We start from the raw sequence: 55,618 nt of genomic DNA on the forward strand, positions 1-55,618 counted from the left end.
CCGCGGACGGAGAAGTGCGGGCCCTCGAAGTCGATGTGGTGGAGCTTGGCGCGGTCGACGAACCGGCCGGTGGCGGTGTCCCGGATCTCGGCGTCGTCCTCCCAGCTGTCCCAGAGCCGGGTGGCGACCTCGGCGGCGTCGGCGGCCTCGGCCCAGAGCTCGTCGGCCGGGGCGGTGCCCTTGCGGCCGAAGGCCCTGGCCTCGGCCTCGGTGTCGGAGACGCCGACCAGCCAGCCGGCCCGGCCCTCGCTGACCCAGTCCAGGGTGTTGACCGAGATGGAGGTGTGGAACGGCTCGGTGTGGGTGGTGGTGACGGTCGGGACCAGGCCGAGGCCTTGGGTGACCGGGGCGAGCCGGGCGAAGGTGGCGAGCGCGTCGAGCCGCCGCGGTTCGGGGGCGTAGGAGTCGTCGAGGGTGACGAAGTCGAGGGCGGCCCGTTCGGCGAGCCGGGCGAGGGCGGTGAAGTGCGCGGCGTCGACGTGGCCGGGGCTGTCGAGGGCGGCGGAAAGGTGCAGCTGGCGGGGCATGGGCGGCCTTGACTTTCCTGGGACGGAAGCGGGGCGTGCGGTGGTCGCGGAGCGGCCCGCGGTCCTGGGGACGGTCCCGGGGACGGGGCGGGCGGGTGTGCGCGGGCACGGGCCGGCCCGCCCGGGGTGCGGGCGGGCGCGGGTGACGGGGTGGTGCGGGGGCCGGGGCGCGGCGGGGACGTCAGCCGGGCGGCGGCGGGGGGAACGCTCGGGTCAGCCGCGACACGCCGCGGACCACACGCGACCGAAGTCGATGTGGCTGCGGGTCACCAGCGGACGGGGGGCGTTCACCGCTTCAGTTGACCAGCGGGTCCGTGGATCCGTCAACCACCGTCTCAGCGGGCGGCTGCCGCGGTGGACACCCGGGGAGCCGGTCGCGGGCCCGCGGACCGCCTCGGCCGGGCACGCGAACGGCCCCGCCCCGCCACCCGGGGAGCGGGTGGCGGGGCGGGGCCGTGAGCGGCTTGCGGGTGGTGCGGGCGTCAGGCCTTGGTGACGTCCTCGATCTCGTCGTCGTCCTCGCGACCGGGGGTCTTGAGGTCGAACTTCACGATCGCGAAGCGGAACAGGAAGTAGTACAGCGCGGCGAACGCCAGGCCCAGCGGGATGATCATCCACGGGTCGGTGGCCTTGCTCCAGGCGAGCAGGTAGTCGATCAGGCCGCCGGAGAAGGTGAAGCCGTCGTGCACGCCGAGCGCCCAGGTCACGGCCATCGAGACGGCGGTGAGGAGGGCGTGGATCACGTACAGCAGCGGGGCGATGAAGACGAAGGAGAACTCGATCGGCTCGGTGACACCGGTCACGAAGGAGGTCAGCGCCAGCGACAGCATCATGCCGGTGACGGCCTTGCGGCGGTGCGGCTTGGCGGTGTGGGCGATGGCGAAGGCGGCGGCCGGCAGGGCGAACATCATGATCGGGAAGAAGCCCGACATGAACTGTCCGGCGGTCGGGTCACCGGCGAAGAAGCGGGTCAGGTCGCCGTGCACGACGGTGCCGTCGGCCTTGGTGAAGTCACCGGTCTGGAACCAGGCGTAGGAGTTCACGAACTGGTGCATGCCGACCGGCAGCAGACCGCGGTTGACCAGGCCGAACGCGCCGGCGCCGAACGCGCCGGCCCCGATCAGGGTGTCGTTCAGGCTCTTGATCGCGTCACCGATGGGGCCCCAGGTCAGGGCGAACACGACACCGACGGCGGTGCCGACGAAGGCCATGATGATCGGGACGAGGCGGCGGCCGTTGAAGAAGCCGAGCCAGTCGACCAGCTTGGTGCGGTGGTACTTCTGCCACAGCACGGCGCTGAGCAGGCCGATCACGATACCGCCGAGGACGCCGGGGTTCTGGTAGGTCGCGGGGACCCACTTGCCGTCGGCGATGTGGCCCTCGGTGATCGGGAACGCGGTCAGCACGTTCTTGTAGACCAGGAAGCCGACCAGCGCGGCGAGGGCGGTCGAGCCGTCGGCCTTCTTGGCGAAGCCGATGGCGATGCCGACCGCGAAGAGCAGCGGCAGGTTGTCGAAGACGCCGTTGCCCGCGGTGGCGAAGACCGCGGCCACCTTGTTCCAGCCGAGGCCGTCCTTGCCGAAGACGTCGTCCTGGCCCAGACGCATCAGCAGACCGGCGGCGGGGAGAACGGCGATGGGCAGCTGGAGGCTGCGGCCGATCTTCTGCAGACCCTGGAGCAGGTTCTGGCCGAACTTCTTGGTGGGGCTGGGTGTGGCCGGAGCCGTGGCGGGCGCCGGTGCCTGCGCAGACTGACTCATGGGGGTGGGTTCCTAACGGCAAGGGCGGGTCGGTCGGGAGAGGGTGCACAGGGGGCCGAACCGCGAACTGGTCTACACCACACGTGGTGTAGACCAGTTTTGTAGCACGGGTGGAGGAGGGGCGGAACCCTTGAAAGCGCCGCAGCTGAGAAGCGCTATGAAATCGAAACCTACTTGCGGATCAACGATCTTGATTACCCGCCGTGATTGGCATTTTGGCTATTTGCGCAACAAAAAGCCGGGGCGGCCGGACGCTCCACGGCAGGTCACCGGCTCGTCACCGACTGCCCGTCCGGGCAGCGTCGGTGGGCGTTCGCACCGGGACCATCGGCCCGGCCCGGATATGGCGAAGGCCCCCGGACGGGCGGTCCGGGGGCCTTTTCGGATTCGACGCGGTGACGCTCGGTTTATGCCTTGGTCACGTCCTCGACCTCGCTCTCGTCCTCGCGTCCCGGCGTTTTCAGGTTGAATTTCACGATGATGAAGCGGAAGAGGGCGTAGTACACGGCGGCGAAGCCGAGGCCGATGGGAATGATCAGCCACGGCTTGGTGGCCAGGCCCCAGTTGATCACGTAGTCGATCAGGCCGGCCGAGAAGCTGAAGCCGTCGTGCACCCCCAGCCCCCAGGTGACGGCCATCGACGCGCCGGTCAGCAGCGCGTGCACGGCGTACAGCGCCGGGGCGATGTAGGCGAAGGAGTACTCGATCGGCTCGGTGACGCCGGTCACGAAGGAGGTCAGGCCGACCGAGAGCATCAGGCCGTAGATCTCCTTGCGCCGGTGCGGCTTCGCCGAGTGGGCGATCGCCAGCGCGGCGGCCGGCAGCGCGAACATCATGATCGGGAAGAAGCCCGACTGGAACTGTCCGGCGGTCGGGTCGCCCGCCAGGAAGCGCGGGATGTCGCCGTGCACGATCATGCCGTCGGGCTTGGTGTACTCGCCGAACTGGAACCAGACGAAGGTGTTCAGCAGCTGGTGCATGCCGATCAGCAGCAGGGCCCGGTTGGCCACGCCGAAGATTCCCGCACCGCCCGCGCCCAGGTCGGCGAGGGTCTGGCTGAAGGAGTTCAGCCCGCGGCCGATCGGCGGCCAGACCCAGACCGCCACGACGGCCAGCAGCATGCCGACCAGCGCGGTGATCATCGGCACCAGGCGGCGGCCGTTGAAGAAGCCCAGCCAGTCGACCAGTTTGGTGCGGTGGAACCGTACCCAGAGCCAGGCCGACATCAGGCCGAGCAGGATGCCGCCCAGCACGCCGGGGTTCTGGTACGTCGCGGCCGCCGCCTTCGCCGAGGTGTAGTCCACGCACTGGTCGCTCACCAGGACGGTCGGCGGCTTGCAGTGCTCCGGGAAGGCGTGCAGCACCCGGTAGTAGACGAGGAACCCGACCACCGCGGCCAGCGCCGTCGACCCGTCGGCCTTCTTCGCCATGCCGATCGCGACGCCGATGCAGAACAGGATGGGCAGGCCGAACGAGGAGTCCAGCAGCGCGCCGCCGGCCGCCGCGAACACCTTGGCCACGTTGTCCCAGCCCAGCCCGTCCTTGCCGAAGACGTCGGGCTGTCCGAGCCGGTTGAGGATGCCGGCGGCGGGGAGCACCGCCACCGGCAGCTGGAGCGAGCGGCCCATCTTCTGGAGGCCGCCGTAGAAGGTGTGCCACCACGTCGCCTGCGGTGCCGTGGCGCCTGCCGAACTCATCATTCGCCCTCCGGGTGCGGTGGCCGGCCGACGGGCCCCGCCGGGGCCCGGGGGCGGGGCCGGGAACACCCGGGGCCCTTCCTGCGTTCATCGGAGTACACATATATTGGTGTAGACCACTTTTGGGACGCAGGCCGCGCGCCGGGAGACGGCCCCACTGCTCGTCATCCTCGGACGTCGGTCCGGGGGATGCGCGCCGAAATGGGCCAAAAGTGGACTAACGTGGCATATCGGTTCGGCTCGGGTCATGCTGGTCGCGCTGCTCCGGCAGCACGCCACGGCACGACCGACCACTGACCCCGCGTCACCGCGACCGAGGTCACCGCGCAGGACGGCACCCGGCAGAGCAGCCGACGGGCCGAGACAGAGGGAGAAAGCAATGGCCAGCAAGGCTGAGAAGATCGTCGCCGGTCTGGGCGGCATCGACAACATCGAAGAGGTCGAGGGCTGCATCACCCGCCTGCGCACCGAGGTCAAGGACGCCTCCCTGGTCAACGAGGCCGCGCTGAAGGCCGCCGGCGCCCACGGCGTCGTGAAGATGGGCACCGCGATCCAGGTCGTCATCGGCACCGACGCCGACCCGATCGCCGCCGACATCGAGGACATGATGTGAGCTGAGCCCACCAGGCTCGCTCCCGCGGCCCGCCGACCCCACCGGGGCGGCGGGCCGCGGTACGTCCGGGCACCGGGAGCGGTCCGTCCGGGCAGACCCGGACGCCTCGGGACGCCTCGGGGCGTACCCGGAGCACCGGCCGAAACCGACTACGCTCGGTGCCTATGTCACGCATCGACGGCCGCACCCCCGACCAGCTCCGCCCCGTCACCATCGAACGGGGCTGGAGCAAGCACGCCGAAGGCTCCGTCCTCATCTCCTACGGCGACACCAAGGTGCTGTGCACCGCCAGCGTCACCGAGGGCGTCCCGCGCTGGCGCAAGGGCAGCGGCGAGGGCTGGGTCACCGCCGAGTACTCCATGCTCCCGCGGGCCACCAACACCCGCGGCGACCGCGAATCCGTCAAGGGCCGGCTCGGCGGCCGCACCCACGAGATCAGCCGGCTCATCGGCCGCTCGCTGCGCGCCGTGGTCGACCACCGCGCGCTCGCCGAGAACACCATCGTCCTCGACTGCGACGTCCTCCAGGCCGACGGCGGCACCCGCACCGCCGCCATCACCGGCGCCTATGTCGCGCTCGTCGACGCCGTCGGCTGGGCCCGCGAGCGCAAGCTGCTGCGCGCCAAGGGCAAGCCGATCACCGGCGGCGTCAGCGCCGTCAGCGTCGGCATCATCGACGGCGTCCCGATGCTCGACCTCCAGTACGAGGAGGACGTCCGCGCCGAGACCGACATGAACATCGTCTGCACCTCCGACGGCCGCTTCGTCGAGGTCCAGGGCACCGCCGAGGGCGCGCCCTTCGACCGCGCGCTGCTCGACCAGCTGCTCGACCTCGGCACCCTCGGCTGCGCCGAGCTCGACGAGGTCCAGCGCAAGGTCCTCGGTGAGCTGGAGGGCTGACGCCGGGGGCACGCCTTTTACCCCCTGAGGTACCGGTTCCGCTTCGGTTTCCGGAAATCCCCGGGCTCCGGGCCAGGCCGCTGTACAGGCCGGGTCCGGAGCCCGTACGGTTCCGGCAGCACCCGTTGCGGGAACCGCGCACCCCTCAGCGCGCGTCCTTCCCTTCCGGATACCCGCGCACCGAGGAGGACCGGATGCCCCAGAGCATCGCCCGCCCCACCATGCTCGCCGTGGCCGGCCTGATCGCCATCCTCCCGCTCAGCGCGGTCAGTTGCTCCGCCGCCCAGAAGGCGATCGACTGCGGGAACACCGCCGTGAAGATCACCGGCGACATCAACGAGGTCAGCAGCGCCTACAACAACGCGAGCAACGACGCGGCCGCCGCCGGCGAGGCGCTGCAGAAGCTGAAGAACGACCTCGACCAGCTGGGCAAGAACTCCAAGGACACCGACGTCGCCCAGGCCATCACCGACCTCGGCACCCAGGTCGACAAGGTCCAGCAGGCGGTCAACAACAAGCAGGTGCCGGACTTCAAGCCGCTGGGTGACGCCGCCTCGAACCTCACCAAGGTCTGCACCGGCTGACACGGCTTCACCCGGGACGGCGCCGGATCGCGCGGTTTGCTCGGTTTAGGGTGGATCCATGACCACTCGACTCATCCTCGCCACCCGTAACCAGCACAAGGTCGCCGAACTGCGTGACATCCTCGGCGACGCCGGCCTGGACGTCGAACTGGTCGGGGCCGACGCCTACCCGGAGATCCCCGACGTCCCCGAGACCGGCGTCACCTTCGCCGAGAACGCCCTGCTCAAGGCACACGCCCTGGCCCGCGCCACCGGCCTGCCGGCCGTCGCCGACGACTCCGGCCTGTGCGTGGACGTGCTGAACGGCGCCCCGGGCATCTTCTCCGCGCGCTGGTCCGGCAAGCACGGCGACGACCGCGCCAACCTCGACCTCCTGCTCGCCCAGCTCTCCGACATCGCCGCCGAGCACCGCGGCGCCCACTTCTTCTGCGCCGCCGCCCTCGCGCTCCCCGACGGCACCGAGCGCGTCGTCGAGGGCCGCCTCCTCGGCACCCTGCGCACCGCCCCGGCGGGCGACGGCGGCTTCGGCTACGACCCGATCCTCCAGCCCCTCGGCGGGACCCGCACCTGCGCCGAACTCACCCCCGCGGAGAAGAACGCCATCAGCCACCGCGGCCAGGCCTTCCGCGCCCTCGCCCCGGTGGTGAAGGACCTGATCGGCTGACCCCCGGCCGACACGAAGGCCCGCCCCGGAGATCACTCCGGGGCGGGCCTTCGATTTTAAGGCTGGTGCGGCCTGAGGGATTCGAACCCTCACGGGATTTCTCCCACGGGCACCTAAAACCCGCGCGGCTGCCCTTTCGCCAAGGCCGCAAGGCCTTCAGTCTAGGCGCTCGCGGGGTGCGGGGACACCGTCATTCCGGCTCGTCGGGCGGCCTCGGCGGGCATGGCCGGCGGACTCCGTCCGGCGGTTCTTGTTCCGTCCGCAGTAGGTGTCCGTGACGGCATGACAGTTCGGGCAGAGCAGTCGGAGGTTGTCCGGGCGGTTGTCGGACCAGTCTCCGTTGACGTGATCCACCTCCAGGGTGAGCGGGCGGCCCCGCCACTCGGGCCCGGTGCCGCAGCCCGCGCACAGTTCCGGCCGGCCCAGTTCGGCCAGCGCCAGGCGGATGCGGGAGCCGGGCAGCCGCTTCGCGTCCGGCGGGCGCTGGACCAGGACGTCCTCGGGGGAGAGTCGTCGCGCCGAACGCTTGCCGCGGCTGTGGGCCTGCCCGGTGAAGTGCGAGGTGTCGATGCCGAGAGCCTTGATCCGGCGCCCGATGTGTGCCTGCGTGCCGCCGGCCTGCCGCAGACGCAGGTGGCGCACCACGCCGGCGACGCTGTGCGAGGCGTCGACGGCCTCCTGGAGGAGCTCGCGGGTGTAGACGCTCCCGGTCGGGCGGAAGTGCGAGGTGTCGACGCCGAACGCGGTCAGCTTGCGGCGCAGGTACTTGCGGCGGTCGGTGTCCGGCTCCTTGCCGAGCGCGATCAGCATCTCGTCGAGCGACGCGGCGGTCGACGCGACGTGCGCGAGCAGTTCGCGGGTGTATTCGACGGCCATGGCGTTCCCCCTCCGGGCGCGTGCGGGCCCCGTCCCCGTGGGGGTGAACGAGTGGCGGGGCGTTCGGTCACGGGGTGGCCGGAGGGAGGTGGGGCGGGTGGGGTTGGTGGGGCGTCAGGGCGGTGCCGGCAGGAGGCCGTTCGACCGGGGATGTTGGGGAAATGATTACCAATTGGTCCAGACCTATTGACCTATGTGGTTCAGACCACATAGCTTCGGCGCCAATCTGCTTTCCCCCACGTGCGTGCTCCCCCACAGGCACGCGCCGGCACTCTGCCCGGAGGACCGAGTGTTGATCCGATCCACGGCGGAGCGGCGTCCCACCGCTGCCCGTCGTTCCACGAGCCCGGCGGCCCGCGCCGGCCTGGCCGCGCTGGCGGGTGCCGCGATGGCCGGCCTGCTGGTGGCCACGCTGGGTGCGGCGCCCTCCCAGGCGTCCGCCACCGTCGACAACGCCGCGTGTCGGCCCGACGGCCTCTACACCACGCCCGGTGTCGACGTCCCGTACTGCAGCGTCTACGACACCAACGGCCGCGAGAAGATGGGCGCGGACCACCAGCGCCGCATCATCGGCTACTTCACGAGCTGGCGCACCGGCCAGGACGGCACCAAGCCGTACCTGGTCAGCGACATCCCGTGGGACAAGGTCACCCACCTCAACTACGCGTTCGCCCACGTTGGTTCCGACAACAAGCTGTCGGTCGGCACGGACAACGAGAAGAACGCGGCCACCGGGATGTCCTTCCCCGGGGTGCCGGGCGCCGAGCTCGACCCGTCGCTGCCCTACAAGGGGCACTTCAACCTGCTGACGAAGTACAAGAAGCAGTACCCGAACGTCAAGACGATGATCTCGGTGGGCGGTTGGACCGAGACCGGTGGGTACTTCGGGGACGACGGCAAGCGCGTCAACTCCGGCGGCTTCTACTCGATGACCGTCAACCCGGACGGCAGCGTCAACCAGGCGGGCATCGACACCTTCGCCAACTCGGCCGTCGACTTCATCAAGAAGTACGGCTTCAACGGCGTCGACGTCGACTACGAGTACCCGACCTCGATGAAGGACGCCGGCAACCCGCTGGACTGGCAGCTCGCCAACGGCAAGCGCGCCTCGCTGGCCAAGGGCTACGCGGCGCTGATGAAGACGCTGCGCGAGAAGCTGGACCGGGCCGGCGCCGCCGACGGCAAGCACTACCTGCTCTCGGTCGCAGCTCCGTCCTCCGGCTACCTGCTGCGCGGCATGGAGACGTTCCAGATCGCGCAGTACCTGGACTACGTCGACATCATGTCGTACGACCTGCACGGGTCCTGGAACAAGTACGTCGGTCCGAACGCCGCGCTGTTCGACGACGGCAAGGACGGCGAGCTGGCGGCGGCCAACGTCTACGGCACCGGCCAGTACGGCGGCATCGGCTACCTGAACGCCGACTGGTCGTACCACTACTTCCGCGGTGCGATGCCGGCCGGCCGGATCAACGTCGGCCTGCCGTACTACACCCGCGGCTTCAAGAACGTCCAGGGCGGCACCAACGGCCTCTGGGGCACCGCCGCCGCGACCACCTGCCCGGTCGGCTCCGGCCTGACCGCGTGCGGTGACGGCGCGGTCGGCATCGACAACATCTGGAACGACAAGGACGACGCGGGCAAGGAGTCCCCGGCCGGGTCGAACCCGATGTGGCACGCCAAGAACCTGGAGAAGGGCATCGTGCCCGACTACCTCTCCAAGTACGGCGTGACCGACACCGCCCTGCAGGGCAGCTACGTCCGCAACTACAGCTCCACCCTGGTGGCGCCGTGGCTGTGGAACGACAGCAAGAAGGTCTATCTGTCCACCGAGGACGAGCAGTCGATCGCCGCCAAGGCCGACTACATCGTCAACCAGGGTGCCGGCGGCACGATGATCTGGGAGCTCGCGGGCGACTACAAGTGGGACGCCACCGCCAACGGCGGCAAGGGCCAGTACGTGCCCGGCGACACGCTGACCTCGCTGATGTACGACAAGTTCAAGGCCTCCTCGCCGTACGGCGCGACCCGCTCGACGATCGCGCTGCCGCAGCAGACCCTGCCGATCGACGTGTCGTTCACCAACTTCGCGCTGGGCGACTCGAACTACCCGATCAACCCGAAGATCCACATCGTCAACAACTCGACGACGACCCTGCCGGGCGGCACCGAGTTCCAGTTCGACTACAGCAACTCGGCCCCGGGCAACGCCAAGGACCAGTCCGGCTTCGGCCTGACCGTCATCCGGCAGGACCACACCGGCACCGGCAACGTGGGCGGCCTCAAGGGCACCTACAACCGGGTCTCGGTGAAGCTGCCGGGCTGGCAGTCGCTCGCGCCGGGCGCGTCGATCGACATGGACTTCGTCTACTACCTGCCGGTGTCGACCCCGTCCAACTGGACGGTCAACGTGGGCGGCACGCTGTACGGCCTCAAGGGCGACCTGACCCGCGGTGCGGTGGACGGCGGTACGACCCCGCCCACCACGCCGCCGACCACCCCGCCGACGACGCCTCCCACGACGCCGCCGACCACCCCGCCCACCACGCCGCCGACCACTCCGCCCACGACGCCGCCGACCACGCCGGCCGGTTGCGCGGGTGCGCCGAGCTGGGACGCGGGCACCACCTACGCCACCCCGACCAAGGTCTCCTGGAAGGGCCACTACTACCAGAACAAGTGGTGGACCAAGGGCGACGACCCGAGCGCCAGCGGCTCTTGGGGTGTCTGGAGCGACCTCGGCGCCTGCTGATGACAGCGGTCGCCTGAGGTGAGAGACGGCGGTGGCGGTGCACCCGGTCGGGGGGTGCGCCGCCACCGCTGCTCTTCCGGTTCCGTCGCGGGCCTACTTCTCGATGTCGCCGCGCATCTTGGCGAACAGGGCGGCCGCCTCGGCCGGAGTGGTCCTCGGGAACAGCGCGACGCCGGCGGTGGAGGCGTCGGACCAGCCGCAGACGACGTCGGTGGTGGGCGCCTCCGGCAGCTTCAGGCACTCCAGCGAGCCGCCCAGCGGTCCGGCGGCGAACGGGGTGGCGGTGGTCGGGGTGCCGGTCGAACCGTTCTGCAGGGCGTAGTCGATCATGCCGCGCCAGAGGTGCTCGCGGCGCTTGGCCGGGTCCTCGGGGATGTTGTCGACGGCGATCAGCAGGATCCGGCGGCCGGAGGTCTGCCCGGGGCGGTCGTAGTTCGCGAGCACCATGTGCATGTTGTCGCGCATCTCGCCCGGGTCGACGGCGACGTCGGAGACCGCGTCCTGGCCGATGGTCTTGGCCAGCCCGCCGGCCGTCATGGGCCCGACCACCTGCCGCTTGCCGGCCGGGGCCGGGGAGGAGGGCTTGGCGGTCGTGGTCGCGGTCGTGGTCGGCTGAGCGGTCGCGGTCGCGGTCGCGGTCGCGGTGGCGGTGGCAGTCGGCTGAGCGGTCGGTTGCGCCGTCGCGGTGGCCGGCGGCGGTGCGGCGGTGTCGTCGTTCTCCGGCCCGCAGGCCGTCAGCGCGAGCGCCGCGACGATCGCGCCGGCGACGGCGACACGGGCGGTGGACACGGATCTGGCACTCTGCACGGCTCTGCTCCCCTGACAAGGACGGGCCCGGGCCGCTGGCGCCCGGTGGAACAGAACGCTAGGGGGCGCCGGGGTCCCTCCGACAGGTTCCGGGCAGAGCGCGGACAGCACCGGGACACGGCGGTGACGAAGTGTCACGCGCCGCCGCCGTGTCCGGACGGCGCGTCAGGCCGCCTCGACCTTGAGGTCGCGCAGCAGCTTGGCCACGTGGCCGGTCGCCTTGACGTTGTACAGCGCGTGCTCGACCTTGCCCTGCTCGTCCACGATCACGGTGGAGCGGATCACGCCGGTGACGGTCTTGCCGTACAGCTTCTTCTCGCCGAACGCGCCGTAGGCCTCCAGCACCTTCTTCTCCGGGTCGGAGAGCAGGGTGACCTTGAGGTCCTCGGCCTCGCGGAACTTGCCGAGCTTCTCCGGCTTGTCCGGCGAGATGCCGATGACGTCGTACCCGGCGCCGGAGAAGACCTCCAGGTTGTCGGTGAAGTCGCAGGCCTGCTTGGTGCAGCCGGGGGTGAGCGCGGCCGGGTAGAAGTAGACGATCACCTTGCGGCCGAGGTGGCCGGCGAGGGACACCTCGTTGCCGTCGGCGTCGGGCAGGGTGAAGGCGGGCGCGGTGTCACCGGGCTGGAGACGCTCACTCACGGGGTTTCTCCTGGTGCTGGACGGGCGGTCGTACCACGGCAAACTTACCTCCGATGGTGGGTGGGGCCGCGCGGCCCCGCGTGGCAGCTGACACACTGGGTCAGTCGCACAGGACGAACATCGTGAATGGGGTGGCCCGAGTGGGCGAGGCGAGCAGTACGGACAAGTCGGCGCGGACGACCGCCCAGATCGAGGCGGACATCTCCCGGACCCGCACCCAGCTGGCGGCGACGCTGGACGAGCTCGCCGTGCGCGTGCACCCGACCACCATCTCCGCCCAGGTCAAGGCGAAGGCCGTGGCCGCCGTCGAGGAGAAGGCCGGCCGGGCGTACGTGGCCGCGAGCGGTCTGGTGGAGCAGGCCCGCGCGCAGTTCGTGGACGAGAAGGGGCAGCCGCGCAAGGAGCGGATCGTCCCGGCCGCGCTGGTCGGCGTCGGCCTGGTGCTGCTGGTCGCCTCGGCGCGCAGGCGCCGCAAGCGCTGAGTCACGACCGCACCTCCCGGGCCGGGCAGCCGCTGCCCGGCCCGCGCCGGTCCGCCGGTCCGCCCGCGGCACCGGGCTGGCGTCACACGCCGCGCCCGGGAGCGGTACCTTCGGGGTCGTGAGTACGAACGACGAACCGACCCAGCAGTCCCTGCCCGGCGCGGGCGACGCGCCGCGTCACGACCGGCTCGGCGAGAAGCTGCCGATCAAGATGCTGCACGACCGCGTGCTGGTGAAGACCGAGGCCGGCGAGGGCGAGCGCCGCTCCACCGGCGGCATCCTGATCCCGGCGACCGCGGAGATCTCCAAGCGCTGCGCCTGGGCCGAGGCGGTCGCCGTCGGCCAGAGCGTGCGCTCCGTGGAGCCCGGTGACCGGGTGCTCTACGACCCCGAGGACAAGCTGGAGGTCGAGGTCCGCGGCGCCACCTACGTCCTGCTGCGCGAGCGCGACCTGCACGCCGTCGCCGCGATGCGCTTCGGCGACACCGAGGGCTCGACCGGGCTGTACCTGTAGTCGCCGAGCGGTTCTCCCCGGTGGGCCGCCGTGCCGTGGGCGCGGCGGCCCACCGGCCTTTCCGCAGGTCCGTCCCGGCGTGGTGGTAGCGTCGCCGGAGGGGATGGTCCGGGCAGCGGGACGGGGGACGGCATGGGGACTTCGCCGATCGATTTCGGTGGCACGGCTCCGCGGGTGCGGGGACTGGACGTGCGGTGGATCCACGGGTCGGAGTCGGCGAAGCACAACACCGATCCGGACATCCAGGTGCACGAGTACGACGAGCACACCTTCGTGCTGCGGCAGAACATGGCGGTGAACTACGAGGCGCCGTTCCTGTTCCTGCTGTTCGGCAACGAGCGGGCGGTGCTGATCGACACCGGGGCCACCGCCTCCGCGGAGTACTTCCCGCTGCGGGAGACCGTCGACGGGCTCGTCGCGGACTGGCTGGAGCGCAACCCGAGGGACGGGTACGAGCTGCTGGTGCTGCACACCCACGGGCACGGGGACCACGTCGCGGGGGACGGGCAGTTCGCGGACCGGCCGGACACCCGGCTGGTGCCCGCGGACCGGACCACGGCCTGGGCGTTCTTCGGGTTCGACCGGGACGCCGACGCCGTGGCCCGGGTGGACCTCGGGGGCCGGGTGCTGGAGTGCCTGGCGACGCCGGGGCACCACGAGGCGGCGGTGACCTTCCACGACCCGTGGACGGGGTTCCTGCTCACCGGAGACACGGTGTACCCGGGGCGGCTCTACATCCAGGACTGGGCGGCGTTCGGCCGGTCGATCCGCCGGCTGATCGACTTCTGCGAGGCCCGGACGGTCACCCATGTGCTCGGCTGCCACATCGAGATGAGCGTGAAGCCGGGGGTGGACTACCCGATCCGGTACACCTACCAGCCGCACGAGGTCCCGTTGCAGCTGACCGTCGGCCATCTGCGGGAGATCCGCGCGGCGCTGGACGCGATCGGCGAGGTGCCGCGGCGGCGGGTGTTGCCGCTCTTCATCCTGTCGCCGAACACCTGAGCAGCCCCTAGGATCCGCCCATGGTGAGCAACGGGGCGGTCCAGGTCGACGACGGGCAGCGGCGGGCGCGGTTGGGGCGGCGGTTGCTGCTGGCGCCCGCCGGGCGGGCGGCGCGGGTGGAGGAGGTGGCCGACGCGGTCGTCGGGCTGCACGCCACCGATGCCGCGACGGTGTACCTGTCGGCGTGCGCGCGGCTGCGCGAGCCGTCGGCGGCCGAGGTCGAACGGGCCCTGTACGACGAGGTCTCGCTGGTGAAGCTGCTGTCGATGCGGCGGACGATCTTCGCGGTGACCGAGGAGTTCGCGCCGTACGTGAGCGCGGCGGCGGCGCGGCAGATCGCGGCCAAGGAGCGGGCGACGCTGCTGAAGCACCTCGCGGACTTCGCCGAGGGGTGGGACGAGGCGCGGCTGGACGAGACCCAGCGGGCGGTGCTGGCGGCGCTGGCGGTGCGCGGCGAGGCGACCACGGCCGAGCTGGGCGCGGACGTGCCGGCGCTGCGCGAGACGATGCTGATGTCGGCGGGCAAGCCGTACGAGGCGAAGCAGAGCGTGGGGAGCCGGCTGCTGCGGCTGCTGGCCTCGGACGGGCACGTCCGGCGGTGCCGGCCGCGCGGGTCGTGGCTGAGCAGCAGCTATCCGTGGGCGCCGGTGGCGCCGTGGCCGGAGGTGCCGGCGCGGGAGGCCAAGGCGGAGGTGGTGCGGCGCTGGCTGGCGCGGTACGGGCCGGGCGGCGTCGAGGACGTGAAGTGGTGGACCGGCTGGACGCTGGGGGACGTGCGCAAGGCGCTGGCCGACGTGGGCGCGGTGGAGGTGACGACGGCGGGTGGTGCGGCGGGCCTGGTGCTGCCGGGGGACGAGGGGCCGGTGGCGGAGCCGGAGCCGTGGGCGGCGTTGCTGCCGGCGCTGGATCCGGCGGTGATGGGCTGGCGGGGCCGTGACTGGTACCTGCGGCCCGAGGACGTGCCGGCGCTGTTCGACCGGGCGGGGAACGCGGGGCCGACGGTGTGGTGGTGCGGCCGGGTGGTCGGCGGCTGGGCGCAGCGGGCGGACGGCGAGGTGGTGTGGCGGCTGTTCGAGGACGCGGGGGCCGAGGCGCGGGCGGCGGTCGCGGTGGAGGCGGAGCGGTTGGCGGGGTGGCTGGGAGCGGTTCGGGTGACGCCGCGGTTCCGTACGCCGCTGGAGCGCGAGCTGGCGGCCTGAGTCGCCGGACCGGGCCCCAGGCGGTGGAGCCGGGCCCGGGCTGTCAGGCCGGGGTCGAGGTGGCCGGCTGGGGTGTGGCGGGGGGTTTGCCGGTGCCGGTCGGCGGGACCGGCGGAATCGGCGGGGCCGGGGTGCGGGTCGGGTCCGAGGTCTTGCCGGGGGCGGTGGACGGCGGTTCGGCGGTGGGCCGGTCGGCGGTCGGCCGGGTGCCGGGGGTGGGCTGCGGCGGTGCGGACTCCTGTGGCGCGGAGGCCGCGGCGGTGGGGGCCACGGGGGCGGACGGCTCGGGGGCGGCGCTGGTCCGGTCGGGTGCCGGTGCGGTGCCGGCCGTGGTGGGCCGCCTGGGTACGGCCGGGGCCGCGGGGGCCGCCGGTGCGGCCGGTGCCGCCGGGGCCTGGACGGTGCCGCCGTGGCCGCCGGTCGGGTCCGGGGCCGAGGAGGGGGCGGTCGGGGTGGCGGAGGCGCGGGCGGTGGTGGGGGTGCCGCTCGGGGCGCCGGTCGGGACACCGGTGCCGGGGCGGCCGTTGCCCTCGCTGGGTTCGAGTTCGAAGTCCTGGACGGGGGTGCCCTCCAGGGCGTCGCTCATGTAGGCGGTCCAGATCCGGGTGGGGAAGGCGCCGCCGTTGATCCGGGCGTAGCCGGCGGTGCCGGCCAGCGGTTCCTTGGCGTGGGTCCTCGGGTTCTCCCGGAAGAGGCCGACGGTGGTGGCGAGTTCGGGGGTGAAGCCGGCGAACCAGGCGGAGAGGTTGGCGTCGGTGGTGCCGGTCTTGCCGGCGGCGGGCCGGCCGAGGTCGAGGGCGGCGGAGCCGGTGCCGCGCGGGCTGATGACGTCGCGCAGCACATCGGTGACGGCGTCGGCGGTGCCCCGGTCGAGGGCGGCGGTGGTGTTGTGCGCGGGCAGCTCCGGCGGCTCGACGGGGCCGGTGCCGGGGGTGATCCGTTCCAGTCCGGCGACCGCCCAGGGCCGGTGGGCCTCGCCGTGGTTGGCGAGGGCGGCGTAGACGCCGGCCAGGTCGAGGGCGCTGGGGGTGGCGGTGCCGAGGGTCATCGAGGTGTTGGCCGGGTCCATGCCGGGGACGTCGGCGGGGATGCCGAGCCGGATGCCGGTCTCCCGGACGTGGCCGAGCCCGGCGTCCACGCCGACCTGCGCGTACACCGAGTTGACGGACTTGACCATGGCCTGGCGCAGGCTGATCGGGCCGTAGTCGATGTCGTCCTCGTTGGGCGGCGCGTACGGGGTGGGGCCGTCGGTGACGGGGCGTTCGCTGGTGCCGTCGTAGCGGGTCTCGGTGGTGATCGGGCGGCCGTCGCCGCTGCTGTGGTTGGAGGTGAGGCCGGCGGCGAGGTCGACGGGCTTGAAGGTGGAGCCGATCTGGTTGTCCTGGCGCAGGGCGTCGTTGTAGGGCTGCTCGGCGTAGTCGGGGCCGCCGTAGACGGCGACGACGCGGCCGGTGGCGGGTTCGACGGAGGCGCCGGCGACCCGGACGTCGCTGTCGGTGTCGGGCCGGGCGGTGGGGTCGAGTTCCTCGGTGAGCTCGTCGTGGACGGCGTGCGCGAAGGCGTCCTGCTTCGTCCGGTCGAAGGTGGTGGTGATGCGCCAGCCGCCGGCCTTGAGGGTGGCGCCGTCGAGGATGCCGCTGCCGACCAGGTAGTCGTCGGCGACGCCGACCAGGTACCCGGCCTGGCCGGCCAGGCCGCTGGCGGGCTGCGGGTCGATCGGGTCGGGGAAGGTGAGGGAGGAGCGTTCGGTGGCGCTGAGGAAGCCGAGCTGGACCATGCCGTCGAGGGTGTAGTGCCAGCGGGCGACGGCCTTCTCGCGGTTGGCGGGGGTGGCGGTCTTCACGTCGTACGCGCTGGGGGCCTGGAGCAGGGCGGCGAGGTAGGCGCTCTGCGGGAGGGTCAGTTCGGAGACGTCGACGCCGTAGTAGGCGCGCGCGGCGCTCTGGATGCCGTAGGCACCGCGGCCGAAGTAGCTGGTGTTGAGGTAGCCGGCCAGGATCTCGTCCTTGCCGCGCTGCTGGTCGACCTTGAGGGCGATGAGGAGTTCGCGGCCCTTGCGCTCGATGGTCCGGCTCTGGGTGAGGTAGTAGTTCTTGACGTACTGCTGGGTGATGGTGGAGCCGCCCTGCAGTCCCTGGCCGGTCAGGGTGTTCCAGCCGGCCCGGACCATGCCCTTCAGGTCGATGCCGCGGTTCTGGTAGAAGGTGCGGTCCTCGGCGGAGACGACGGCCTGCCGGGTGGGGACCGGGACCTTGTCGATGGTGACGTCGGTGCGGTTGACGGCGCCGGTGCGGGCGATCTCGGTGACGCCGTCGGCGTAGAGGTAGACGTTGCTCTGGGCGACCGCCTGGGCGTTGGGGTCGGGCAGCGGCACGATGACGTAGAGCACGGCGAAGGCGCCGACGGCGAGCAGCAGCGCGGCGAGGACGGCGCCGAGGACGATCCGCCAGGTGGGCAGCAGCCGCCGCCAGAACGGCAGGGCGCGGCGTGCCTCGCGGCGGGCGGCCCGTCTGGCCCGGCGGCCGGTGCTCAGGGTCATGCCGAGATTATGTGCTATTTGACCGAGGATCAGGGGCCGGGGCGACTCCGTCCGGGTGGTGGGAAAACCGGGTGCGCGAGGGATCCCGCCGCAGTACGGTGAAAGGTGCAAACCAGATAGCGCGGCCACTTCGGGCCGAGGCCCGGTTCGAGCTCCGCCCACCGTCCCGGCCCCCCGGGAAGGCGGTCGGAGCCGGTCCGGCATGCGCTGCCGCGCGGACAGGGGTCTCCCTGTACCGCCATTTGTCGATAAGGAGACAATATGCAGAGGCTTGGGCCACCGCAGGCCGAGCTCCGTCCCCCCGATCCCGACGGCGCTCCCGGCGGCGCGCGGGCCGCCTTACTCCTGTACGCCGCCGTCGTCCGCGGCGCCTTCCGCCGCTTCTCCACCTATCGGGCCGCCACCCTGGCCGGCGCCTTCACCAACACCGTCTTCGGCTTCATCCTCGCCTACACCTTCCTCGCCCTCTGGCACGCCCGCCCCGGCCTCGGCGGCTACGACGAGGCCGCCGCCGTCACCTACATCTGGGTCAGTCAGGCCCTGCTGGCCACCGTCGCCGTCATGGGCGGCGGCTTCCAGGACGACGTCCAGGAGCGCTTCCGCAGCGGCGACATCGCCATCGACCTCTACCGGCCGGTGGACTTCCAGGGCTGGTGGCTGGCCACCGACCTCGGCCGGGCCGGCTTCGAACTGCTCGCCCGGGGCGTGCCGCCGACGCTCGCCGGCGCCCTGGTCTTCCACACCCGGATGCCCGAACACCCGCTGACCTGGCCGGCGTTCCTGCTCGCCACGCTGCTCGCGGTGGTGGTCAGCTTCGGGCTGCGCTTCCTCGTCTCGCTCACCGGCTTCTGGCTGCACGACTCGGAGGGCGTGCAGTCGGTGCTGATGGTGGTGTCGCTGTTCTTCTCCGGGATGCTGCTGCCGCTCGCGCTCTTCCCCGGCTGGCTCGGCACCCTCGCCCCGCTGCTGCCCTGGGCGGCCCTGATCAAGGTGCCCACCGACGTCTTCCTGGAGCGTGCCACCGGCACCGAACTGCTCGGCGCGCTGGGCTTCCAGCTCGCCTGGGCCGTGGTGCTGCTCGCGGCCGGCCGGCTGCTCCAGCTGCTGGCGACCCGCAAGGTGGTGGTCCAGGGTGGCTGACCAGGCCGTCATGACCCGTGAGCCGCTGCCCGGCACCGCCCGTGAGCCGCTGACCGCCCGCACGGCCTGGGCGCTGCGCTCCTGGTGGCTCGTCGCCGGCATGTGGACCAGGGCGATCATGTCCTACCGGGCCTCGTTCGTGATGATGCTCGGCGCCAACCTCGTGGTCACCTTCCTCGACTTCGTGGTGATCATCCTGATGTTCCGGCACACCGACAGCCTCGGCGGCTGGAACCTGTCCGAACTCGGCTTCCTCTACGGCACCTCGGCCCTCGCCCTCGGCCTGGCCAACCTCTTCGTCGGCTCCATCGACGCCCTCGGCGAGCGGATCCGCACCGGCACGCTCGACGTCATGCTGGTCCGGCCCGCACCCGCGCTCGCCCAGCTCTGCGCCGAACGGTTCTCGCTGCGCCGGCTCGGCCGGCCCCTCCAGGCGGCGGCCGTGCTGGCCTGGGCACTGGCCGCGCTGGACACCCACTGGACGTGGGACCGGGTGCTGCTGGTCCCCGTGCTGGTGGTCTGCGGCACCCTGATCTTCAGCGCGGTCTTCATCGGTTTCGCCAGCCTCCAGTTCTGGTGGGGCGAGGCCAGGGAACTGCAGAACTCCTTCACCTACGGCGGCGCCACCCTGCTGCACTACCCGCCGACCGTCTTCGCCAAGGAGCTGGTCGCCGGCACCGTCTTCGGCGTGCCGCTGGCCTTCGTCAACTGGCTGCCCGCGTTGCGGATCCTGGACAAGCCCGACCCGCTGGGCCTGCCGACCGCCTTCCAGTTCGCCTCGCCCCTGGCCGCCGTCCTCTCCCTGGCCGCGGCCGGCCTCGTCTGGCGGATCGGACTGCGCGCCTACCGCGGCGCCGGCGGCTGACCCCTCCACCCCTCTGGACCTGGGAACCACCATGACACTGATCGAACTCGACGACGTCCGCCGCACCTTCACCGTCCGCGCCAAGGCCGGCCGGCTGAAGCGGGAGAAGCGCGAGGTGCGCGCCGTCGACGGACTGACCTTCACCGTCCGGGCCGGCGAGTGCGTCGGCTACATCGGCCCCAACGGCGCCGGCAAGTCCACCACCATCAAGATGCTGACCGGCATCCTCGTCCCCACCGCCGGCCGGCTGCGCGTCGCCGGCGTCGACCCGGCCCGTGAACGGGTCGCGCTGGCCCGCCGGATCGGCGTCGTCTTCGGCCAGCGCACCACCCTCTGGTGGGACCTCCCGCTGCGCGACTCCTACGAACTCGCCCGCCGGCTCTACCGGATCCCCGAGCACCGATATCGCGCCAACCTGCAACGCTGCGTCGAACTGCTCGACCTCGGCGCGCTGCTCGACACGCCCGTGCGCCAGCTCTCGCTCGGCCAGCGGATGCGCGGCGACCTCGCCGCCGCCCTGCTGCACGACCCCGCCGTGCTCTACCTGGACGAGCCGACCATCGGCCTGGACGTGGTCAGCAAGGGCAAGGTGCGCGACTTCCTGCGCGAGGTCAACCGCGAGCGCGGCACCACCGTGCTGCTCACCACGCACGACCTCACCGACATCGAGCAGCTCTGCGACCGGGTCATGGTGATCGACCACGGCCGGGTCGTCTACGACGGCGGTCTCGACGGCCTGCACGCGGTCGGCGACAGCGAGCGGACCCTGGTCGTCGACCTGGCCGAGGCCGGGCCGCCGATCGAGGTACCCGGCGCCCGGGTGGTCCGGGTCGAGGGCCCGCGCCAGTGGCTGGCCTTCCCGGCCCAGCAGAGCGCCGCCCCGCTGGTGGCGGCCGTCGCCGCCCGCTACCCGCTGGTCGACCTCTCGGTGCGCGAGCCCGCCATCGAGGACGTGATCGCCCGGATGTACGCGGAGGCCGCCATCGGCTGAGCCTTCGACCGGGGAACGGGCGTCCGGTGTCGCTCGCTCGTGCGGGTGGCGGACGTGACCCCGTGCCGCGCCGCCTAGTTGACCGTTTCATCGCCCGGCGCCGCGCCGCCCGTCCCGTTCCACGGGCGGCGCGGCGCCGGGCACCGTCCTGGCGACCCGCGCACCGGAGGGCAGCGCCCGATGACCGTACCCGACGTGACCGTGGTGATCGCGGTCTACAACACCCTGCCGTACCTGACCGCCTGCCTGGACTCCCTGGTCCGGCAGAGCATCGGGCCCGCGCGCATGGAGGTGGTCGCGGTCGACGACGGCTCCACGGACGGCGGCGGCGAGCTGCTCGACGCCTACGCGGGCCGGCACCCCGGGCTGTTCACGGTGGTCCACCAGGCCAACTCCGGCGGCCCGGCCGCCCCGACCAACCGCGGCCTGGCGCTGGCCCGCGGCCGGTACGTGTTCTTCCTCGGCGCCGACGACTGGCTCGGCGACGAGGCCCTGGAACGGATGGTGACCGCCGCCGACGCCTGGGAGTCGGACGTGCTGATCCCCAAGCAGGTCGGGGTGAACGGGCGGCTGGTCCCGCAGGGCATCTTCGACGCCACCCGCGCCTCGGTCGGCTTCGAGGACTCGGCCCTCGCCTGGGCGCTCGCCGACACCAAGCTGTTCCGGCTGGACCTCCTCCGGCGGCACAACCTGGCCCGCAAGGAGGAGCTCAAGGTCTACTCCGACCAGCCCTTCACCCTCGCCGCCTGCCTGCGCGCCCGCCGGATCTCCGTGCTCGCCGACGACGACCACTACTTCCTGGTGCTGCGCGAGGACCGCGGCAACGTCACCCAGCGGGCCGGGGCGCTGGACCGGATCCGGGGCGTCGCGGCGGTGCAGTGGGTGGCCGCCGAACTCGCCGCGCCCGGCGGGCAGCTGGACGCGATCAGGGCGCGGCACTTCGGCTGGGAGGTGCCGCAGCTGCTCGGGTCCGACCTCCTGGCGCTCGACGCGGGGCAGCGCGAGGAGGTCGTCGCCGGAGTCGGCGAACTCGTCCGGCGCTTCGCCGCCCACGAGGTGTACCACCGGCTCGCCGCGGCGGACCGGGTCCGGCTGGAGCTGGCCGCCCGCGGGGAGTACGGCGCGCTGTGCGAGCTGATCGGGTACGAGGCTGAGCACGGCGCGCCGCCGGTGGTGACCGAGGACGGGGCGGACGGGGTGCGGCGCCGGTACGCGGGCTACCCGGCCTTCCGGGGCGGCCTGCCGGAACTGGCGGACGCGCTGTTCCTGCTGGGGGAGGAGGCGCTCGCGGCGCCCGGGCCGTCCGCCGAGGCGGCCGAGCCCCCGGGCGAACCGGCCGCGCCGCCGCCCACCCTGGTGCAGCAGCTGTGGCGCGGCGCGGTGCCGGTCCGGGTGCGCCGGCGGCTGCGCCGCCACCCGGCCTGGCGCCGGCTGGCGAACGCGGTGGCCCGGTCCGGCTCCGCCGCGAACGGGGGCGGCCGGTGACCCCGCTCGTCATCCGGCCGCCCGCCGACCGGCCGCTCGACGTCTGCGTGGTGGGCCTCGGCAAGCTCGGCCTGCCGCTCGCCGTGCAGTTCGCCGCCAAGGGCCACCGGGTGACCGGCGCCGACCTCGCCCCGCCGGTCGTCGAGGCCGTCAACCAGGGCCGGCCGCCGTTCCCCCGGGAGGCCGGCCTGGACGAGGCGCTCAAGCGGGTGGTCGCCGGGGGACGGCTCTGCGCCACCACCGACACCGCGGCGGCCGTCGCCGGCGCCGAGGCCGTCGTCCTGGTCGTCCCGCTGGTCACCACCGCCGACGGCGCCCCCGACTTCGCCCTGCTCGACGCCGCCACCGACGCCGTCGCGGCCGGGCTGCGCCGGGGCACGCTGGTCAGCTACGAGACCACCCTGCCGGTCGGCGTCACCCGGGGTCGCTGGGCACCGCGGCTGGCGGCCGGCTCGGGCCTCGTCCCCGGCCGGGACTTCGCGCTGGTCTTCAGCCCGGAGCGGGTGCGCACCGGCCGGGTCTTCGCCGACCTGCGCCGCTACCCCAAGCTGGTCGGCGGGACCGACCCGGCCGCCACCCGGCGCGGCGCCGCGTTCTACCGGGCGGTGCTGGACTTCGACCCGCGTCCGGACCTGGACGCCCTCGGCCGGCCGAACGGCGTCTGGGAGCTGGAGTCCGCCGAGGCGGCCGAGTTCGCCAAGCTCGCCGAGACCACCTACCGGGACGTCAACATCGCGCTCGCCAACCAGTTCGCCCGGTACGCGGACCGGATCGGGGTGGACTTCGCGGCGGTCGCGGACGCCTGCAACTCGCAGCCGTTCAGCCATCTGCACCGGCCGGGCATCGCGGTCGGCGGCCACTGCATCCCGGTCTACCCGCGGCTCTACCTGTGGAACGACCCCTCGGCGACGGTGGTCGGCGCGGCGCGGGCGGCCAACCTGGAGATGCCGGCGTACGCGGTCGGGGTGCTGGACGGCGCGCTGGACGGCGGGCTCGCCGGGCAGGGCGTGCTGGTGCTCGGGGCCGCCTACCGGGGCGGGGTCAAGGAGACCGCGTACTCGGGGGTGTTCCCGCTGGTGGAGGCAGTGCGCGCGGCCGGGGCCCGGCCGTACGTGGCCGATCCGCTGTACCCGGCGGCGGAGCTGACGGCGCTGGGCCTGCCCCCGTACGCCGGAGAGCCGGTGGTGGCGGCGGTGCTCCAGGCGGACCACCCGGAGTACCGGGAGCTGGCCCCGGCCGATCTGCCGGGCGTCCGGGTGCTGCTGGACGGCCGACGGTGCACCGATCCGGCCCGCTGGACGGGCGTGGCCGGGGTGCGCCGGATCGTGCTCGGGGGCGCGTGACGCCGCGTCCGCGCTGACCTCCGCGCTGACCTCCGCGCTGACCTCCTCGGGTCCGGGAGGGCCGCACGCCGGCGGGCGCGGCACCGGCGGGGCACGCGTTACCCGGGCGCGCCGTCCGTTCGCGCCGGGCAGCGGGCAGACTGGCGGGGTGAGCGACGAAGCCTTCAGCGGGACCGGCCCCGGAATGCGGTTCACCGCGGCCGACGAGGAGAAGAGACGCGGCGTCCGCCGGATGAAGACCATCGCGACCGGCCTGCTGGCCCTCGCGACCCTGGTCTTCGCCCTGGCCACCTGGGCGAAGGCGGCCGGCGCCGGCGCCTGGGCGGGCTATCTGGCCGCCGCCGCCGAGGCCGGCATGGTCGGCGCGCTGGCCGACTGGTTCGCGGTGACGGCGCTGTTCCGCCGCCCCTTCGGCCTGCCCATCCCGCACACCGCGATCATCCCGACCAAGAAGGACGCCTTCGGCCGCTCGCTCGGCGACTTCGTCGGCGAGAACTTCCTCTCCGGACACGTGGTGCGCGGCCGGCTCGCCGCGCTCGGCATCGCCCGGCGGCTCGGCGAGTGGCTGGCCGCGCCCGGCAGCGCCGAGCGGGTCACCAAGGAGGCCTCGGCGGCGCTGCGCGGGGTGCTCGCGGTGCTGCGCGACGACGACGTGCAGGCGGTCGTCGCCGAGGCGGTCACCCGCCGTGCCGCCGCCACCTCGGTCGCCGAGCCGGCCGGCCGGATGCTCGGCAAGGTGGTCGCGGACGGCGGCCACCACGGGGTGGTCGACCTGATCGCGGTCCGGGCGCACGACTGGCTCACCGACAACCACGCCGAGGTGGTCGAGCGGGTCACCCAGAAGACCCCGGGCTGGACCCCGAAGTTCATCGACCACCAGGTCGGCGAGCGGGTCTACAAGGAGCTGATGCGCTTCGTCACCGACATCCGGGACGACCAGGAGCACCCGGCGCGCGGCGCGATCGACAAGTTCCTCGCCGACTTCGCCACCGAGCTGCAGACCGACCCGGAGACCATCGCCCGGGTCGAGCGGGCCAAGGGCGAACTGCTCGCCCGGCCCGAGGTGCAGGACCTCATCGCCTCCACCTGGGCCGCCGTCCGCTCGCTGGTGCTGAACGCCGCGGAGGACGAGGAGAGCGAGCTGCGCCGGCGCATCCGCGAGGGCGTGCGCAGCTTCGGCACGCGCCTGGCCACCGATCCGAAGCTCCAGGCCAAGGTGGACGGCTGGCTCCAGGACGCCGCCCAGTACCTGGTCGACACCTACCGGACCGAGATCACCTCGCTGATCTCCGAGACGGTGGCGGGCTGGGACGCCGAGGACGCCTCGCGCAAGATCGAGGCCAACGTCGGGCGGGACCTCCAGTTCATCCGGATCAACGGCACGGTCGTCGGTGCGCTGGCCGGGCTGCTGATCCACACCGTGGCGGTCGCGCTCGGCGGCTGAGCCCGGGCTGCTTATCCTTTCCTGCACCACCAGAAACGCGCGTAGATCCTCACCTCAGACCTCAGACCTCAGACCTCAGACCTCAGCCTCAGAGAAGAAGGGCACCCACCGTGGTCCAGCCGGACGGAAGTCGGATCGGAACCCCCAGTGCCAGCGCTCCCGCGGCCCTCGCGGCCCCCGCGGACCGCTCCATCGAGGCGTTCATCGCCGCGATGCCCAAGGCGGAACTGCACGTCCACCACGTCGGGTCGGCCTCGCCGCGCGTGGTCGCCGAGCTGGCCGCCCGCCACCGGGGCGGGGCCAAGGTGCCCACCGACCCGCAGGCCCTCGCCGAGTACTTCACCTTCACCGACTTCGCGCACTTCATCGAGGTCTACCTGAGCGTGGTGGACCTGATCCGCGACGCCGAGGACGTCCGAGCCCTGACCTACGGTGTCGCCGAGGACATGGCCCGGCAGAACATCCGCTACGCGGAGCTGACCGTCACTCCCTACTCCTCGGTCAGCCGGGGCATCCCCGACGTCGCCTTCATGGAGGCCATCGAGGACGCCCGGGTGCGCGCCGAGAAGGACCTCGGGGTGGTGCTCCGCTGGTGCTTCGACATCCCCGGCGAGGCCGGCCTGGCCGCCGCCGAGGAGACCGCCCGGCTCGCCGTCGACCTCGCTCCCGAGGGCCTGGTCAGCTTCGGCCTCGGCGGTCCGGAGATCGGCGTCCCGCGCCCGCAGTTCAAGCCGTACTTCGACCGGGCGCGGGCGGCCGGCCTGCGCAGCGTCCCGCACGCGGGCGAGACCACCGGGCCGGAGACGGTCTGGGACGCGCTGCGGGTGCTCGGCGCCGAGCGCATCGGCCACGGCACCCAGGCGGTCGCCGACCCGGCGCTGCTCGACCACCTGGGCGAGCACCGGATCCCGCTGGAGGTCTGCCCGACCTCCAACATCGCCACCCGCGCGGTGGAGCGGATCGAGGACCACCCGATCAAGCGGATGGTCGACGCCGGGCTGCTGGTGACCGTCAACAGCGACGACCCGCCGATGTTCGGCACCGACCTCAACACCGAGTACGCGGTGGCGGCCCGGCTGCTCGGCCTGGACGAGGCCGGGGTGGCCGCGCTGGCGAAGAACGCGGTGGAGGCGTCCTTCCTCGATGTGTCGGGCAAGGCCCGGCTGGCGGGCGAGATCGACGCCCACCTGACGCGGTGGCGTCAGGGCTGACCTGAGGTTTTCCGCTCCTTCGGGCCCCGTCGGCGAGCGCCGGCGGGGCCCTCGGCATGCCGCTGGTGCCACGTTCTGGCCGAGTGGCATCACTTGATGGTGCCAAAAAGGCTCGACATGGCATCACTGATGTGCCATGCTCTGGCCATGGATCGCACGCCGCACATCGACAACCTCCACCACGCGCTCGTGGGCGGACCCGGAGTTCGCGGCCCCGGTGTCGTCGGTGCCACCGGTGCCGCTGGTGCCGTGGATGGCGCTCATGGTGCCACCTATGGTGCCACCGTCGGCATCGGCCGGGGCTGCGCGGGCCGGGTCCGCTAGGAGTCGCCCTGCCGGCCGGGCAGGCGGAGCGCCAGTCCGTCGAGGATGACGTCCAGGCCGTAGTCGAACTTCGCGTTCCGCAGGGTGGCCGGGTCCGCGGCGGCCGCGGCGTCGGCCGCGGCGTCGGCGAAAGCCTCGGCGAGGAACTCGTGCCCGGCCACCGCCTCCTGGGCGGAGGGCATCAGTCCGGCGATGAACTCGGCCTCGGTTCGGCCGCTGCGCATCACCGTGGTCAGGAAGGCGGCCTCCGAGGTGCTCATCCCGAGGACGTAGGAGAGCACGGTCTCGATGGCCCGGGACGGCTCCGGGAAGCCGACTGCGGAGAACAGCGCGGCCATCCGCTCGGAGATGGCGACCAGGTTGGGGCCCAGGTAGACGAGTCCGGCCTGGCCGATGACGGACCCCAGCCAGCGGTGGCGCAGCGTGGTGGCCCGGAAGGCCTGGCAGGTCGCGGTGATGTCGGCCCGCCAGTCGGAGGCGCCGGGGTCCGGGACGGGGATCTCGCCGAAGACCTCGTCCAGCGCGAGTTCGATCAGCTCGTCCTTGGTGGCGACGTGCCGGTAGAGGGAGGTCGCGCCGGCGTTGAGGCGGGCGCCGAGCTTGCGCATCGAGAGCGCCTCGACCCCGTCGGCGTCGAGCACGGCGATCGCCTCGCGGACGATCGCGTCCCGGTTGAGCGCGGGCTGTTCGGGCTCGCGCTGCGGGCGGGCCCACACGGACGGGATCGGATTCGACTTGGCGGCCATCGGCCGGTCCTCCTTCGGGGGCATCGGTGCGGGGCGAAATTCCTGCGTACACCGTTCGCAGGCAGCGTACAGGAAACAGGATTGCGCACACTGTTCCTCCATGCGTACAGTGTGCGCATCGACGGAACATCGTTCGCAGTGTCGTACTTCGGAGGGGAAGAAAACATGGAAGGCCGTAACCCGCGGCGCTGGTGGATCCTGATCGTGCTGTGCCTCAGCACGCTCGTCCTGGTGGTCGACAGCATGGCGCTGACCGTGGCGGTGCCGTCGATGACCGAGGACCTGAAGGCCACCGCGCAGGACACGCAGTGGATCCTCGACTCCTACATCCTGGTCTTCGCGGGCCTGCTGCTGACCTCCGGAAGCCTCGGCGACCGGTTCGGCCGGCGGAAGGTCATGATCATCGGCCTGCTGCTCTTCGGGGCGGCCTCGCTGGCGGCGACGCTCTGCACCAACCCCGGGGAGGTCATCGCGAGCCGGGTGGCGATGGGCGTCGGCGGGGCGCTGATCATGCCCTCGACCCTGTCGATCCTCATCACCGTCTTCGAGGAGGACGAGCGCGGCAAGGCGATGGCGGCCTGGGGGTCGGTCTCGATGCTCGGCCTGGTCGGCAGCCCGGTGCTCGGCGGGGTGCTGATCGACCACTTCTCCTGGCACTCGATCTTCTTCATCAACGTGCCGGTGGTGGTGCTGGCGATCACCGCCGCCCTGGTCCTGATGCCCGAGTCCCGGGGCCCGTGGCAGAAGCCCGACCCGCTGGGCGCGGTCCTCTCGGCGGTCGGCATGACCGCGCTGATCTGGTGGATCATCGAGATCCCGAAGCACGGCGCGTTCGGTGGCAACTCGCTGGTCTCCCTGGTGGTGGCGGTCGTGGCGCTCGGCGGCTTCGTGGTCTGGCAGAACGTGGTGGCGGAGCCGATGGTCCCGCTGGCGCTCTTCCGCAAGCGCAACTTCAGCGGCGGCTCGCTCTCGCTGACCCTGGTCCAGATCGGCAACGGCGGCCTGCTGCTGGTGCTCACCCAGTACCTGCAGTTCGTGCTGGACTACTCGCCGGTCAAGGCGGGCCTGGCCTTCGTGCCGATGGCGGTCGCCGCGCTGGTCGGCAACGGCGCGGGCGCCGGTCTGACCGCGAAGGTCGGCTTCCGGCCGCTGGTCCTGGTCGGCATGGCGATGATGGCCGGCTCGTTCGTCCTGCTCAGCACGGTCGACGCGGACACCGGCTTCACCGTCCCGGCGGTGGCGCTGGCCCTGCTCGGCCTGGGCGCCGGCCTCGCGATGCCGGCCGCGGTCGGTGCGCTGATGGGGGAGATCCCGCCGGAGAAGGCGGGCGTCGGTTCGGCCCTGAACGACACCATCCAGCAGGCGGGCACCGCGCTCGGCATCGCGATCCTGGGCTCGCTGCTGGCGAGCGGCTACGCGGACAAGATGCCGGCGGGCAGCTCCGAGCAGGCCTCGCAGTCGATCGTCGGCGCGCTGGCCGAGGCCGGGGCCAAGGGCGACGCGGGCCTGGCCCACGCGGCCCGGGAGGCGTTCACCTCGGCGATGTCCACCACCCTGACGGTGAGCGCGGCGGGCGTCCTGGCGGCGGCGCTGCTGGCGGCGGTGGTGCTGCGGAACAAGAAGGCGGGCGGCGCGCAGGCCCCGGAGGCGCCGAAGGAGGACGTCGCCGAACTGGCGGTGTGACGCGGGGAGGGCGAACGCGACGAAGGCCGGTACCCCGGGGAGGGGGGCCGGCCTTCGGGCGTCGCCGGGGGAGGGGACTACAGGACGACGTAGTCCGCCTTGTCGTTCCAGTAGCCGCCGTACGGGTAGGGAGCGGGCCCGAGGTCGTAGCAGGAGCCGTTGCCCACGTAGAACGAGGGGTCCGGCTGCAGGGTGCGCTCGTCGTAGATCGTCATGCCGCCGGAGCGGAACGCGCAGGCGGCGCTGGCCTGGTCGCGGAACGACCAGTCGGAGAGGTACTTGGTGCCCGGCTGCGACCAGCGCAGCAGGACGCCGGTGTAGGTGGAGTGCTCCCAGAGGCAGGCGTAGCCGGAGCCGCACTCCGACGGCGAGGCCGGCGACAGCACGACGCCGGCGGCCGGGGCCGGTGCGGCCTTGGCGGCCTGGGCGAGCACCGGGTCGATGGTGGCGATGGCCTGGTCGGCCTCGGCGACGCTGTCGTGGCAGTAGACGGCACCGCTCGTCACCTCGGTGCAGACACGCGCACCGTCCCACCCCTTGGCCAGGTCGATCCTCCGGCCCTTGTAGGTGGCGATCACCGGCTTGGACGGCGTTGCCTTCGCCGGACCGGCGGACTGCTGGGCGTCGGCGGACGCGACCGCCGGTGCGGACGGTACGGGTGCCGCCGTGGCCGCCGGTGCCGCCAGCGCGAGCGCGCCGGCGGCCGCGGTGACGACGGCGAGCATGCGGGAGGAACGCACGGTCAACTTCTCCCCTGATGAGTCGTGGCAGGACTGTGCTGCCACGACCCAACGCCCGATCGGCCGTTCGCACAATAGTTCCGACGAGGACCGGACAATGGCTGGCCGAATTGGCTCAATGGCTTGATTCCGCAGCCGCCGCGGGAGCTGCCTCGCCGAGGGCGCCGACGATGCACTGGGCGAGCACGGCGGTGGAGTCCACCTCGTCACCGGCGCTGCCCCACACTCCGTCCCGGATCAGGACGGTGCGGGTGCCGAGCAGCCCCAGGGTCGCGGGGTCGAAGATCCACTCGAAGCGCCGGCCGTCGTTCACCCGGGCCACGGCCACCCCGTGCCGGCCGGTGGCGTCGACCGAGTCGTCGACGGTCACCACTCCGGGGATGCGGGCGGCGGCGCGGTAGAGCGCGGAGCTCACCTGGGGCGGGGCGACCACGTCGCGCAGGAGGTCACCGATGGTGATGAAGGCCTCGTGGTCCGCCCCGGTGCTCGACGCCGAGCCGGAGCCGTGGTTCAGCCGGGCGTTGGCGTAGATCTGCTTCAGCAGGGCGTCGGGGTCGGTCGGCATGGTGGACAGCAGGCGGTAGGTGCGGGAGCCCATCGAGCCGGTGGTGTAGGGGAGCTGGGTCTCGGCGCCGTTGCGGCGTTCGAGACCGGTCCGAGTGCCGTCCACCGAGGTCCAGCGCTCGGTGTGGGTGGTGAGGTCGGCGCGCGCCATGCTGCCGTCGGGGGCCTCGGTGAGGCTGCGGCTGTGGGAGACCGTCCGGAGGTACGTGAACTGGTTGTCCTGGGCCGGGGGCTGCGGCTGGGCGTAGGCGACCCTGGCGATCCGGTCGAGGAGTTCGACGGACGCGGCGGTGGCGGGCGGCGAGGGGGCCCGCGAGGTGGTGGTGTCGGGGGCGAGGGCGGCGGCGGTGATGGCGGCGGCGGTGGCGACGGCGGTCACGACGACCAGGCTGCGCCAGCGGGCGGTGAGGGCGGAGAAGGGGCGGGGGCGGCCGAACTCGGCGAGCAGGACGTCGCGGCGGGCGGCCAGGTGCGAGGGGGAGGGTTCCGGGTGGGGCGGCGGGGGGAGCAGCCGGGCGAGTTCACGGCGCTCGCTGTGTTCGTTCCACTCGGAGTGGTTGGTGCGCGTATTGCTCATGGCCGCCTTTCCTGGTGGTGGCCCACGGACTGATGGCTGATGGCGAGGCCGGCCCTCCGGCGTGGCGCGGGGGGATCCTCGGCGTCGACGATCCGGCGGAGCTTGTCCCGGACCCGTGAGAGCCGGGAGCGGACGGTTCCGACGGGTATGCCGAGTGCCCGGGCGGTCTCGGCGTAACCGAGGCCGGCCCAGACGACGAGGGTGAAGACCTCGCGGTCCGGGCCGCCGAGCTGGTCGAGTGCCCGGACGGCGGCGGCGGCCGTGTTGGCGTCGGTGATCCGGCTGACGACCTCGTCGGCGAAGTCGGGGATCGGGTCGCGGCGTGGGAGCCGGGACATGGCGTCGCGGTGCCGGCGGGCGGTGCGGGCGGTGTTGCGGAGCACGTTGGTGGCGATGGCCAGCAGCCAGGCGCGGGGGTGGAGGACTTCGTCGCGGAGCTTCCGGCGGAGCCGCCAGGCTTCGAGGAAGGTGAGGGAGACGATGTCGTCCGCGAGGTCGCGGTCCCCGGTGGATCTGTACGCGTGCGCGAAGACCGTGCGAGCGTGCTGATCGTAGAGCTCGGCGAACAGCTGGCGCTCGCCGGCCTGCGTCTGCTTACTGGACAAGGAGAACTCCACGCAGATCTGGTGTCCGCAGGACGGGGGCGGTTCCAGGGAAGTTTGAGGAAATTGGGAGGGGGAGGGAGGAGAGGGTCAGACGTCGAACTCCCCGTTGCGGACCCCGGAGAGGAGGTCCCGCCACTCCGAGAGGGTCAGCCGGGCTATGGCGGACGGCTGAAGACTGCTCCGTAGGTAGACGGCGTCGTCGGCTATGGCCACCTCCGGGCAGTTGTTGGCGTTAGCGCACGACGACGGCCGTGTCCAGGAGAGTTCTTCCATCAGAGCTCCTTCTTGATCTTTGAAATCAGGTCGCGAGAGCCGTCCACGGAGAGCGATCGATCGGTCATCACCTTCATGAGTCCGCGATACCTCTCCAGATGTTCCGTTGTGTGCAGGAACGTCGGACCCTCGACAGTGTCGTACTGGACGGTGTCGAGTCGCGGGACCGGGCCGTTCATGTAGATCAGGGCTTGTCCGGAACCCTTGAATCCCCCGGCGTCGAAGCTGATGACGCGAAGCGTGATGTGCGAACGCTCCGACAGTTCCAGCATCCAGTTCAACTGTTCACGCAGCACTTCGCGTCCGCCGAACTGCATGCGGAGCGCAGCCTCGTGCACGATCGCGGTGTAGGGCGGCGCGCCTTCCGCCATGAGGACCTCGGCCCGTCGCATGCGATGCTCGACACGCGTTTCGACTATCCGCGGAGTCAGTGGCGGCTGGGCATCCCGGAAGATGGCCCTGCTGTACCGCTCGGACTGCATGGGGCCGGGCGGGTGGCAGATCTGATAGGACTGCGTAGCCCTTGCGTAGTACTCCTGCTCGGCAAGGTCGAGGAATCCGAGCGGCACGACTCCCCGGTATTCCTCCCACCACCCCTTGGAGCGATCACCCGCCATCGTCGCAAGCGCCGAGACGAACCCGTCGTCGGTCTCGCCGTACTTGCGGGCAAGTGCGGTGACTCTCTCGGGTGTCACCGCATAGAGGGCCTGCTCGATCAGTGTGATCTTCGTGCGGTCCACGCCGAGGACCGTGGAGGCCTCGGCAGTGGTCGTGCCGGCGGCATCTCGCATCTTTCGCAGCTCGATGCCGACCCGCTGCCTTCGTGCACTTGGGGTTGGTGGCATGCGCCCAAGCATCCACCGCGAGCGTTGTGCGAGTCCAGCCGCGATTGACGGTACAAGTCTCGACATTGGCGGTACAAGTACCGCTCCATGCTCTACAGTCTGTGATGCACCGCTCACCGGACGGCTTGTCATCAACCTCCCCGACCCGGGCAGTTGGCACCCTCATGCCTCCGTCCGGTGCGCCCCACCTACACCGCTGGGAGTCCCCATGTGTAACCGCAACACCCCCTCCCTCACCGTCTCCCGCGAGGCGCTCCGTTCCGTCATGAACCTCGCCGGCTTCCGGCCCGACCTCATCGCCGACGCCGAACTCGCGCTCGTCGAACTGATCGTCAACGCCTGGCGTCACGGCCGCACGGACTCGCCCGTCGTCCTCGTCCTCATCCTCGACCGCACGCTCCGGGTCTCGGTCGCCGACAACTCCTCCGACCTCCCCGACCCCCGCACCCCCGCCGGGCTCGCCGAATCCGGCCGGGGCCTCCAGCTCGTCCAGGGCCTCACCCACCGCTGGGGCACCGAGCCCCAGAAGCTCGGCAAGCTGGTCTGGTTCGAGCTCGACCACGCGGCCTGACCATGCTCGGTCTCCTGGCCCTCATCATCACCGCGGCGATCGTCGGCGCGGTCTGCCGGCTTCGATCCGACTCCCTCCACGACCCCCACCGCCGCGACCGCGACCACCGCATACCCGAGTAGCCCTCGCCCGGGGCGGCGCGCCCGACCTGACCGGCTGCCCGGTCGGCCAGGTCGGACGCATCCGCCACCGCCGTTGCCCCGCCATCGCCGCCGCAGGGGGTGGGCAGGATGACGACGACCGTGGCCCGATCATCGTCCCGGTGCCGAACTCCCCTCGTCCACCTGCCGATCGGCTGGTCGAACCTCCTCCCCGGAGCGCACTCCGGGGCCGGAGATCCACGCTGCTACCCTCCCCGGCGTGTCGAAATCAAGGCAGTATGCCGTCCCCGCCGTCGTGTTGGCGTTCCTCCTGGCGCTCGGCGCCTTCCTCGTGCTCCCCTCCCTCCTCTCCACCGACCCGCCGCCGAGCCCGGCGGGCCGATGGGTGGCGGAGGGGCCGACCGATGCCCAACTGGAGCTGCTGGAGGGCGGACGGCTCGGCCGGTCTTCCGCGATACCGGCGTCCGCTTGCGAGGATCCCGGATCCCCTTCCACGGCGAGCGCGGTGAAGGTGACGGAGGGAGCCTGGCGCTACCGCCAGGACCCGGAATCCGAGCACCTGGTGACGGTCAGCATCCAGTGGCCCCTGCGATGCACCCTCACGTTCGTGAACCACCTCACCGACAGCGGGAAGCACGTCCTCCGGTCCACGGGCGCCAGTAACTCCTTCGATCTCGTGCGCCCCTGACGCACCGTCCGCCGCTCGCGGGGCGGACGGTCCAGCGGTCGGCGGCCCGGTCGCCGGTCAGCGCGTGGCGCCCAGTGCGCCCGCGCCCCGCAGGGCCGAGAGCCCCGCCGTCGCGTCCGCGACCGCGCCGGCCGGAGCCTGAGCGCCGCACAGCGTCTTGATCGCCACGTTGACGACCGCCTCGTCGAGGCCCGACTGGTCCGTGCCCTCGTACGGGTTGTACGACAGCGCGACCTGCCGCTTCCCGTCCGCCGTGCCGAACAGCAGCGTGCCCCAGCCCGGCAGGCCGCCGTCGTGGCCCCACAGCGGGCCGCAGCCGAAGTCGGCCTTGGCGACGCCGAGTCCGTAGAACGAGTGCCCCGAGCCGGTCGGCACCGTCCGCGTCAGCTCGGCCTGCTCGGCCGGCCGCAGCAGCTTGCCGCCGAACAGGGCGGCGTGGAAGCGGTTGAGGTCGGCGGGCGTGGAGATCCCGTTGCCCGCCGCGTCGGCGACGGTCGGGTTCAGCCGGGTGATGTCCGCCGGGCCCTCCGCCAGCTTGGCGTACGCGTGGGCGTGCGGGCCGCGCACGCCGGTCTCGGACCGGGGGAAGGTCGTGTCGTCGAGGTGCAGCGGCCGGACGATCCGCCGCTCGACCTCGCTCTGCCAGCTGTGCCCGGTCAGCTTCCGGATCAGCAGCCCGGCCAGCACGTAGTTGGTGTTCGAGTACTTCCAGCCCTGCCCCGGCGCGAAGTACGGCGCGTGCGAGAAGCCGATCGCGACCAGTTGCTCCGGCCGGTAGTCCTGCCACCGGCTCGGCCCGTGGACCCAGTCGCGCAGGCTTGCCTCGTCCCGGTAGAAGAACTGCGGGTCCTCCAGGTAGTCGAACAATCCGCTGGTGTGATTGAGCAGTTGGCGCACGCTGATCGCACTGCCGTTCGGGACGAGGCCCGGGAGGTGGCGCTCCACCGGGTCGTCCAGCCGCAGCCTGCCCTCGGCGACCAGCTGGAGCACGACCGTCGATACGAACGACTTGGTGACGCTGCCGATCCGGAACCGGCCGTCCGGCCTGACCGGCTGCCCGGTGGCCAGGTCGGACGTGCCGGCGGCGCCCTGCCAGATCCGGCGGCCGTCCTGTCGGACCTCGGCGAACGCGGCCGTCGAGGAGCCGTCCGCGATGAACGCCCGCAGCTCCGCCCGGGCATCGACGCCTCCCCTGTGGGCGTCGACCCCGGCGGGTGAGTCCGCCGCCGCGGCCGTCGCCGCCGGGGCGAGCGCGACGACGCTCGCCCCGGCCAGTGCGACGGCCGCCATCCGCTTCCCCAACCGGCCACGTCTGCGCGGTGCTTGAGCCTGAATGAACGCCATGCCGATCCACCCTCCCCGGCCCGGACCTCGGGCCCTCGTGTCACTCAGACTCGCATCCGCCCCACCCGCCCCGCGTCGTCCTGCGGATTGCCTCGGAGGCCTCCGGCAGTCCATCGGCGGTATCCCCGGACCCGGTCGAACGGCGGGGGTGGCCGCGATGGCTAATCGGCATCAGCGGGCTTGACGCCCGTGTGCCCCCGCCCGGCCGGTCGCTCAAGGCAGCGGCGTGAACGGCGAGTTCGCCGTGCGCGCGTCCGGGGTGGCGGCGCCGGCCGAGCCGCACGACGCCTTCTCGATGAAGGCGTTCAGCGTGGTGAAGGTGTCATCGGTCTCGGACCCCTGGGTGAGGTTGAAGGAGAGCGAGAACTGCCGGGTGCCGTCCTTCGCCCCGAGCCACAGCGTGTTGTAGCCCGGTATCCCGCCGGTGTGGCCCCAGGCCTCGCCGCAGGACAGGTCGTACCGGATCAGGCCCAGCCCGTAGTGCGCGAAGATCAGTGGCGCCGGGACGGCCGTCGTCATCTCGGCGAACCGGGCCGGCGACAGCAGCCTCCCGCCGAACAGCGCGGCGTGGAAGCGGTTGAGGTCGGCGGTGGTGGAGATGCCGTCGCCGGCCGCGTCGCCGAAGCTCGGGTTGATCAGCGTGATGTCGGCCGGGCCCTCCGGCAGCTTGGCGTAGCCGTGCGCGTGCGGTCCGGGGATGCTCGTCCGGGCGCCCGCGAACGTGGTGTCGTTCAGGTGCAGCGGCTTGACGATCCGCCGGTCCACCTCGCTGCGCCAGTTGTGCCCGGTGACCTTGCGGATCACCTCGCCGATGAGGACGTAGTTGGTGTTCGAGTAGTGCCAGCCCTGCCCGGGCGGGAAGTACGGCGTCCCCTGTGTGCCCACCTCGATCAGCTGGGTCGGGGTCCAGGTCTTCCAGCGGCGGTCGGCGAGGTAGCTGCGCAGGCTCGCCTCGTCCTCGAAGAGGAAACGAGGGTCCGACAGGTAGTCGTACAAGCCGCTGGTGTGGTTGAGCAGTTGCCGCAGGGTGATCGCGCCGCCGTTCGGGACGACACCCGGCAGGTAGCGCTCGACCGGGTCGTCCAGCCGGAGCTTCCCCTCGTCGGCGAGCTGGAGCGTGACCGTGGAGACGAAGGTCTTGGTGACGCTGCCGATCCGGAACCGGCCGTCGGCGCGGGCCGGGCGCTGCGAGTCGAGGTCGGCGACCCCGGCGGCGTCGCGCCAGACCCGGCGGCCGTTCTCGCGCGCCTCGCCGAACGCGGCGGTCGAGGCGCCGCGTTCGACGATGGCCCGCAGCTCGGGGCTCGGGTCGACTCGGGCGGCGGCGTCGGCCGATACGGCGGGCGGTGCGTCCGTGCCGCCAGCCGCCGTCGCCGCCGTCGGGGCGAGCGCGACGACGGTGACGCCGGCCAGTGCGACGGCGGCGAGCCGCACGGTGCGGCGGCCGGCGCGGGCGGTGCGGGTGACGTTCATGGTGATCCCTCCCCGGGGCCCGAACTCCGGTCCCCTGAAGCCACGTTCGCACCCGGTCCGACCGGCCCGCGTCGTCCTCCGGGGGCATCGCCGTGGCCCCCGAGGACGGTTCGCCGTGCGACCGGAGAGGGGGGTTGCGCGCCCCCGAATCACCGCGTGGACGCTTGACGGCGCGCCGCCCCGCAGGTCGGCGCGCCGCCCCGCAGGTCGGCGCGCCGTCCCGAAGCCGTCCTACGTCCGGCTCAGCGCAGCCGGGAGGAGGACAGGATCGACGCCAGGTGCGCGACCACCATCCCCCAGGTGATCACGGTGATCGCGGCGACCGTCGCCTGCGTCGGGTCGGTGTTGCCGACCACCGCGTCCACGACCGCCGCCGCCAGCAGCACCAGCGAGGCCTCGATCCCGTTGGTCACCCGGTGGATCTTGAACACCGACGCCAGCCGGCGCGCCGTCGCGATGCCCTGCGAGCGGGGCTGCGTCGACTCCTCGTTCGCCGGCGCCATCCCGCTGCGCGCCCGTGCCACGTCCACCAGGTCGGTCGACGCCTTCAGCAGCACCACGCCCAGCGCGGCCGCCAGACCCACCGACACCCACAGCTCCGAACCGCCCCGGGCCGCCCGGACACCCGCGCCGATCATCAGCGCCGCGTCCGCCAGGTACGCGCCGAGCCGGTCGACGTACACCCCGGCGATGCTGAACTGCCGCTTCCAGCGAGCCACCTCGCCGTCCACGCAGTCGAACAGCAGGAAGCCCTGCATCAGCACCACCGCCAGCACCGCACCCGGCAGCCCGGGGATCAGCAGCGCCGCCCCGGCACCCACCCCGCAGACCACCATCACCCAGGTCAGGGTGTTGGGCGACACCGAGGTCCGCACCAGCTGCCGGGTGACCCGCAGCGACACGGCGCGCATGTAGAGCCGCCCCGCCCAGTGCTCCCCGTTGCGGCTCGCCAGCTTCGCCTGCGGCTGGCAGACCTCCCGCAACTCGGCCAACGCCGGAGCAGCGACCGCCATGATCCGACCCTTCCCTTCGCCCGTGTGATCTCACCCGCGTGATCTCACCTGTGTGATCGTCCGGCCCGACCGGTCCAAACGATCACACAGGCTAGAGGAGGCCGGGCCGGCCGGCCGACCCGGGCGTCACACCAGGGCGACGCCCGCCGGCTCCGGCGCGCCGTCCCGGTACAGCCAGGCGCGCTCGACGGCGGTCCAGGTGGTGGTGGTCAGCAGGTAGACCCCGGCCGCCAGCGGCACGAGGGCCGCGAACAGCACCGTGCCGAAGGACAGGTACGGCAGGAACGCCGACCCCGGCTGCGGCGGCGTGCCCGGCACCGCCTTGGCCGCCTGCGCGGCCTGCGCGCGCCGGGCCCGCCGGAAACCGGCGTACGCCACCGCCGCCAGGCCCGCGTACAGCACGGCGAACACCGCCCACTGCCCCGCGCCCTGGACCTGGCCCACGTGCAGACCGAGCGGGGCGCCGAACAGGGTGTGGCCGAGCAGGTCGTTCGGCGTGGTGAACAGCCGGTACATCACCGAGAAGAACGGGATCTGCACCAGCATCGGCAGGCACCCCGCGAACGGCGAGGCCTTCTCCTCCCGGTACAGCTCGGCGAGCGCCGCCTGGAGCTTCTCCGGGCGGCCCTTGTGCTTGCGGTTCAGCTCGGCGACCCGCGGCGCCAGCCGGGCGCGCGACTTCTCGCCGCGGGCCGCCGCCCGCGCCAGCGGGTGCAGCGCCAACCGGACGCAGACGGTGAACAGGACGATCGCGAGCGCGGTCGGGACGACGTGCGCGAGCGCGGCGACGATGTCGTGGGCCAGGCCGACGGCCGGGTCGAGAACAGCGAAGACGGACATGACGGGGTGAGCCCTCCGGGGCCTCGGGGTACGAGTGGTCGGCGGAGGACGGCCGCGCTTGTGCGGCGTGCCGGGAAGGGACTGCTTCCGGGACGGGACTACGCGGCCGCCGGGGCCGCCCCCGGCGCCCTCGGGCGCCGTCGGCCCCGGGCGTCCGGATCGCGCTGCGGAAGGAACGCCGTCCGGAACGCGCGCCTGCGCAGCACCCCGCTCCGCACGCTCGCGGGCGCCCGCGCCCCCAGCAGCCGCGCGACGACCAGCGCCCCCGCGACCGCCCCGGCCACCAGTACCACGGCCGCCGCGGCCGCCACCGAGGTCAGCGACCCGCCACCCTCGGCGAGCCACTCCCCACTCAGCACCCGGAGCACCCCGAGCAGCATCGCGATCACCGTCACGTCCCCGCCCTCCCTGTGTGCTCCGGACCCGTGCATCAGCTCTGTCAGGGCAGAAGACGACCGAACCCCCGCGAAGGTTCCCGGTTCAGGACGTCTGGAAGGCGCTGACCCACACCTGGCTCGTCCCGTCGTCCCGCGCGGCCAAGCAGACGCGCGTGCCGATCTGCTTGGCCGGACCCGGTGAATAGAAGTCCCCGCAGGTCAGCGGGAGCGTGCTCGATGGATCGGGTGCACCCACGTGCTGGAAGCCGGCCAGATCCACGCCCTGGACGTGAGGTGCGTGATGTGGAGGTCACCGTGTCTCCCTCCCGGCATCGGTGCGCCCGCCCTCCCGGTCGGCGTACCGCTCACCCGCGCCCGCAGGCAGGACCGGCGCGGTGTCAGGCCGGCGTCCGTGCGATCGATTTATTGGATCGGGTCGAGCGCGAGGTGTAGCCGCGGGTGCTACACGGGGCTACCTTGGGAGGATGAAGACGATTTCCCAGCGGGAGTTCCGGAACAACTCCGCCGCGGTGATGGACGCCGTGGAGGCGGGGGAGACCTTCCACATCACCAGGAACGGGGTCGAGGTCGCGGAGCTGCGGCCGGTCGTGGGGCGGCGGCGGCTCACGGCGGAGGAGTTGGTGGCGCGGCACGTGAAGCTGCCGCGGGTGGACTACCAGCAGATGCGCAAGGAGGCCGAGGAGGACTTCGGCCCGGAGGAGCTGGTCGGGGACGAGGACGGCGACCCGTTCGAGCGGCCGCGGCGTGGCTGAGCGGCGGCGGGGCCCCCGGCGGCGGCCCGCCGGGGTGCTGGACACGTGTGTCTACATCGACCTGGCGCTGCTCAGTCCGGCCGACCTGCCGGCCGTGCCGGAGCTGACCGCGATCACCTTCGCCGAGCTGCAGCAGGGCGTCTCCATGGCCCGCGACCCGATCAGCCGGGCGGCCCGGATGGAGGTGCTGGGCGCGGCGATGGCGGACTTCGAGCCGCTGCCCTTCGACGCGGCCGCCGCCGCCCGCTACGGGACCCTGGTGACCCTGACCATCGCCGCCGGGCGGCAGCCGCGTCCGCGCCGGATCGATCTGATGATCGCCGCGATCGCCTCCGCGCACGGCCTGCCGCTGTACACGCGCAACGTCGCGGACTTCAAGGGGCTGGGCTCGGCGGTCGAGGTCATCGGCGTCTGACCCCGCTCAGCCGCCCGCGGTCCGCAGGGCCGCCGCGCCCTCCCGCTCGACGCGCTCGGCCAGCGCCGCCGCGGCGAGGGCGGCGGGCCGCTGATCGCGCCCGCGGTGCACGACCACGGGCTCTCCGCCCGCGCCCACGGCGGCGACGACGGCCCAGCGCGGCCGGCCGGACAGCCGCAGGAACAGCAGGCGGAGGCCGTGGTCGAGCCCCAGCAGCAGCAGGACCGGCAGCAGGAGGACGAGGCCCAGCCCGTCGGTGATCATGCCGCCTCCCGAGGCCGACGGGCGGCAGGCCCTGGCCACGGCCCGGAACCGGCCGAGCCAGACCACCGCGATCCGCACCGGCTCACCGCCGTCCGGGCCGCCGACCTCGGTGAACGCATGACGCTCGCCGCGCTCGCCGCGCGCCCAGGCCGCCCGCAGGGCAGCCGCGCGCTCGGTCCGCGCGCGCTCCGCCCGCGCCGCGTCGGCCGCCGCCGCCCGTCGTTCGAACTCGGCGGTCCACTCCCGCTCCCGGCGGCGCTGCTCCCCGCCCCCCGTCACGCGAGGGCGGCGGTGCCGTCGTGTTCGATCCGGTCGGCGAGCGCCGACGCGGCGATCAGGGCCTGCCCGCGGCGGCGGGTGCGGTGGACGGCGACGGGGGTGCCGTCGGCGGTGGCGATGACGGCGTAGTGCGGGCGGCCGGTCAGTTCGATGAACAGCCACCGCAGGGCGAGCGCCAGGAGGGCGAGGGCGCCGACGAGCTCCCACAGCGCGGCGAGGACCCCGAGGAGGCCGGCGAGGAAGCGGTCGCCGGTCCGGCGCCTGTCGGGCTCTCCGTCGGCGGGCAGTCCGGCGCCGGCCCACACGACCCGCAGGCCGACCGGCCGGCCGTCCGGGGTGGTCACCGTGACCGGCGTCCCGTGCACGTTCTCGCCCCGGGCCCAGCTGCGGCGCCGCAGGGCGACCGCGTCGGCCCTTGCCCGCCGCCGCTGCTCCGCGCTGTCGCTCAGGCCCTTCCGGTACCGCTGCTCCCAGCTCCGCATGGGGTGCAGCGTAGGCGGACGGGGGAGCGGGCCGACAGGGCCGGCGGGCCGAGTTCAGCGGAGTTCAGTGGCCCGGTCGGGCCGGGGGCCGGGGCCCGGGTCAGCCGAGACGGACGGTGGTGCCGGTGGCGGCGGAGGCGCGGGCGGCCTCCAGGACGGTGAGGGCGGCGACGGCGTCGCGCGGGTCGACCGGCGGCGGGGTGCCGGGGGTGGCCAGGGCGGCGGCGACGCCCGCGTAGAAGGCGGGGTAGTCGCCGGGGTCGGTGGGCACCGTCACGGCGGACTCGTCGGTGCCGAGGACGCCGTCGCGGGCGGGGTCCTCGGTGCCCCAGGGGGTCGCGGCGGCGGGGTCGGGGCGCAGCCCGGAGCGCAGCGCGGCCTCCTGCGGGTCCATGCCCCACTTGACGTACCCGGCGGTGTCGCCGAGGACCCGCAGGTGCGGGCCGACGAGCGGGGCCACGGCGCTGGTCCACAGGTGGGAGCGGGTGCCGTCGGCGTGGGTGAGGGCGAGGAAGGCGTCGTCGTCGACCACCGCGCCGTCACGCCGGATGTCGATCTCGGCGTACACCGTGTCGGCCGGCCCGAAGAGCGTGAGCGCCTGGTCGACGAGGTGGCTGCCCAGGTCGTAGAAGGTGCCGCCGACCTCGGCCGGGTCGGCGAGCTCGCGCCAGCCCGCCTTGGGCTTGGGCCGGAAGCGCTCGAAGCGCGACTCGAAGCGGTGCACCCGGCCGAGCGCGCCCTCGCGGACCAGCCGGGCGGCGGTGAGGAAGTCGCCGTCCCAGCGGCGGTTCTGGAAGACGGTGAGCAGGGTGCCGCTCGACTCGGCGAGCGCGCAGAGTGCGCCGGCCTCGGCGGCGGTCCCGGCCAGCGGCTTGTCGACCACGGTGGCCAGCCCGGCGGTCAGGGCGGCGCGGGCGAGCGGGGCGTGGGTGCGGTTGGGGGAGGCGATGACGACCAGGTCGAGCGCCTCCGGGTCGGCGAGCAGCTGCTCGGGCGTGTCGACGGCGCGCGCCCCGGGGTGCTCGCGCCGCAGCTGCTCCCGGCGCTCCGGGTTGGCGGTGACCACCGCGTCCAGCCGGAGCCCGGGGGTGGTGGCGATGAGCGGGGCGTGGAAGGCGGAGCCGGCCAGGCCGTAGCCGATCAGACCGACGCGGAAGGGCGGGTGGCCGCCGGAGGGGCCGGTCGGCGGGACGGGGCGCGCGGAGGTCGTCATGCGGCCTACTCAACCACGGCGCGCCCGCCCGGCCCCGGATTCGGCGCCGCCACGGGGCGGGCCGTCGAGGGGGCACGTGCGGGCGCGCCGGGGGCGGGCGCCGTGCCGCCGCCGCGGTGGGGGGCGCGGCGGCGTGGCGTTCACGGTAGCGGGGTCGGACCCTGCTGCCGAAGGGGGAATCGCTGCGGTTAGGGGCGTCTTAAGGAGCCCTTGAGGAGGGCATGCCGAGCGGCCTCGGCGTCCCGGGGCGTCCCGGCGGGCGGGACGTACTGCCGTCGACCTGGTGTGCGGATTAGGCTGTGGCCCGGTTGGGGCAGCCAGCAGTACCCCCGGCGGTCCGGTGTCCCGAGGAGGGTCCGGCCGGTGGGAGGCGCAACGGTGACGGCGATGCGCCGCAATTTCGTACGACCATCGCCATCGCATGACATGGCAAGACTTCGGGAGACACGCACGTGGCAGACCGCAAGCCCATCGAGTCCTGGCTGACCGACATGGACGGTGTCCTCATCCACGAGGGCACCCCGATTCCGGGCGCGGAGGAGTTCCTGCGCCGGCTGCGGGAGTCGGGCAAGCCGTTCCTGGTCCTCACCAACAACTCCATCTACACCCCGCGCGACCTCAGCGCCCGACTGGCCGGCATGGGCCTGGAGGTGCCCGAGGAGTGCATCTGGACCTCCGCCCTGGCCACCGCCAAGTTCCTGAAGGGCCAGCGCCCCGGCGGCACCGCGTACGTGATCGGCGAGGCGGGCCTGACCACCGCGCTCTACCAGGCCGGCTACGTGCTGACCGACAACAACCCGGACTACGTCGTCCTCGGCGAGACCCGGACCTACAGCTTCGAGGCGCTCACCAAGGCGATCCGCCTGATCAACCAGGGCGCCCGCTTCATCTGCACCAACCCGGACGAGACCGGCCCGTCCACCGAGGGCGTGCTGCCGGCCACCGGTTCGGTCGCGGCGCTGATCACCAAGGCGACCGGCGTCGAGCCGTACTTCGTCGGCAAGCCCAACCCGCTGATGATGCGCGAGGCGCTCAACACGGCCGGCGCCCACTCGGAGACCGCCGTCATGATCGGCGACCGGATGGACACCGACATCGTGGCCGGCATGGAGGCCGGCATGGAGACCATCCTGGTGCTCACCGGCCTCACCGCCGCCGCCGACGTGGAGCGCTTCCCGTACCGGCCGACCCGGGTGGTCAAGTCGATCGCGGACCTGGTCGAGCTGATCTAGTCCCGAGCCGCTGTCGCGGGCCCCGCTCCCGGCCGGTCGTGTTCCGACGGCCGGGAGCGGGGCCCGTTCGCTCTGCGCCTCGGGACCGCCGGGGAAGGGGCCGGTTCGGCGGCGGGGGAGCCGGTTGTCGGTGGGCCTGTGTAGCGTTCGGGGTGAAAGAGGGCGTACGGCGCGAGGGGCGCGATATGCCCGCAGGTCGGGGCGGTGCGGCGGTGAGCGGCCGTCCGGTGGGAGGTAGAGGTCGTCGTGACGGACACGGTCGAGGCGGGGACGGTCGAGGCGAACGTGGGCGGGACGGAAGCGGGTGCCGGCCTGGAGCTGCCGGGTTCCTGGCAGGCGGTGCTGGGCGCCGAGACGGAGAAGCCGTACTTCGCCGAGCTGGCGGCCTTCGTGGCGGCCCAGCGCGCGGAGCACCAGGTCTTCCCGCCGAGCGGGCAGGAGTTCTCCGCGCTGGAGGCCACGCCGTACGAGAAGGTCCGGGTGCTCGTCCTCGGGCAGGACCCGTACCACGACGACGGCCAGGCCCACGGCATGAGCTTCTCGGTGCTGCCGGGCACCAAGACACCGCCGTCGCTGCGCAACATCTTCAAGGAGCTGGACGCCGACCTCGGCATCCCGGCGCCCGACAACGGCTACCTGATGCACTGGGCCGAGCAGGGCGTGCTGCTGCTCAACGCGGTGCTGACGGTGCGCGCGCACGAGGCCAACTCGCACAAGGCCAAGGGCTGGGAGAAGTTCACCGACGCGGTGATCAAGGCGGTGAGCGCGCGCGAGGAGCCGGTGGTCTTCGTGCTCTGGGGCAACTACGCGAAGAAGAAGCTGCCGCTGATCGACACCGACAAGCACGTCGTGGTCCAGGGCGCGCACCCGTCGCCGCTGTCCGCGAAGCTGTTCTTCGGCAGCCGGCCGTTCTCGCAGATCAACACCGCGCTGGAGGGCTTCGGGGTCGACGCGATCGACTGGCGGATCCCGGACCTCAAGCAGGCCTGAACCGCCGCACCCCCCGGCCCGTCCTGACGGAGCGTCTCCCGGTCCGTGAGAGCCCGCCGTTCACCCGATAGTGGGCGGCGGGCGGGGCCCCGTGTGCGAAGCTTGGGGCCGGCCGGGGTGGCCCGGACCGGGTCGGGGGAGGGGCGGTACGTGCGCCGAGTTGGGCGAGGGGCGGGGTTCCGGCTGGCCGCGGGGGCGGCGCTGCTGGGGCTGCTGGCGGCTGCCACGGGATGCTCGGGGGGCGGCGGAAGCACCTCCGGCGTCAAGGGCGCTTCCGGCGAAGGGAGTTCGACCGGGACGACGGCCGCGCCGACCGTACCGGCCGCATCGCCCGCGTCACCCGGGGCGGGTGCGGCCGCGCTGCCGCAGCTGCCCGGCCAGACCTTCTACGTCTCCGACCGGACCGCCGTCGCCCGTCAGTCGGCCGCCCTGCGCGGCCGGGGCCGGACGGCGGAGGCCGACACCCTGCTGCGGATCGCCGGCCAGCCGTCCTCGCAGTGGCTCGGCGACCAGGCGGCCCGGGACATCGCCGACCAGGTGAGCCGCCGCGCCGCCGAGGCCGACCGCACGCCGGTCTTCGTCGCCTACAACATCCCGCACCGGGACTGCGGTCTCTACTCGGCCGGCGGCGCGCCCGACGCCGCCGCCTACCGGGCCTGGATCACCGGCCTGGCGGAGGCCCTCGGCGACCGCCGGGCCTGGGTGGTGCTGGAACCGGACGCCATCGCGCACACCCTGGACAGCTGCGGGGTCAAGGGCGATGCCGCCGCCGAGCGGTACGGCCTGCTGGCCTTCGCCGTCCAGGAGTTGAAGAAGCGCCCGCGGGTGCGGGTCTACCTGGACGCCGGGAACCCCGGGTGGACGTCGGACCAGTCCGCGCTGGCCGAGGCGCTGCGCAGGTCGGGCATCGCGGCGGCCGACGGCTTCGCGGTGAACGTCTCCAACTTCTTCACCACCGACCGCAACGCCGCGTTCGGCGCCCAGCTGTCCGCCCTGCTGGACGGCAAGCACTTCGTCGTCGACACCAGCCGCAACGGCAACGGCCCGCTGGACTCCGAGGCGTGGTGCAACCCGCCCGGCCGCGCGCTCGGCGCGCCGCCCACGAGCGAGACCGGGCGGCCCGGCGTCGACGCGTACCTCTGGATCAAGAACCCGGGGGAGTCGGACGGCGAGTGCGGTCGCGGCGAGCCCCCGGCGGGCGAGTTCTGGCTCCCGTACGCGCTGGGGCTGGCGACGGCGGGTGCCGGCACCGGTACCGGCGGCGGCACCGGCACCGCGGGGTAGCGGCGGGCTGCGCCCCGCGCCCGCCGGCTCAGGGCGTGACCTGGATCCAGCGCGCGGGCGAAGGGGTGCCGGCGGCGTCCGTGACGAAGAGCATGTACCAGCCGGGCGGCAGCAGGTTCGGGTTGGCGGGCAGGGTGAGCGCGACGCCGTCCGCCGTGCGCGCGCCGATGTCCAGGGCCACCGAGCGCTGTTCGACGTCGGTGGCGTGGGTGACCGAACTCGGCCGGACCAGCTTGGCGGTGGCGATGCGGTCCGGCGCGGACGTGGCCACCCGGACGGTGCCGCCGAGCCTGGCGGCGGCCGGGGCGTCGGACAGCTCCGGCCGTTCGCCGCGGAACAGGTAGGCCGGACTGTAGATCTCGATCCGCTGCTCGAAGGTGCCCGGCTCGGTGCCCGCCTTGTCGTTGAAGAGCGGGTCGGAGCCGAGCACCGCCACCCGGCCGTCGGGCAGCAGCAGCGCCTCGGAGTGGTAGTTCCGGCCGACGGTGGGCTCGGCGGCGGTGGTGAAGGTGTTGGTGTCCGGGTGGTAGGTCTGCGCCTTGAGCAGGTCGCTGCGGTGCTTGCCCCGGTAGTCGCGCGAGCCGCCGGTGGTGAAGACGGTGTCGTCGGGCAGGATCACGCTGTTGAGGTAGCGGGTGCCGCCGGCCGGCAGGTCGGGGCCCGGGGTGAACGCGGGCTGCGCGGCGTTGAGATCGGCGATGTCCGTGCGGGCGGTGGAGAGCGGGGACTCGCCGACGCCCCCGCCGCCGAGCACCATCACCTTCTGCGCCTGCGCGGGCGGCAGCAGCACGGAGGCGGACGTCTCGGTGAGCTCCGGATCGCGCAGCCCGGGGACGGGCCGGAAGCTGTTGTCGGTGAGGTCCCAGAGCCCGGGCTCCCGGCCCTTGTCGGCGGGCCCGTAGCCGGCGTTCGAACCGGAGTAGAAGAGCCGGCCGGTCGCGGTGAGGAAGATCGACGGGTAGGTCGGGAAGTAGCGGTCCGGCGCCTTGGACCAGGTCTTGCGCGCCGGGTCGTAGATCTCGTTGTCGTTGCCGCTGAGGATCTGTCCGGTGTCGTCCAGCCCGGAGACGGTGACCACCCGGCCGTCGCCCAGCCCGGTCAGCGTCGGGTACCAGCGGGCGTAGGCCATGTCGGTGACCTGCTCGTACAGTTCGGTGTCCGGGTTGAACTCGAAGGCGGCGCGGATGCCCTGGTAGTCCTGCTTCTCCAGGGTCATCCGCTCGGCTGTGCCGTAGACGTTCCGGGCGTCGGCGCCGGTCAGGCCCTTGACCGTGAACTGGGCCGGGGCGTCCAGCACCGAGGCCCGGCCGGGGACCACCGCCTCCGCGAACACCCGGGTCTCGGCGGCCTTGACGACGGTCGCGGTGCCGGCGCCGGTCTTGGTCGCGGCGGGGACGGTGACGTCGTCGGTGGAGACGTACTCGCGGCCGTCCGGCGCGCGGAAGACGGTGCCCCTGGGGAGGGTGTGGGCGGCGTCCGGGTCCTCGTTGCGGATCCGCATGGTGCCCGCCGCCTTCTTCACCGCGCCGTCCAGCGCCTCGTAGCGGCGGGTGCCGCCGGCCACCAGCATCCGGCCGTCGGGCAGCGCGGTGTGGCCGCCGCAGAACATGTCGGCGGGGGTGGGGACGTTCTTGTAGGTGTTGGCGACCGGGTCCCAGAGCAGGCTCCTGAAGGTGCCGGCGTCGAAGTTCTTCTGGTTGTTGCCGGAGCCGGCGATGATCAGGACCTTGCCGGTGCGCAGCAGCGCGGCGTGGATGGCGTTGATCCGGAACTCGGCGGGGAGCACCAGGGTCTGCCAGTGGCCGTACTCGGCCTTGTAGGCGGGGCGGTTGATCACGTAGTGGTGGTACTGGTCGTTGGCGAAGCCGAGGACGGCGGGCGCGTTCATCCCGGCCACGGTCAGGGCGACGGTGCTGCCGAGGGCGAAGCGCCGGGTGCGGCCGGTGTGGCGGATCTTCACGGTGGTTCGTCATCCCCTCGTGGCGGGCGTGGCCGCGGGTGCGGGCGTGGACTCGGACCCGGGATCGGACCCGGGTTCGGGAGCGGGTTCGGGAGCGGGATCGGACCCGGGTTCGGGAGCCGGGCCGAGCGAGAGGGTGGAGACGGGCCGGGCCCGGCGGCGCTGCACGGCGTCCGCGGCGAGCAGCAGCATCGGCAGCAGGCTGAGGAGGAGGGCCAGGCAGGCCCAGGTCCGCATGGCGATGTGGTCGTGGCCGGTCAGGAAGGAGGCCGCGACGGCGCCGCCGAAGACCAGCGCCCAGAAGAGGTGGAGGCGGAAGGTGCGGATCCGGTCGGGGCTGGCCGACTCGCCCTTCGGCGTCACCACGAACCGGCTGCGGATCCGCAGCAGGGTCTGCAGCAGCGAAGCGGCGTAGATCGGCCCGCACAGCGCCGACATCACCATGCCCGCCACGCCCGACGATCCGGCCGGCTCGTGCGGGCTCACGTTGTGCTTGCGGTTCCAGGTGTAGAGCAGCATCTGCAGCGCGGCCGCGTCGCTGTAGAGCGCCATCCACAGCTCGGAGGACACATGCACGCCCGAGGCGCCGAAGCCCAGGTAGAGCACGCTGGACACCCCGCCGAGCAGCCAGGTCAGCGCGGCCATCGGGTAGTAGGAGACCATCAGCGTGTAGTTCAGCAGCCGGCCCGGTGACAGCCCCCACGCCGCCCGCCAGTACTGGGTCAGCAGGGTCTCGTAGGTGCCCCGGCTCCAGCGCAGCTGCTGGGAGAAGAAGTCCGTCCACGACGACGGCCCCTCGCCGACCGCCAGCACGTCCGGCGTGTAGACCGACTTCCAGCGCTCGCCGGTGGCCGGGTTGCGGTGCCGGTGGAACTCCAGGCCGGTGGCCATGTCCTCGGTGACCGAGTCGTACAGCCCGCCGATCGAGCGCAGCGCCCCGATCCGGACGGCGTTGTTGGTGCCGACGAACATCGGTGCGCCGTAGCGGTTCCCGGCCCGCTGGATCAGGGCGTGGAAGAGGTACTGCTGGCTCTCCGAGAACTTGGTGACCAGCGAGCCCGAGGTGCGGTAGTTCCCGTACACCTGCGGGCCGACGACGAACGCGACGTCGGGGTCGCGGAAGTAGCCGAGCATGCGTTCGCAGAACTCGGGCAGCGGCACGTGGTCGGTGTCCACCGAGACCCAGAAGTCGTAGTCGGCGCCGTACGCCTGGAGCCAGCTGTTGTAGTTGCCGTGCTTGGTCCGGGCGCGGAACCGGCCCTTGGGCGTGTTCCACTGCGGGATGTCGTCCCGGCTGAAGTGGCGCACGCCCAGCCCGTCGCAGAGATCGCGCATGGCGGGATCGTTCCCCTCGTCCAGCAGCCAGACCTGGAAGGGGCCGTCGTGTCGGACGGCCAGCGCGGCGGTGAGCGTGGCGCGCACCATCTCGGGCGGCTCCTTGCCCGGGACGAAGGTGGTGAGGAAGGCGACCCGGGTGCCGCGTTCGGGCGTCACCGGGACCGGGTCGCGGGCGGCGAGCGTCGCATGGGCGTTGGAGACGACGTTGACCAGCCGGAACACCTCGACCAGCGCGATGATCGCGATCATCACCTTGTCGCCGGCGAGCAGCCAGGTGTCGGTCTCGCCGGGGCGGACCGGCCAGTGGCCCGGCTGGAGCAGCCAGACCAGCAGCACGCCCTCGACCAGGGGCGCGGCCAGCAGGAGCAGCGTGGCCCGGACGCGGTGCGGTTCGCGGCTCAGCAGGCTGCGGTACCGCACCCGGTACGGCTCCTCGGCGGCGGTGACCTCCTCCGCGCGGCCGGCGAGCCGGCTGAAGTAGGCGTAGTCGTAGGGGGCTTCGGGAACGGCGATCGGTTCGGGAGCGGGGGGCGACTCCGCGGCGGGGGGCGGTAAGGGTGCCGGAACGGGGGGTTCCGCGCCCTTCGCCCGACGCGAGAACGGCCCGGTCATGTGCGCTCCCCCCGTGGCCGGCCGCGCGGACCCGCCTCTTCGTGCGTGCTCCGACCAGGGGTGTGCGATCCGGTGCTTCGCACGGTCGCCCGGCGGTTCCGGTGATTCCGGACCGTCAATCACTAAAACGTGTACGATCGATCGAGGTGTGTGACGGTGCGGCGGCGTCGAATGCGGGATCCCCGCGGTGCCCCCGGACTCCCTTCCGGGGAAACCGGACCCCCTGGCTTCCCCAACTGTCGCGGAGGGTGCGCCCGATTGCAACCGGTCAGGGGAATGACCAGCGCGTGGACCGGTGAATATGGCGATTCCCGGCCAATTGCCCGCATGTCGGTGTTATAGCGGCGAATCATCGGCCGCCCTTTCCGGACCATTCGATTCCGCGGGTGGCTCGGCGGGCGGGTGGTATGGGGCCGGCCGCCATAGCAGGATGGGCTGATGCATCGTCCGGGCACATGTCGCAGCCCGCACGTCCGGCCTACGGTTCCGGCATCCGCCCTCGCGGCACCCCCGGGTCGCCGACCGGATCGCGCCCGGATCGCCGTGCCGCCCGGCGCCGGCCCACAGGAGGTAGTCCAGCATGAGCCAGCCCGAGAGCCCGATCGACCACTTCGCCGGGGCCGAGACCGAGCACGGGACCGAGCCCGAGCCCGAGCCCGAGCCCGGGGCCGAGACCGAGCCCGAGACCGGGGCCGGTGCCGGGACCGCTCCGGAGCGGATCGCCGTTCCGGTCCCCGGCGGGGAACTGTCCGTGCTCCGCTGGCCGGCCACCGTGCCCGGCGCGCCGACCGTCGTGGCGGTGCACGGCATCACCGCCAACGGCCTCGCCTGGTTCGAGGTGGCCCGCCGGCTGGCCGGGCGGGCCACCCTGCTCGCGCCGGACCTGCGCGGGCGCGGCGCCAGCCGCGACCTCGGCGGGCCGTACGGACTGGCCCGCCACGCCGACGACGTGGCGGCCCTGATCGGCGGGCTCGGCCTGGGGCCGACCGTCGTCGTCGGGCACTCCATGGGTGCCTGGGTGGCGGCCCTGGCGGCCGTCCGCCACCCGGAGCTGGTCGGCCGGGTGGTGCTGGTCGACGGCGCGGTCAGCTTCCCGCCGCCCGAGGGCGTGAGCGAGGGCGACGCCCTGGCCGCCGTGCTCGGACCGGCGCTGGCCCGGCTGTCGATGACCTTCCCCGACCGGCAGGCGTACCGCGATTTCTGGCAGCGGCACCCGGCCTTCGTGGGCGGCTGGTCCGCCGGGATCGACGCCTACACCCAGGGCGACCTCGTCGGCGAGGAGCCCGAACTGCGCTCCTCCTGCGTGCTGGCGGCGGTCGAGACCGACGGGGCGCAGGTCCTGCTGGACCGGGACGCGGCCGCCGCCGTGCACCGGCTGCCCTGCCCGGGCGAGCTCATCTGGGCGGAGCGCGGTCTGCTGGACGAGCCGCAGGGTCTCTACGACGAGAAGCGGCTCGCCGCCGCCGGGCTGGACGGCACCCACCCGGTCCCGGCCTCGGTGGTGCCGGACACCAACCACTACTCGATCCTCTGGGGCGGCGCCGGGGCCGGGACGGTGACCCGCGCCGTGCTCGGCGGGCCCTGCGGCTCAGATCGCTAGCCGGCCGCGCCGAGGAAGGACTCCCAGCCGCCGGCCGGTGCCTGCCCGACGTTGAGGGTGCGCAGCTTGCGCAGGGTGGACTGGTCCTGGACCTCCAGCCACTCGACGAGCTGCTTGAAGGAGACCAGCCGGACCTCGGGCCTGCTCGCGACGGTCTTCAGCACCTCCTCGACGGCGTCCATGTAGATGCCGCCGTTCCACTGCTCGAAGTGGTTGCCGATGAAGAAGGGCGCGCGGTTGCCGTTGTAGGCGCGGTCGAACCCGGCCAGGTAGGCGTCCCGGGCCTGGGCGCGCCACTCGTCGTACTTGGCCGGGTCCCCCTTGGTGGTGCCGGACGACTGGTTGGCCAGGATGTTGTAGTCCATGGAGAGCACCTGGAAGGAGTGCCCCGGGAAGGGGATGCTCTGCAGCTGGAGGTCCCAGATCTTGCCGTCCTGCACCTTCTGCGGCCAGATCTGCTGGCCGCCCGAGGAGCTGGCGTCGTACTTCCACCCCAGGTTGGCGATGGTCGGCAGCAGGGCCTTCTGCCCCTCCAGGCAGGGGGTGCGGCCGCCGATCAGCTCCTTCTTGTAGTCGAAGGGGAGCGGGTCGACGTCGGTGAAGCCGGTGTTGGTCCGCCACTGGGTCACGAAGCCGACGGCCTGGTCTATCTCGCTCTGCCAGTCCTCGGGGGTCCACTTGTTGACGCCGTTGCCGTCCGAGCGGGTCGAGCAGAAGTGGCCGTTGAAGTGGGTGCCTATCTCGTGGCCGGCCAGCCAGGCCTGGCTGATGAGCTTGAGGGTGGTCTTCACCGCACCGTCCGACAGGTAGGGGATGTCGGAGGCGCCGACCGCGTGCTTCGGCGGGTGGTAGAGGTCGGCCTTGCCCTTGGGCAGGGCGTAGATGCCGGAGAGGAAGAAGGTCATCGAGGCCTTGTGCTCCTCGGCGAGCTTGAGGAACCGGGGGAACTGGCCGTCCTCGGTGCCACCGGCGCCGTCCCAGGAGAAGACCACGAACTGCGGCGGGCGCTCGCCCGGCTTGAGCTTCTCGGGCTTGGGCTGGTTCGGCTGCGGTCCGGTGTCGGAGGTCGAGCCGTCACCGATCGGCGTGCCCTTGGCCGGGGTCCCGGTGGGGGTGCCGGTCGTGGTCGGCCCGGAGCTGCCGGTGCCGGTCGTGGAGGCGGCGGCGGAGCCCGGCGCCGATCCGGTGGGACCGGCCGGCCCCGAGCCGCCCCCGGAACAGGCCGCCACCGCTCCGAGAGCCGCCGTCGCGGCGGTGGCTGTGAGCACGGTCCTGCGCGAGATGCTGCCCATCGTCTCCCCTGGATCGTCCGGACCGGGTGGTGATCACGGCCGGAGCCGCATCGGTCATATCAGACAATTGATTGATTATCCGTCGTTAGCATGTCACGCGGCCGCGGGGGTCACCAAAGCCCGGAGGGTCCGCCGGGACTGAACACGCGGGGCACACCCGTGCGGTATGCGAAGAAATGTCTTCTGTTGCCGTCCTGTGACGCTTCGCCCGTTCGTCGCAGGCGTTCTCGCGAGCACCGGGGCGGCGTCGGGGCGGCGTCGGGGAGTGTCAGGGGGTGTCGGGGGGTGTCGGGGCCGCCGGGGGAGGGGCGGGCGCGCGCGTCAGTCGAGGGCGAGCCGGCGGTTGCGGCGGACGACCCGCGCGATGGCCGTGCTCACCACGGTGGCGGCCGTGCAGGAGACCGCGAGGCTCAGCCAGGCCGTCTCGAACCAGTGGCTGTTGAGCCAGCCCAGCGTCACGATGTAGGCCGCCCAGATCATCGCGGCCAGCGCCGACCACCGCAGGAAGCGGTGGGGATGGGCGGGGGAGTGGCCGATGGCCAGGTCGAGCACGGTCCGCCCGGCGGGCACGAAGCGGGCGATCACCACCATGGCGGCCGCCGCCCGGGTGGTGCGACCGTCCAGGGTCTGCTGGACCCGGGCCACGCTGGCCGCCAGTTTCGGACGGTGTTCGAGGCGCCGGCTGACCATCGGCGCGCCGCGCCGGGCCAGCCGCAGCAGCAGCAGATCGCCGAGGAAGGAGGCGGTGGCCACCCCGAGCCCGAGCAGCACGGGGGCGCCGTCTATCTGGGCCGTCTTGAGCACCGCGAGGATGACCAGGCTCCCGCTGGGGAGGAAGGGGAGGAAGGCGTCACCGAGGACGGCGCAGAGCGCCAGGGCGCAGATCCACGAGGATCCGACCAGCGCCGCGATGTCCATGTTCCCTACTCCCTCCAGGCTGCCCGGGGGAGCAGTGGTTGCAAGGGACAACGCTAGCGCCTCGACTTTTCATGCCATGAAGCACCCCGGGCGTTGTGGCGGGAGTCACGTCCGGGGCGGCAATGGCACGAGCCCCCGGGGCGGGGTGCCGCTCCGGGGGCTCGCGGGGATCGGTCGGCGCTGGTCCAGCCCGACGACCTTGCTGGTGAGTGCGGATCCGGTTGGGTGATCCGCCTGGGACCCAGCCTGCCGGAAGCCGGCCGCCGACCGCGAGACCCCGGGCTGGCGACTTCCCGCGCTGGCGTGAAGTCGCCACGGGTGTTCGTCCGCTGGCTCTGAGTCAGCCCGCCCGTCGCGGGCCGGTCCGTCGGATCGGGGAACAAGCGAGCCCCGGACCGGGGTTGACCCATGTCGGCACCGGCGGCGGCAGCGACCGTCCCCGGTGCGAAATCCGGTGAACCGCACCGGTGGACGGGACCGACCACGGCCAGGAGGACGGACGGCATGACGACCGAGGACAGCCAGGAGAGCCGGCGGGAGAACGGGGCCGGACCGCACCCCGCGGACGCGATCCGGGGCACCGTCCGGGGAACGGCGCCCGCTCCGCTGTCGATCCTGGACCTGGCCACCGTGGGGGCGGGCGACACCCCCGCGCAGGCGCTCGCCGCGACCACCACCCTCGCCCGCAGTGCCGAACAGTGGGGCTACCACCGCTTCTGGGTGGCCGAGCACCACGGCATGCCCGGCGTCGCCAGCTCCACGCCCGCCGTCCTGCTCGCCCACCTCGGGGCCCACACCACCACGCTGCGCCTCGGCTCCGGCGGCGTGATGCTGCCCAACCACGCCCCGCTGGCGATCGCCGAGCAGTTCGGCCTGCTGGAGGCGCTCCACCCCGGCCGGATCGACCTCGGCCTCGGCCGGGCCCCCGGCACCGACCAGGCCACCGCCCGGGCCCTGCGCCGGGGCCTCGGCGAGGGCGCCGACGACTTCCCCCGCCAGCTCGCCGAGCTGACCCACTTCCTGGACGGCAGCTTCCCCGCCGGGCACCCGTACGAGCGGCTCACCGCCGTGCCGAAGGGGGAGGGACGCCCGCCGGTCTGGCTGCTCGGCTCCTCCGGCTTCAGCGCCCAGCTGGCCGGCCGGCTCGGCCTGCCGTTCGCCTTCGCGCACCACTTCAGCAGCGCGAACACCCTCCCGGCGCTCGACCTCTACCGCTCGGAGTTCCGCCCCTCGGCCGTCCTGGACGAGCCGTACTCGGTGATCGGGGTGAGCGCGGTCGCGGCCGACGACGAGACCTCCGCCCGCCGCCTCGCCCGCTCCGCGGCGCTCGGCATGCTGCGTCTGCGCCGGGGCGACCCGGGCCCGATCCCCACCCCCGAGGAGGCCGAGGCCTACCCGTACAGCCCGGTGGAGGCGGACTTCATCGACGACTGGCTGGGCAATGTGGTCCTCGGCGCGCCGGGCGCGGTGGCCGACGGCCTGGAGGCGCTGCGCAAGCGGACCGGGGTGGACGAGCTGATGGTGACCTCGCACGTCCACGGCAGCGAGGCGCGGCTGCGCTCCTACGGTCTGATCGCCGAGGCGTACGGCCTGACCGCGACCACCTGACACCGGCCAGGCCTGACCGGCCTAACGCCCGCCCCGGTCCTCCCGGTCCTCCCGGTCCTCCCGGCCGTCGCGGAGTATCGCGGCGACCAGTTCGGCCTCGCCGGGGCGGGCGAAGTACCAGCCCTGGGCGGTGTCGCAGCCGGTGAGCCGCAGCCGTTCGGCCTGGGCGGCGCTCTCGATGCCCTCGGCGGTGACGGTCAGGCCGAGGGTGTGGGCGAGCTGCACCATCGCACCGACGATCTGCTCGTCCGCGTCGCTGCGCCGCGAGCGGAGCTCGGGGAGCTCCGGTCGGCCGCCGCTCGGCGCCGGGTCGCGGAACCCCTCGATGAAGGTGCCGTCCAGCTTCAGCACGTGCACCGGGAGCCGGGAGAGGTAGGCCAGGTTGGAGTAGCCCGTCCCGAAGTCGTCGATCGCGATCCGCACACCCATGTCGGCGAGCGCCTGGAGCGCCTGGAGCGGGCGTCCGCCGGGGCCGAGCAGCGCGCTCTCGGTGATCTCCAGCTGCAGCAGCCGGGCCGGCAGGCCGGTGCGGTCGAGGGCCTGGGCGACGTCGGC

Annotated in this window: 53 protein-coding genes and 1 tRNA gene (2 of these 54 only partly in view); 26 read left to right on the top strand and 28 right to left on the bottom strand. The window is 72.9% G+C overall.

Features of this window, described 5'->3' with window-relative positions:
- The 3 genes from ACFU9E_RS20705 to ACFU9E_RS20715 form a co-directional block, all read right to left on the bottom strand.
- Positions 1-527, bottom strand: the start of a protein-coding gene (locus ACFU9E_RS20705) for an LLM class flavin-dependent oxidoreductase (RefSeq protein WP_380686782.1). Its footprint begins 538 nt before the window's first position; 527 of the gene's 1,065 nt are visible here — the first part of the coding sequence; it begins with the start codon at positions 525-527; its stop codon lies beyond the left edge, outside the window.
- A 482-nt stretch (positions 528-1,009) separates the two neighbouring features.
- A complete protein-coding gene (locus ACFU9E_RS20710) occupies positions 1,010-2,287 on the bottom strand; it encodes a PTS transporter subunit EIIC (RefSeq protein WP_380689401.1) in 1,278 nt (425 codons plus the stop codon).
- A 407-nt stretch (positions 2,288-2,694) separates the two neighbouring features.
- Positions 2,695-3,984 carry a PTS transporter subunit EIIC gene (locus ACFU9E_RS20715; RefSeq protein ID WP_380689403.1) on the bottom strand — a complete coding sequence of 430 codons (1,290 nt, stop codon included), beginning with the start codon at positions 3,982-3,984 and terminating at the stop codon, positions 2,695-2,697.
- 379 nt (positions 3,985-4,363) lie between these two features.
- Between ACFU9E_RS20715 and ACFU9E_RS20720 the strand changes: the two genes are divergently transcribed.
- The 4 genes from ACFU9E_RS20720 (at position 4,364) to rdgB (ending at position 6,744) form a co-directional block, all read left to right on the top strand.
- Positions 4,364-4,597, top strand: coding sequence for a glucose PTS transporter subunit EIIB (locus tag ACFU9E_RS20720; protein ID WP_063349220.1), 234 nt, complete (start codon positions 4,364-4,366; stop codon positions 4,595-4,597).
- Positions 4,598-4,761: 164 nt separating this feature from the next.
- Positions 4,762-5,496 (top strand): ribonuclease PH, encoded by a 735-nt coding sequence (gene rph / locus ACFU9E_RS20725; RefSeq protein ID WP_355370628.1) that lies wholly within the window; start codon positions 4,762-4,764, stop codon positions 5,494-5,496.
- Between the two features lie 194 nt (positions 5,497-5,690).
- Positions 5,691-6,080: a hypothetical protein gene (locus ACFU9E_RS20730; RefSeq protein WP_380688110.1), complete on the top strand. Its 390-nt coding sequence runs from the start codon at positions 5,691-5,693 to the stop codon at positions 6,078-6,080.
- Between the two features lie 58 nt (positions 6,081-6,138).
- A complete protein-coding gene (gene rdgB, locus ACFU9E_RS20735) occupies positions 6,139-6,744 on the top strand; it encodes an RdgB/HAM1 family non-canonical purine NTP pyrophosphatase (protein WP_380688112.1) in 606 nt (201 codons plus the stop codon).
- A 63-nt stretch (positions 6,745-6,807) separates the two neighbouring features.
- On the opposite strand, the gene ACFU9E_RS20740 is transcribed toward rdgB, so the two are convergent.
- Together ACFU9E_RS20740 and ACFU9E_RS20745 are read right to left on the bottom strand one after the other, a co-directional pair.
- Positions 6,808-6,893 (bottom strand) — tRNA-Leu (locus ACFU9E_RS20740).
- 7 nt (positions 6,894-6,900) lie between these two features.
- Positions 6,901-7,620: an HNH endonuclease signature motif containing protein gene (locus tag ACFU9E_RS20745; protein WP_380688114.1), complete on the bottom strand. Its 720-nt coding sequence runs from the start codon at positions 7,618-7,620 to the stop codon at positions 6,901-6,903.
- 388 nt (positions 7,621-8,008) lie between these two features.
- Here ACFU9E_RS20745 and ACFU9E_RS20750 point away from each other — a divergent pair, with 388 nt between their 5' ends.
- Positions 8,009-10,372, top strand: a complete 2,364-nt coding sequence (locus ACFU9E_RS20750) for a chitinase C-terminal domain-containing protein (protein WP_380688116.1) — start codon at positions 8,009-8,011, stop codon at positions 10,370-10,372.
- 93 nt (positions 10,373-10,465) lie between these two features.
- On the opposite strand, the gene ACFU9E_RS20755 is transcribed toward ACFU9E_RS20750, so the two are convergent.
- Positions 10,466-11,161, bottom strand: coding sequence for a hypothetical protein (locus ACFU9E_RS20755; RefSeq protein ID WP_380690007.1), 696 nt, complete (start codon positions 11,159-11,161; stop codon positions 10,466-10,468).
- Between the two features lie 183 nt (positions 11,162-11,344).
- Positions 11,345-11,821: a thioredoxin-dependent thiol peroxidase gene (gene bcp / locus ACFU9E_RS20760; protein WP_380690005.1), complete on the bottom strand. Its 477-nt coding sequence runs from the start codon at positions 11,819-11,821 to the stop codon at positions 11,345-11,347.
- Between the two features lie 131 nt (positions 11,822-11,952).
- Here bcp and ACFU9E_RS20765 point away from each other — a divergent pair, with 131 nt between their 5' ends.
- From ACFU9E_RS20765 to ACFU9E_RS20780, 4 genes are all read left to right on the top strand, one after another.
- A complete protein-coding gene (locus ACFU9E_RS20765) occupies positions 11,953-12,303 on the top strand; it encodes a DUF3618 domain-containing protein (RefSeq protein ID WP_380690003.1) in 351 nt (116 codons plus the stop codon).
- A 211-nt stretch (positions 12,304-12,514) separates the two neighbouring features.
- A complete protein-coding gene (locus ACFU9E_RS20770; RefSeq protein ID WP_078881937.1) occupies positions 12,515-12,817 on the top strand; it encodes a co-chaperone GroES in 303 nt (100 codons plus the stop codon).
- Between the two features lie 189 nt (positions 12,818-13,006).
- Positions 13,007-13,822 (top strand): MBL fold metallo-hydrolase, encoded by an 816-nt coding sequence (locus ACFU9E_RS20775; protein WP_380686796.1) that lies wholly within the window; start codon positions 13,007-13,009, stop codon positions 13,820-13,822.
- 20 nt (positions 13,823-13,842) lie between these two features.
- Positions 13,843-15,021: a winged helix DNA-binding domain-containing protein gene (locus ACFU9E_RS20780; RefSeq protein WP_380686798.1), complete on the top strand. Its 1,179-nt coding sequence runs from the start codon at positions 13,843-13,845 to the stop codon at positions 15,019-15,021.
- 43 nt (positions 15,022-15,064) lie between these two features.
- Here the strand turns inward: ACFU9E_RS20780 and ACFU9E_RS20785 are convergent, their stop codons facing one another.
- On the bottom strand, positions 15,065-17,560 hold the full coding sequence (locus ACFU9E_RS20785) for a transglycosylase domain-containing protein (RefSeq protein ID WP_380686800.1): 2,496 nt from the start codon (positions 17,558-17,560) through the stop codon (positions 15,065-15,067).
- A gap of 261 nt (positions 17,561-17,821) precedes the next feature.
- Between ACFU9E_RS20785 and ACFU9E_RS20790 the strand changes: the two genes are divergently transcribed.
- The 7 genes from ACFU9E_RS20790 to ACFU9E_RS20820 all read left to right on the top strand — a co-directional run bounded on the left by ACFU9E_RS20790 (position 17,822) and on the right by ACFU9E_RS20820 (position 26,039).
- Positions 17,822-18,700 carry an ABC transporter permease gene (locus ACFU9E_RS20790; RefSeq protein WP_380686802.1) on the top strand — a complete coding sequence of 293 codons (879 nt, stop codon included), beginning with the start codon at positions 17,822-17,824 and terminating at the stop codon, positions 18,698-18,700.
- Positions 18,693-19,565, top strand: a complete 873-nt coding sequence (locus ACFU9E_RS20795; protein WP_380686804.1) for an ABC transporter permease — start codon at positions 18,693-18,695, stop codon at positions 19,563-19,565. The genes ACFU9E_RS20790 and ACFU9E_RS20795 overlap by 8 nt, the downstream gene beginning before the upstream one ends.
- Positions 19,566-19,596: 31 nt before the next feature.
- Positions 19,597-20,556, top strand: a complete 960-nt coding sequence (locus ACFU9E_RS20800; protein WP_380686806.1) for an ATP-binding cassette domain-containing protein — start codon at positions 19,597-19,599, stop codon at positions 20,554-20,556.
- 180 nt (positions 20,557-20,736) lie between these two features.
- Positions 20,737-22,041 carry a glycosyltransferase family 2 protein gene (locus ACFU9E_RS20805; RefSeq protein ID WP_380684142.1) on the top strand — a complete coding sequence of 435 codons (1,305 nt, stop codon included), beginning with the start codon at positions 20,737-20,739 and terminating at the stop codon, positions 22,039-22,041.
- Entirely contained in the window at positions 22,038-23,384 is a 1,347-nt protein-coding gene (locus ACFU9E_RS20810; RefSeq protein ID WP_380684143.1) for a nucleotide sugar dehydrogenase, read from the top strand. Before ACFU9E_RS20805 ends, ACFU9E_RS20810 begins: the two co-directional genes overlap by 4 nt.
- A gap of 148 nt (positions 23,385-23,532) precedes the next feature.
- Positions 23,533-24,828 (top strand): DUF445 domain-containing protein, encoded by a 1,296-nt coding sequence (locus ACFU9E_RS20815; RefSeq protein ID WP_380684144.1) that lies wholly within the window; start codon positions 23,533-23,535, stop codon positions 24,826-24,828.
- A 191-nt stretch (positions 24,829-25,019) separates the two neighbouring features.
- On the top strand, positions 25,020-26,039 hold the full coding sequence (locus tag ACFU9E_RS20820; protein ID WP_380684155.1) for an adenosine deaminase: 1,020 nt from the start codon (positions 25,020-25,022) through the stop codon (positions 26,037-26,039).
- Positions 26,040-26,162: 123 nt separating this feature from the next.
- Here ACFU9E_RS20820 and ACFU9E_RS20825 read toward each other — a convergent pair whose 3' ends face one another.
- Both ACFU9E_RS20825 and ACFU9E_RS20830 read right to left on the bottom strand, forming a co-directional pair.
- Positions 26,163-26,303: a hypothetical protein gene (locus ACFU9E_RS20825; RefSeq protein ID WP_380684145.1), complete on the bottom strand. Its 141-nt coding sequence runs from the start codon at positions 26,301-26,303 to the stop codon at positions 26,163-26,165.
- A gap of 56 nt (positions 26,304-26,359) precedes the next feature.
- On the bottom strand, positions 26,360-27,109 hold the full coding sequence (locus ACFU9E_RS20830; protein WP_380684146.1) for a TetR/AcrR family transcriptional regulator: 750 nt from the start codon (positions 27,107-27,109) through the stop codon (positions 26,360-26,362).
- A 165-nt stretch (positions 27,110-27,274) separates the two neighbouring features.
- On the opposite strand from ACFU9E_RS20830, the gene ACFU9E_RS20835 reads away from it, so the two are divergent.
- Complete coding sequence (locus tag ACFU9E_RS20835; RefSeq protein WP_380684147.1) at positions 27,275-28,792, top strand: MFS transporter; 1,518 nt, start codon at positions 27,275-27,277, stop codon at positions 28,790-28,792.
- Positions 28,793-28,869: 77 nt separating this feature from the next.
- On the opposite strand, the gene ACFU9E_RS20840 is transcribed toward ACFU9E_RS20835, so the two are convergent.
- The 5 genes from ACFU9E_RS20840 to ACFU9E_RS20860 all read right to left on the bottom strand — a co-directional run bounded on the left by ACFU9E_RS20840 (position 28,870) and on the right by ACFU9E_RS20860 (position 32,528).
- Complete coding sequence (locus ACFU9E_RS20840) at positions 28,870-29,532, bottom strand: peptidase inhibitor family I36 protein (protein ID WP_380684148.1); 663 nt, start codon at positions 29,530-29,532, stop codon at positions 28,870-28,872.
- Between the two features lie 115 nt (positions 29,533-29,647).
- Positions 29,648-30,673, bottom strand: a complete 1,026-nt coding sequence (locus ACFU9E_RS20845) for a CU044_5270 family protein (RefSeq protein WP_380684149.1) — start codon at positions 30,671-30,673, stop codon at positions 29,648-29,650.
- Positions 30,670-31,278, bottom strand: a complete 609-nt coding sequence (locus ACFU9E_RS20850; RefSeq protein WP_355370583.1) for an RNA polymerase sigma factor — start codon at positions 31,276-31,278, stop codon at positions 30,670-30,672. Before ACFU9E_RS20850 ends, ACFU9E_RS20845 begins: the two co-directional genes overlap by 4 nt.
- Positions 31,279-31,365: 87 nt before the next feature.
- Positions 31,366-31,551 (bottom strand): DUF397 domain-containing protein, encoded by a 186-nt coding sequence (locus ACFU9E_RS20855; protein WP_380684150.1) that lies wholly within the window; start codon positions 31,549-31,551, stop codon positions 31,366-31,368.
- Entirely contained in the window at positions 31,551-32,528 is a 978-nt protein-coding gene (locus tag ACFU9E_RS20860; RefSeq protein WP_380684151.1) for a helix-turn-helix domain-containing protein, read from the bottom strand. The genes ACFU9E_RS20855 and ACFU9E_RS20860 overlap by 1 nt, the downstream gene beginning before the upstream one ends.
- 76 nt (positions 32,529-32,604) lie before the next feature.
- Here ACFU9E_RS20860 and ACFU9E_RS20865 point away from each other — a divergent pair, with 76 nt between their 5' ends.
- Both ACFU9E_RS20865 and ACFU9E_RS20870 read left to right on the top strand, forming a co-directional pair.
- Complete coding sequence (locus tag ACFU9E_RS20865; RefSeq protein WP_380684152.1) at positions 32,605-32,967, top strand: ATP-binding protein; 363 nt, start codon at positions 32,605-32,607, stop codon at positions 32,965-32,967.
- 360 nt (positions 32,968-33,327) lie between these two features.
- On the top strand, positions 33,328-33,756 hold the full coding sequence (locus ACFU9E_RS20870) for a hypothetical protein (protein ID WP_380715232.1): 429 nt from the start codon (positions 33,328-33,330) through the stop codon (positions 33,754-33,756).
- Between the two features lie 57 nt (positions 33,757-33,813).
- Here the strand turns inward: ACFU9E_RS20870 and ACFU9E_RS20875 are convergent, their stop codons facing one another.
- From ACFU9E_RS20875 to ACFU9E_RS20895, 5 genes are all read right to left on the bottom strand, one after another.
- Positions 33,814-35,046, bottom strand: a complete 1,233-nt coding sequence (locus ACFU9E_RS20875; RefSeq protein ID WP_380715234.1) for a serine hydrolase domain-containing protein — start codon at positions 35,044-35,046, stop codon at positions 33,814-33,816.
- Between the two features lie 267 nt (positions 35,047-35,313).
- Positions 35,314-36,573, bottom strand: coding sequence for a serine hydrolase domain-containing protein (locus ACFU9E_RS20880; RefSeq protein ID WP_380690222.1), 1,260 nt, complete (start codon positions 36,571-36,573; stop codon positions 35,314-35,316).
- Positions 36,574-36,815: 242 nt separating this feature from the next.
- Positions 36,816-37,586, bottom strand: coding sequence for a CDP-alcohol phosphatidyltransferase family protein (locus ACFU9E_RS20885; protein ID WP_380688282.1), 771 nt, complete (start codon positions 37,584-37,586; stop codon positions 36,816-36,818).
- A 126-nt stretch (positions 37,587-37,712) separates the two neighbouring features.
- On the bottom strand, positions 37,713-38,426 hold the full coding sequence (locus tag ACFU9E_RS20890) for a YidC/Oxa1 family membrane protein insertase (protein WP_380688284.1): 714 nt from the start codon (positions 38,424-38,426) through the stop codon (positions 37,713-37,715).
- A gap of 98 nt (positions 38,427-38,524) precedes the next feature.
- Positions 38,525-38,821 carry a DUF6412 domain-containing protein gene (locus tag ACFU9E_RS20895; RefSeq protein ID WP_380688286.1) on the bottom strand — a complete coding sequence of 99 codons (297 nt, stop codon included), beginning with the start codon at positions 38,819-38,821 and terminating at the stop codon, positions 38,525-38,527.
- A gap of 467 nt (positions 38,822-39,288) precedes the next feature.
- Here ACFU9E_RS20895 and ACFU9E_RS20900 point away from each other — a divergent pair, with 467 nt between their 5' ends.
- Complete coding sequence (locus ACFU9E_RS20900; protein ID WP_380688288.1) at positions 39,289-39,576, top strand: type II toxin-antitoxin system Phd/YefM family antitoxin; 288 nt, start codon at positions 39,289-39,291, stop codon at positions 39,574-39,576.
- Between the two features lie 34 nt (positions 39,577-39,610).
- Positions 39,611-39,991: a type II toxin-antitoxin system VapC family toxin gene (locus ACFU9E_RS20905; RefSeq protein WP_380715236.1), complete on the top strand. Its 381-nt coding sequence runs from the start codon at positions 39,611-39,613 to the stop codon at positions 39,989-39,991.
- Between the two features lie 6 nt (positions 39,992-39,997).
- Here the strand turns inward: ACFU9E_RS20905 and ACFU9E_RS20910 are convergent, their stop codons facing one another.
- The 3 genes from ACFU9E_RS20910 to ACFU9E_RS20920 form a co-directional block, all read right to left on the bottom strand.
- Complete coding sequence (locus ACFU9E_RS20910; RefSeq protein WP_380688292.1) at positions 39,998-40,534, bottom strand: hypothetical protein; 537 nt, start codon at positions 40,532-40,534, stop codon at positions 39,998-40,000.
- Complete coding sequence (locus ACFU9E_RS20915) at positions 40,531-41,016, bottom strand: hypothetical protein (protein ID WP_380688294.1); 486 nt, start codon at positions 41,014-41,016, stop codon at positions 40,531-40,533. The genes ACFU9E_RS20910 and ACFU9E_RS20915 overlap by 4 nt, the downstream gene beginning before the upstream one ends.
- 100 nt (positions 41,017-41,116) lie before the next feature.
- On the bottom strand, positions 41,117-42,229 hold the full coding sequence (locus ACFU9E_RS20920; protein WP_380688296.1) for a Gfo/Idh/MocA family oxidoreductase: 1,113 nt from the start codon (positions 42,227-42,229) through the stop codon (positions 41,117-41,119).
- Positions 42,230-42,681: 452 nt separating this feature from the next.
- Here ACFU9E_RS20920 and ACFU9E_RS20925 point away from each other — a divergent pair, with 452 nt between their 5' ends.
- The 3 genes from ACFU9E_RS20925 (at position 42,682) to ACFU9E_RS20935 (ending at position 45,735) form a co-directional block, all read left to right on the top strand.
- Positions 42,682-43,461, top strand: coding sequence for an HAD-IIA family hydrolase (locus ACFU9E_RS20925; RefSeq protein ID WP_355370040.1), 780 nt, complete (start codon positions 42,682-42,684; stop codon positions 43,459-43,461).
- Positions 43,462-43,773: 312 nt separating this feature from the next.
- Positions 43,774-44,451, top strand: a complete 678-nt coding sequence (locus ACFU9E_RS20930; RefSeq protein WP_355370160.1) for a uracil-DNA glycosylase — start codon at positions 43,774-43,776, stop codon at positions 44,449-44,451.
- 150 nt (positions 44,452-44,601) lie between these two features.
- Positions 44,602-45,735 carry a glycoside hydrolase family 6 protein gene (locus tag ACFU9E_RS20935; RefSeq protein ID WP_380687335.1) on the top strand — a complete coding sequence of 378 codons (1,134 nt, stop codon included), beginning with the start codon at positions 44,602-44,604 and terminating at the stop codon, positions 45,733-45,735.
- 28 nt (positions 45,736-45,763) lie between these two features.
- On the opposite strand, the gene ACFU9E_RS20940 is transcribed toward ACFU9E_RS20935, so the two are convergent.
- A complete protein-coding gene (locus tag ACFU9E_RS20940; protein WP_380687337.1) occupies positions 45,764-47,695 on the bottom strand; it encodes a galactose oxidase-like domain-containing protein in 1,932 nt (643 codons plus the stop codon).
- 9 nt (positions 47,696-47,704) lie between these two features.
- Positions 47,705-49,645 carry a glycosyltransferase family 2 protein gene (locus tag ACFU9E_RS20945; protein WP_380687339.1) on the bottom strand — a complete coding sequence of 647 codons (1,941 nt, stop codon included), beginning with the start codon at positions 49,643-49,645 and terminating at the stop codon, positions 47,705-47,707.
- A 580-nt stretch (positions 49,646-50,225) separates the two neighbouring features.
- On the opposite strand from ACFU9E_RS20945, the gene ACFU9E_RS20950 reads away from it, so the two are divergent.
- Entirely contained in the window at positions 50,226-51,245 is a 1,020-nt protein-coding gene (locus ACFU9E_RS20950; protein WP_380715238.1) for an alpha/beta hydrolase, read from the top strand.
- On the opposite strand, the gene ACFU9E_RS20955 is transcribed toward ACFU9E_RS20950, so the two are convergent.
- The gene (locus ACFU9E_RS20955; protein ID WP_380683916.1) at positions 51,242-52,537 is read right to left on the bottom strand and encodes a hypothetical protein; all 1,296 of its coding nucleotides are present in this window, start codon (positions 52,535-52,537) and stop codon (positions 51,242-51,244) included. The two genes, ACFU9E_RS20950 and ACFU9E_RS20955, sit on opposite strands and share 4 nt — an antisense overlap.
- A 321-nt stretch (positions 52,538-52,858) precedes the next feature.
- The gene (locus tag ACFU9E_RS20960; protein ID WP_380683917.1) at positions 52,859-53,455 is read right to left on the bottom strand and encodes a DedA family protein; all 597 of its coding nucleotides are present in this window, start codon (positions 53,453-53,455) and stop codon (positions 52,859-52,861) included.
- A gap of 504 nt (positions 53,456-53,959) precedes the next feature.
- Here ACFU9E_RS20960 and ACFU9E_RS20965 point away from each other — a divergent pair.
- Positions 53,960-55,063, top strand: a complete 1,104-nt coding sequence (locus ACFU9E_RS20965; RefSeq protein ID WP_380683918.1) for an LLM class flavin-dependent oxidoreductase — start codon at positions 53,960-53,962, stop codon at positions 55,061-55,063.
- Positions 55,064-55,084: 21 nt separating this feature from the next.
- Here ACFU9E_RS20965 and ACFU9E_RS20970 read toward each other — a convergent pair whose 3' ends face one another.
- Positions 55,085-55,618 carry the 3' end of a putative bifunctional diguanylate cyclase/phosphodiesterase gene (locus ACFU9E_RS20970; RefSeq protein ID WP_380683924.1) on the bottom strand. 1,368 nt of this gene lie beyond the right edge of the window, so 534 of the gene's 1,902 nt are visible here — the last part of the coding sequence; its start codon lies beyond the right edge, outside the window; the stop codon is at positions 55,085-55,087.

The organism is Kitasatospora sp. NPDC057595 (assembly GCF_042800875.1).
In the GTDB taxonomy this organism is placed as follows: Bacteria; Actinomycetota; Actinomycetes; order Streptomycetales; family Streptomycetaceae; genus Kitasatospora.

What these genes read in the sequence shown, in the direction of transcription:
- ACFU9E_RS20710 (WP_380689401.1), bottom strand. Translation starts at nt 2,287, where the DNA reads ATGAGTCAGTCTGCGCAGGCACCGGCGCCCGCCACGGCTCCGGCCACA.
- ACFU9E_RS20715 (WP_380689403.1), bottom strand. Translation starts at nt 3,984, where the DNA reads ATGAGTTCGGCAGGCGCCACGGCACCGCAGGCGACGTGGTGGCACACC.
- ACFU9E_RS20720 (WP_063349220.1), top strand. Translation starts at nt 4,364, where the DNA reads ATGGCCAGCAAGGCTGAGAAGATCGTCGCCGGTCTGGGCGGCATCGAC.
- rph (WP_355370628.1), top strand. Translation starts at nt 4,762, where the DNA reads ATGTCACGCATCGACGGCCGCACCCCCGACCAGCTCCGCCCCGTCACC.
- ACFU9E_RS20730 (WP_380688110.1), top strand. Translation starts at nt 5,691, where the DNA reads ATGCCCCAGAGCATCGCCCGCCCCACCATGCTCGCCGTGGCCGGCCTG.
- rdgB (WP_380688112.1), top strand. Translation starts at nt 6,139, where the DNA reads ATGACCACTCGACTCATCCTCGCCACCCGTAACCAGCACAAGGTCGCC.
- ACFU9E_RS20745 (WP_380688114.1), bottom strand. Translation starts at nt 7,620, where the DNA reads ATGGCCGTCGAATACACCCGCGAACTGCTCGCGCACGTCGCGTCGACC.
- ACFU9E_RS20750 (WP_380688116.1), top strand. Translation starts at nt 8,009, where the DNA reads ATGGCCGGCCTGCTGGTGGCCACGCTGGGTGCGGCGCCCTCCCAGGCG.
- ACFU9E_RS20770 (WP_078881937.1), top strand. Translation starts at nt 12,515, where the DNA reads ATGCTGCACGACCGCGTGCTGGTGAAGACCGAGGCCGGCGAGGGCGAG.
- ACFU9E_RS20780 (WP_380686798.1), top strand. Translation starts at nt 13,843, where the DNA reads ATGGTGAGCAACGGGGCGGTCCAGGTCGACGACGGGCAGCGGCGGGCG.
- ACFU9E_RS20785 (WP_380686800.1), bottom strand. Translation starts at nt 17,560, where the DNA reads ATGACCCTGAGCACCGGCCGCCGGGCCAGACGGGCCGCCCGCCGCGAG.
- ACFU9E_RS20790 (WP_380686802.1), top strand. Translation starts at nt 17,822, where the DNA reads ATGCAGAGGCTTGGGCCACCGCAGGCCGAGCTCCGTCCCCCCGATCCC.
- ACFU9E_RS20800 (WP_380686806.1), top strand. Translation starts at nt 19,597, where the DNA reads ATGACACTGATCGAACTCGACGACGTCCGCCGCACCTTCACCGTCCGC.
- ACFU9E_RS20805 (WP_380684142.1), top strand. Translation starts at nt 20,737, where the DNA reads ATGACCGTACCCGACGTGACCGTGGTGATCGCGGTCTACAACACCCTG.
- ACFU9E_RS20825 (WP_380684145.1), bottom strand. Translation starts at nt 26,303, where the DNA reads ATGAGCGCCATCCACGGCACCAGCGGCACCGGTGGCACCGACGACACC.
- ACFU9E_RS20830 (WP_380684146.1), bottom strand. Translation starts at nt 27,109, where the DNA reads ATGGCCGCCAAGTCGAATCCGATCCCGTCCGTGTGGGCCCGCCCGCAG.
- ACFU9E_RS20835 (WP_380684147.1), top strand. Translation starts at nt 27,275, where the DNA reads ATGGAAGGCCGTAACCCGCGGCGCTGGTGGATCCTGATCGTGCTGTGC.
- ACFU9E_RS20845 (WP_380684149.1), bottom strand. Translation starts at nt 30,673, where the DNA reads ATGAGCAATACGCGCACCAACCACTCCGAGTGGAACGAACACAGCGAG.
- ACFU9E_RS20855 (WP_380684150.1), bottom strand. Translation starts at nt 31,551, where the DNA reads ATGGAAGAACTCTCCTGGACACGGCCGTCGTCGTGCGCTAACGCCAAC.
- ACFU9E_RS20860 (WP_380684151.1), bottom strand. Translation starts at nt 32,528, where the DNA reads ATGACAAGCCGTCCGGTGAGCGGTGCATCACAGACTGTAGAGCATGGA.
- ACFU9E_RS20865 (WP_380684152.1), top strand. Translation starts at nt 32,605, where the DNA reads ATGTGTAACCGCAACACCCCCTCCCTCACCGTCTCCCGCGAGGCGCTC.
- ACFU9E_RS20875 (WP_380715234.1), bottom strand. Translation starts at nt 35,046, where the DNA reads ATGGCGGCCGTCGCACTGGCCGGGGCGAGCGTCGTCGCGCTCGCCCCG.
- ACFU9E_RS20880 (WP_380690222.1), bottom strand. Translation starts at nt 36,573, where the DNA reads ATGAACGTCACCCGCACCGCCCGCGCCGGCCGCCGCACCGTGCGGCTC.
- ACFU9E_RS20885 (WP_380688282.1), bottom strand. Translation starts at nt 37,586, where the DNA reads ATGGCGGTCGCTGCTCCGGCGTTGGCCGAGTTGCGGGAGGTCTGCCAG.
- ACFU9E_RS20890 (WP_380688284.1), bottom strand. Translation starts at nt 38,426, where the DNA reads ATGTCCGTCTTCGCTGTTCTCGACCCGGCCGTCGGCCTGGCCCACGAC.
- ACFU9E_RS20900 (WP_380688288.1), top strand. Translation starts at nt 39,289, where the DNA reads ATGAAGACGATTTCCCAGCGGGAGTTCCGGAACAACTCCGCCGCGGTG.
- ACFU9E_RS20915 (WP_380688294.1), bottom strand. Translation starts at nt 41,016, where the DNA reads ATGCGGAGCTGGGAGCAGCGGTACCGGAAGGGCCTGAGCGACAGCGCG.
- ACFU9E_RS20920 (WP_380688296.1), bottom strand. Translation starts at nt 42,229, where the DNA reads ATGACGACCTCCGCGCGCCCCGTCCCGCCGACCGGCCCCTCCGGCGGC.
- ACFU9E_RS20945 (WP_380687339.1), bottom strand. Translation starts at nt 49,645, where the DNA reads ATGACCGGGCCGTTCTCGCGTCGGGCGAAGGGCGCGGAACCCCCCGTT.
- ACFU9E_RS20950 (WP_380715238.1), top strand. Translation starts at nt 50,226, where the DNA reads ATGAGCCAGCCCGAGAGCCCGATCGACCACTTCGCCGGGGCCGAGACC.
- ACFU9E_RS20955 (WP_380683916.1), bottom strand. Translation starts at nt 52,537, where the DNA reads ATGGGCAGCATCTCGCGCAGGACCGTGCTCACAGCCACCGCCGCGACG.
- ACFU9E_RS20960 (WP_380683917.1), bottom strand. Translation starts at nt 53,455, where the DNA reads ATGGACATCGCGGCGCTGGTCGGATCCTCGTGGATCTGCGCCCTGGCG.
- ACFU9E_RS20965 (WP_380683918.1), top strand. Translation starts at nt 53,960, where the DNA reads ATGACGACCGAGGACAGCCAGGAGAGCCGGCGGGAGAACGGGGCCGGA.